General features: G+C 47.2%; 42 protein-coding genes and 3 pseudogenes (1 of these 45 running past the window's edge). 38 read left to right on the top strand and 7 right to left on the bottom strand.

The genetic code is table 11. The features are described 5' to 3' along the window. From EH198_RS18060 to EH198_RS18040, 5 genes are all read left to right on the top strand, one after another. A protein-coding gene (locus EH198_RS18060; protein WP_185702959.1) for an ABC transporter substrate-binding protein crosses the window boundary here: on the top strand, positions 1-572 show its end. Its footprint begins 784 nt before the window's first position; 572 of the gene's 1356 nt are visible here — the last part of the coding sequence; the start codon falls outside the window, past its left edge; the stop codon is at positions 570-572. 188 nt (positions 573-760) lie between these two features. Further along, positions 761-2509, top strand: a complete 1749-nt coding sequence (locus EH198_RS18055; RefSeq protein WP_124696923.1) for a sensor histidine kinase — start codon at positions 761-763, stop codon at positions 2507-2509. Continuing rightward, positions 2484-4061 carry a response regulator transcription factor gene (locus EH198_RS18050; RefSeq protein WP_124696922.1) on the top strand — a complete coding sequence of 526 codons (1578 nt, stop codon included), beginning with the start codon at positions 2484-2486 and terminating at the stop codon, positions 4059-4061. The genes EH198_RS18055 and EH198_RS18050 overlap by 26 nt, the downstream gene beginning before the upstream one ends. Before the next feature lie 32 nt (positions 4062-4093). Further along, positions 4094-6187 carry a 3-keto-alpha-glucoside-1,2-lyase-like domain-containing protein gene (locus EH198_RS18045; protein WP_124696921.1) on the top strand — a complete coding sequence of 698 codons (2094 nt, stop codon included), beginning with the start codon at positions 4094-4096 and terminating at the stop codon, positions 6185-6187. 79 nt (positions 6188-6266) lie between these two features. After that, complete coding sequence (locus EH198_RS18040; RefSeq protein ID WP_124696920.1) at positions 6267-7025, top strand: hypothetical protein; 759 nt, start codon at positions 6267-6269, stop codon at positions 7023-7025. 320 nt (positions 7026-7345) lie between these two features. On the opposite strand, the gene EH198_RS18035 is transcribed toward EH198_RS18040, so the two are convergent. Beyond that, on the bottom strand, positions 7346-7639 hold the full coding sequence (locus tag EH198_RS18035; RefSeq protein WP_124696919.1) for a DUF1330 domain-containing protein: 294 nt from the start codon (positions 7637-7639) through the stop codon (positions 7346-7348). A gap of 221 nt (positions 7640-7860) precedes the next feature. Next, a complete protein-coding gene (locus EH198_RS18030) occupies positions 7861-8229 on the bottom strand; it encodes a winged helix-turn-helix transcriptional regulator (RefSeq protein ID WP_124696918.1) in 369 nt (122 codons plus the stop codon). 234 nt (positions 8230-8463) lie between these two features. On the opposite strand from EH198_RS18030, the gene sigK (EH198_RS18025) reads away from it, so the two are divergent. Continuing rightward, positions 8464-9165: an RNA polymerase sporulation sigma factor SigK gene (sigK, locus tag EH198_RS18025; protein ID WP_124696917.1), complete on the top strand. Its 702-nt coding sequence runs from the start codon at positions 8464-8466 to the stop codon at positions 9163-9165. A 376-nt stretch (positions 9166-9541) separates the two neighbouring features. Here the strand turns inward: sigK (EH198_RS18025) and EH198_RS18020 are convergent, their stop codons facing one another. Next, positions 9542-9889, bottom strand: coding sequence for a DDE-type integrase/transposase/recombinase (locus EH198_RS18020; RefSeq protein WP_246014411.1), 348 nt, complete (start codon positions 9887-9889; stop codon positions 9542-9544). A gap of 1044 nt (positions 9890-10933) precedes the next feature. Here EH198_RS18020 and EH198_RS18015 point away from each other — a divergent pair. The 21 genes and pseudogenes from EH198_RS18015 to EH198_RS17915 all read left to right on the top strand — a co-directional run. Next, entirely contained in the window at positions 10934-16708 is a 5775-nt protein-coding gene (locus EH198_RS18015) for a non-ribosomal peptide synthetase (RefSeq protein WP_124696915.1), read from the top strand. Continuing rightward, a complete protein-coding gene (gene fabD, locus EH198_RS18010; RefSeq protein ID WP_124696914.1) occupies positions 16705-18030 on the top strand; it encodes an ACP S-malonyltransferase in 1326 nt (441 codons plus the stop codon). Before EH198_RS18015 ends, fabD begins: the two co-directional genes overlap by 4 nt. After that, a complete protein-coding gene (locus tag EH198_RS18005) occupies positions 18031-21447 on the top strand; it encodes a beta-ketoacyl synthase N-terminal-like domain-containing protein (RefSeq protein ID WP_124696913.1) in 3417 nt (1138 codons plus the stop codon). It abuts the gene before it with no gap. Positions 21448-21475: 28 nt separating this feature from the next. Next, entirely contained in the window at positions 21476-22741 is a 1266-nt protein-coding gene (locus EH198_RS18000) for an MFS transporter (protein ID WP_124696912.1), read from the top strand. Positions 22742-22761: 20 nt separating this feature from the next. Continuing rightward, positions 22762-22944 (top strand): hypothetical protein, encoded by a 183-nt coding sequence (locus tag EH198_RS17995; RefSeq protein ID WP_124696911.1) that lies wholly within the window; start codon positions 22762-22764, stop codon positions 22942-22944. After that, positions 22941-23906: a polyprenyl synthetase family protein gene (locus EH198_RS17990; RefSeq protein ID WP_124696910.1), complete on the top strand. Its 966-nt coding sequence runs from the start codon at positions 22941-22943 to the stop codon at positions 23904-23906. The genes EH198_RS17995 and EH198_RS17990 overlap by 4 nt, the downstream gene beginning before the upstream one ends. A gap of 3 nt (positions 23907-23909) precedes the next feature. Continuing rightward, on the top strand, positions 23910-26267 hold the full coding sequence (locus tag EH198_RS17985) for an ATP-binding protein (protein ID WP_124696909.1): 2358 nt from the start codon (positions 23910-23912) through the stop codon (positions 26265-26267). A gap of 23 nt (positions 26268-26290) precedes the next feature. Then, entirely contained in the window at positions 26291-26902 is a 612-nt protein-coding gene (locus EH198_RS17980) for a response regulator transcription factor (RefSeq protein WP_124696908.1), read from the top strand. Between the two features lie 75 nt (positions 26903-26977). Further along, entirely contained in the window at positions 26978-27544 is a 567-nt protein-coding gene (locus tag EH198_RS17975; protein ID WP_124696907.1) for a TetR/AcrR family transcriptional regulator, read from the top strand. Positions 27545-27638: 94 nt separating this feature from the next. Continuing rightward, positions 27639-29891: an MMPL family transporter gene (locus EH198_RS17970; RefSeq protein WP_124696906.1), complete on the top strand. Its 2253-nt coding sequence runs from the start codon at positions 27639-27641 to the stop codon at positions 29889-29891. Between the two features lie 47 nt (positions 29892-29938). Further along, the gene (locus EH198_RS17965) at positions 29939-30655 is read left to right on the top strand and encodes a thioesterase II family protein (RefSeq protein WP_246014420.1); all 717 of its coding nucleotides are present in this window, start codon (positions 29939-29941) and stop codon (positions 30653-30655) included. Between the two features lie 255 nt (positions 30656-30910). Continuing rightward, positions 30911-31441, top strand: a complete 531-nt coding sequence (gene sigK, locus EH198_RS17960; protein WP_124696904.1) for an RNA polymerase sporulation sigma factor SigK — start codon at positions 30911-30913, stop codon at positions 31439-31441. Positions 31442-31648: 207 nt separating this feature from the next. After that, a complete protein-coding gene (locus tag EH198_RS17955) occupies positions 31649-31846 on the top strand; it encodes a hypothetical protein (protein ID WP_185702954.1) in 198 nt (65 codons plus the stop codon). 186 nt (positions 31847-32032) lie between these two features. Beyond that, a pseudogene (sigK, locus tag EH198_RS17950) lies at positions 32033-32545 on the top strand (RNA polymerase sporulation sigma factor SigK); the annotation flags it as partial. Positions 32546-32905: 360 nt separating this feature from the next. Beyond that, positions 32906-33928: a LacI family DNA-binding transcriptional regulator gene (locus tag EH198_RS17945; protein ID WP_124696902.1), complete on the top strand. Its 1023-nt coding sequence runs from the start codon at positions 32906-32908 to the stop codon at positions 33926-33928. 123 nt (positions 33929-34051) lie between these two features. Then, positions 34052-35029: an ABC transporter permease gene (locus EH198_RS17940; RefSeq protein ID WP_246014409.1), complete on the top strand. Its 978-nt coding sequence runs from the start codon at positions 34052-34054 to the stop codon at positions 35027-35029. Positions 35030-35041: 12 nt separating this feature from the next. After that, a complete protein-coding gene (locus EH198_RS17935; RefSeq protein ID WP_124696901.1) occupies positions 35042-35917 on the top strand; it encodes a carbohydrate ABC transporter permease in 876 nt (291 codons plus the stop codon). Positions 35918-35960: 43 nt separating this feature from the next. Further along, on the top strand, positions 35961-37535 hold the full coding sequence (locus EH198_RS17930) for an extracellular solute-binding protein (RefSeq protein ID WP_124696900.1): 1575 nt from the start codon (positions 35961-35963) through the stop codon (positions 37533-37535). 75 nt (positions 37536-37610) lie between these two features. Beyond that, a complete protein-coding gene (locus tag EH198_RS17925; protein ID WP_246014407.1) occupies positions 37611-40358 on the top strand; it encodes an alpha-mannosidase in 2748 nt (915 codons plus the stop codon). A gap of 40 nt (positions 40359-40398) precedes the next feature. Continuing rightward, positions 40399-41208: a carbon-nitrogen hydrolase family protein gene (locus tag EH198_RS17920; protein ID WP_124696899.1), complete on the top strand. Its 810-nt coding sequence runs from the start codon at positions 40399-40401 to the stop codon at positions 41206-41208. A gap of 17 nt (positions 41209-41225) precedes the next feature. Next, positions 41226-41405, top strand: a pseudogene (locus EH198_RS17915) (sigma factor-like helix-turn-helix DNA-binding protein); the annotation flags it as partial. A 183-nt stretch (positions 41406-41588) separates the two neighbouring features. Here the strand turns inward: EH198_RS17915 and EH198_RS17910 are convergent. Genes EH198_RS17910 through EH198_RS17895 form a run of 4 tightly spaced genes read right to left on the bottom strand, consistent with a single transcriptional unit; the run spans position 41589 to position 45136 of the window. Next, positions 41589-42551 carry a glycosyltransferase gene (locus EH198_RS17910; RefSeq protein WP_124696898.1) on the bottom strand — a complete coding sequence of 321 codons (963 nt, stop codon included), beginning with the start codon at positions 42549-42551 and terminating at the stop codon, positions 41589-41591. 37 nt (positions 42552-42588) lie between these two features. After that, on the bottom strand, positions 42589-43119 hold the full coding sequence (locus EH198_RS17905; protein ID WP_124696897.1) for a PIG-L deacetylase family protein: 531 nt from the start codon (positions 43117-43119) through the stop codon (positions 42589-42591). After that, positions 43119-44438 carry a glycosyltransferase gene (locus EH198_RS17900; protein ID WP_124696896.1) on the bottom strand — a complete coding sequence of 440 codons (1320 nt, stop codon included), beginning with the start codon at positions 44436-44438 and terminating at the stop codon, positions 43119-43121. The genes EH198_RS17905 and EH198_RS17900 overlap by 1 nt, the downstream gene beginning before the upstream one ends. Before the next feature lie 14 nt (positions 44439-44452). Beyond that, entirely contained in the window at positions 44453-45136 is a 684-nt protein-coding gene (locus tag EH198_RS17895) for a glycosyltransferase family 2 protein (RefSeq protein WP_124696895.1), read from the bottom strand. Between the two features lie 447 nt (positions 45137-45583). Between EH198_RS17895 and EH198_RS17890 the strand changes: the two genes are divergently transcribed. The 11 genes and pseudogenes from EH198_RS17890 to EH198_RS17840 form a co-directional block, all read left to right on the top strand. Next, on the top strand, positions 45584-46777 hold the full coding sequence (locus tag EH198_RS17890; RefSeq protein ID WP_185702953.1) for a hypothetical protein: 1194 nt from the start codon (positions 45584-45586) through the stop codon (positions 46775-46777). 14 nt (positions 46778-46791) lie between these two features. Continuing rightward, the gene (locus tag EH198_RS17885; RefSeq protein WP_124696893.1) at positions 46792-47580 is read left to right on the top strand and encodes a HipA family kinase; all 789 of its coding nucleotides are present in this window, start codon (positions 46792-46794) and stop codon (positions 47578-47580) included. A gap of 137 nt (positions 47581-47717) precedes the next feature. Continuing rightward, on the top strand, positions 47718-48356 hold the full coding sequence (locus EH198_RS17880; RefSeq protein WP_148091513.1) for a hypothetical protein: 639 nt from the start codon (positions 47718-47720) through the stop codon (positions 48354-48356). Positions 48357-48455: 99 nt separating this feature from the next. Next, positions 48456-49439, top strand: a complete 984-nt coding sequence (locus EH198_RS17875) for a CotS family spore coat protein (protein WP_124696891.1) — start codon at positions 48456-48458, stop codon at positions 49437-49439. Positions 49440-49701: 262 nt separating this feature from the next. Further along, positions 49702-50739, top strand: coding sequence for a LacI family DNA-binding transcriptional regulator (locus tag EH198_RS17870; protein WP_124696890.1), 1038 nt, complete (start codon positions 49702-49704; stop codon positions 50737-50739). A gap of 235 nt (positions 50740-50974) precedes the next feature. Beyond that, positions 50975-52330: an extracellular solute-binding protein gene (locus EH198_RS17865; protein ID WP_124696889.1), complete on the top strand. Its 1356-nt coding sequence runs from the start codon at positions 50975-50977 to the stop codon at positions 52328-52330. 60 nt (positions 52331-52390) lie between these two features. Beyond that, the gene (locus tag EH198_RS17860; RefSeq protein ID WP_124696888.1) at positions 52391-53326 is read left to right on the top strand and encodes a carbohydrate ABC transporter permease; all 936 of its coding nucleotides are present in this window, start codon (positions 52391-52393) and stop codon (positions 53324-53326) included. Between the two features lie 4 nt (positions 53327-53330). Beyond that, positions 53331-54164: a carbohydrate ABC transporter permease gene (locus tag EH198_RS17855; protein ID WP_124696887.1), complete on the top strand. Its 834-nt coding sequence runs from the start codon at positions 53331-53333 to the stop codon at positions 54162-54164. Positions 54165-54197: 33 nt separating this feature from the next. Further along, positions 54198-55013: a carbon-nitrogen hydrolase family protein gene (locus tag EH198_RS17850; protein WP_185702952.1), complete on the top strand. Its 816-nt coding sequence runs from the start codon at positions 54198-54200 to the stop codon at positions 55011-55013. Positions 55014-55065: 52 nt separating this feature from the next. After that, complete coding sequence (locus EH198_RS17845; RefSeq protein WP_148091512.1) at positions 55066-57012, top strand: glycoside hydrolase family 125 protein; 1947 nt, start codon at positions 55066-55068, stop codon at positions 57010-57012. 3 nt (positions 57013-57015) lie between these two features. Then, a pseudogene (locus tag EH198_RS17840) lies at positions 57016-57126 on the top strand (sigma factor); the annotation flags it as partial. Positions 57127-57671: the final 545 nt, after the last annotated feature.

Genomic DNA, 57671 nt, shown 5'->3' with positions numbered 1-57671 from the left:
AGCCTTACGCGGATGTGCTGGCCTCCAACTATCATGTGCTGCAGCAGTTTTTTGCCGGTAAAGCCAGTATGCTGGCCGTTCCGAGCTACGCGGTCCGGGCGGGTCTCAATCTGGAGAAATTCCCGCATGATTTTCAGATGGTGTACGCGCCGCTGCCGCGTTCCGTGGACGCAACCGATGTCGGCATGACGAACATTTCCGGCGGTGGCCTGGCGATCGGAGCCAAGTCTGCGCATAAGCAGGCAGCGTATGATTTCATCCGTTGGATGACCAAGGAATCCTACAAGTACACACAGGAAATTCCGGCGCTGAAAAAGGTAGACGGCAAGGCGCTGCTGGAACAGTTTTTTAGCGAAAACAAAAACTTGATCGATACCGACTCGCTCGCCAAAACCTTGTTCGACAGCCGCAACAAAATGCCGGAGGGCACCTTCACCGTTCCCTACGGCAGCCAGCTGAAGACAATTGTCGAAAATTCCTTCGCCAGCTATATGCTGGACAATCGCAAGTTCGATGATGTGAAGGCGGAAATGACAGCGGAAGTCGAAAAGGTAGTCGCCGCCAACAAGTAACGGCTATATACCGTATTTGATTAACCCCATCGGGTACCCCGCAAATCACCCGCAGGCCAGCTCCAAAAGCCCATCTGTGCCATGCGGCGTGCTTTTGCGGGACAATTTTTAACCGAAATGTCATAATGGCGCGCAATCAGGGTTTATAATAGCAGTATACCGATACTCTGGGAGAAGGATGGCCCGATATGCAATGGTTGAACCGTTTCTCCTATCATCGAAGGCTGCAATTCTCATTTCTGGCCCTGATTCTGCTGCCTTTTGCCGCCGTGACCTTCTGGTCTTACCTGTCCGTCAGGCAGAACGTTAGTGACAAGATTCTTCACACGAATGAAGAGACCATCACCGTCATCGCCAATCAGATCGAAAAAACGATCGATAACATTTCCTTCGCATCGCTCTATCTCTCCGAAACCTATGATCCCGAAGTCCTGAACAGTCTGCGCTACCTGACGAACGCCGAGAGCTTCGGTGATTACAAGTCCTACATTCATCAAGCCAAATTGAAATCGATAGGCGGCATCCTCACGATCCAGGCGCTTGACGCGGATCTTGAGATTATGATCGTCAACCGGAACAACCGGATTATTATGGGCAATCTGGACCGTCCCATCTTCTCGAAGGTGCCGGATCGTTTCCTTAAGGAGAGCGCCAGGCTGAACCTGAATGAAGAGACCGTGCTCCAGTGGTTTCCCTACCGGGAAAGCGGTTCTGTTCCGGAGTACTACTATGCCGCCCGTTTTATCCTCGATCCCCGGAATCATGAGAAACTGGGCACCCTGTTCATCGGCATTCCCCGGCATTATTTCGAGAATCTGCTGGACACGGGCAACGCTTCCGTTGTTCTGTCGCTGGTTGATTCGGCGGGGGAGACAATCGCCGTACGCCGGGGAAGCGAGGTTGAAGGCCGGAGGAAGCCGCTGCACAGCGAGGTCCGGATCGAAAGGACCGGCTGGCTGCTGACAAGCGAGCTTCCCCGCAGCTCGATCGACAGTCATATCAACCGGGAGTTTCTCGTGTCCATCTCGGTAGTCGGCGTGTTTTTCGCCGCCTTTGTGGTGCTGTCCATGTTCTGGGCAGGATATATGAACAAGCCGATCAGTCTGCTCCGCGCCAGCGTCAAGCAGTATGTCGGCGGCAACCGCAGCGTGCGGATTCCGGTCAAGGGCAAGGACGAGGTGGCAATGCTGTCGGCCGCTTTCAACCAGATGCTCGAGGATATCAACCAGCTGCTGCATCAGGTGGAAAGCGAGCAGGAAGAGAAGCGGAGGCTGGAGCTTCGGGCGCTGTCGGCGCAGATCCGGCCGCATTTTCTGCTCAATACGCTGAATTCGATCAAGGTCAATCTGCTGATGGCCGGCGACAGCATCCACGGGGGAATGATCGACGCGCTGATGAAGCTGCAGCGGGCCTACGTCCATGCCGACCAGCCGATTCAGCTTGCCGAAGAGTGCGCCATTCTCAGCAGCTATGTGCAGGTGATGCAGATCCGCAACCGGCTGGATATCGCCTTCCACTACCGGCTTGAGCCGGGAACGGAAGAGCTGGAGCTGCCGAGGCTTCTGCTGCAGCCTGTAGTCGAGAACGCGATCGCCCACGGCTTCTCAGCCCGTCCCGAGTATCCCCGCATCGAGCTGGAAGCGCGCCTTGGCGGCGGCATGATCGAAATCGCGATTTCCGACAACGGACGGGGAATGAACGAAGAGGCGATCAAGCGGCTGAGCCGCCGCCTGTCGGGCGGGGAGCCCGAGCTGCCGCAGCCAGAGAAGGGCGTGGGGCTGATTAACACGGCCCGGCGGCTGCAGGTGCTGTATGGCTACCGGTCGCGCCTGACGGCGGCAGCGAACCCGGACGGCGGCATGATCTTTACATTCTATATTCCGGTGACGGGCGGCAAGGAGGTTTCTTCCCATGATGACGGTCATGTTGATCGATGACGATGTGCCTATGCTGGACTATGTGAAGCATTTGCTGGGCCAACTCGATCTGGAGCTTGAGGTGGCCGCTGCGGCTTCCGGCAGCGAGCAGGCGCTGGAGATGTTTCATGACAGCCTGCCCGATCTGGCCATCGTCGATATCGGCCTGCCCGGTATGGACGGACTGGAGCTGGCGGAAGCGTTCCGGATGATGAAGCCGGAGGTGCGGCTTATTTTCCTGACCTGTTATGAAGATTTCCATTATTCCAAACGGGCGATTCAGCTGGAGGCCGACGATTATCTCATCAAAGATGAGCTTACGCCCCAGCAGCTCCGGGACAGCGTCGGCAAGGCGATGGAACGTTTCCGGGGGCGCCGGGAGCTGCTGGAGCGGTACTCGTTCCAGCAGGCGATCGAGCGGAACCGGGAGGTGCTCAAGCAGAACTTCCTGAAGCAGCTGCTCTCGGAAGGCGGAGAATGGGACAATATTCTGCTGTTCGGCGAACGGCTCGGCATTTCCTGGAAGCTGCCCTATCTTCGCCACGGCTTTCTGCATATCGATGCCGCATCCGTTGTCGGACGCTATCGGTACAAGGACATTCCGCTCCTTCATTTTGCAGTCGGCAACATCGCGGCCGAGCTGTCCTCCAGTCCGGCGTCAATCACGGCGCTGATGGATGGAGAGGCGGACATTTATTTGCTGTGGAACGTCGAAGACCGGAATGTCCCGGAAGACGAACTGATCCGGTATATGATGTCTGTCCGGGAGAAGGCGGAACAGTATCTGAAGGTTAGCGTGCGCGGCTTCTATGCGTCGGAGGCGGTTCCGGTCCGGCAGTTTGTCGATACCTACAAGCAGCTGGCGGAGTATCGCGACCACAGCTTCTATGGACCCGCCCTGCCGGCCGCGATGCTGAAGCCGGACCGCACGTTCCTGACGGCGGCTGAATCGAAACCGGAGAAAGAGAAGGTGATGCTGTCGCTGGCGCTGGAGGAAGACAACGCCGCCTGGATCGACCTGGCCGTGGGCAAGCTGCTGCAGCATGCTGAAGCGGAACATTGGTCGCCAAAGCTGCTCAAAGAAGCTTACGCGGATTGTGTCCGCCGGATGGCGTCCGAGACGAACGGAACGGCGGAGGAAGCGTTCTTCGTCCACTTAAGCCGGTCCCTACGGGCGGAGGAAGCGGCGCACCTGACGAAGCGGGAGCTGTGGAACTTGTGGCGTCATCAGGCGCTGACGCCGATCAGCGATCTGGAGAAGGACATTCGACTTCAGGCCATCGACGTTTTTCTCCGGGAGCATGTCGACCGGACGATAACATCGGTAGATATGGCGGAACATTTGCACCTCAACCCCAGCTATTTCTCGCGCTATTTCAAGCGGCTGGCTGGGATGAAATTTACGGATTACGTCAATAGCTACAAAATCTCCATCGCCATTTCCATGCTTCGCCGGGAGAACGAGACCGTCGAAAATGTGGCTTATACGCTCGGTTTTTCGGACCGGGCTTATTTCTCCAAAGTCTTCAAGAAGTACAGCGGCAAGAGCCCCAGCGAGTTCAAGAATGCTTAGTATGGGGCCAGAACAATTATGGGGGAGTATTTATGAAAGCGGTTACTTTGAGAAAATTATTACTGCTTCCGCTTATGGCCACTCTGTTATTCGGTCCGGCTGGCCTCATGCCGGCGGACCGGGCCGAGGCGGCGGGTGCGACATATTATGTAGACGCGTCGGCGGGAAGCGACACGAATGGCGGCACAAGCACGAACAGTCCCTGGAAATCGCTGGCCAAGGTCAACTCGGTCGTATTTGGTCCCGGCGACCGGATTCTGCTCAAAGCCGGTTCGGTTTGGAGTGATACCTACCTGGACCTGAAGGGCTCGGGCGTGGAAGGAAGCCCGATCGTGGTAGACAAGTATGGAAGCGGTTCCAAACCGCTAATTAACTTCGGCAATACGGCGGTGGGCGGCGAAGGGTTCGGCGTCCGGCTCAAGAATGTGTCGTACTGGGAAATCAACAATCTGGAAATTACGAGCGGGCAGCACGCGACCGATATGCGCCGAAGCGGCATTCTCGTCGTCGGCGAAGGCGCGGGCGCAGGTGCGTTCAAGCATATTTATATCAAAGGCAATGACATCCATGACGTATTCGGTACCGACAGGAGAACCGGAGGCATCAATTTTCACGCGCGCGGCGGCAACACCGATCCCGAGAGTACCTGGGACGACGTATTGATCGAGGACAATACGGTGATCAATGTGGCGGATACCGGCATCCAGGTGATGACGGACGCTTTTGCCAATACTTCCTGGACCCATAAGTTCAACGCCTTCACCCATTTGATCATACGCGGCAACTATGTGGAGAAAATTCACCGGGACGGGATTCTGGTCCGCGCCGGCGTCTCTCCGCTGATTGAGTACAACACGACGAACGAGATCGGCGTCAGCTGCGACGTGAACACGTCTGTGGTCAATTATCTGGATAACATCGGTTTTGTCGCTGCCCAGTGGGCCTATTACACTTCCGGGGCCGTCTTCCAGCACAACGAAGCGTTCAATACCCGGGTTCTGCAAGGAGACGGCCAGGCTTGGGACTTCGACATCAGGGTCAGCGACAGTATCTATCAATATAACTTCAGCCATCACAACGAAGGCGGCGCCCTGCTGGTTATGGACAGTACGAACAACAATATTTTTCGCTATAATATCAGCCAGAATGACTACGACGCCTTCGGCACGTTCCATTTGAGACCGGGCGGCGGCAATCTGCACATCTACAACAATGTCATCTATCGCGACAACGGAATTACGTCGAGTCTGACCCAATCAAGCACGAGCGGAATGGCGAATTACACCAACAATATTTTCTATAACGCCGCCGGGGGAACGTACGCGAACAGCAATTACATGAAATACAGCCACAACCTGTTCTATGGCGCGAACTCGAATGTGCCGAACGACCCGGACAAGGTCACTCTCGACCCGCAGTTCCTGAACGGCGGCGGCGCATCCGGCATCGACACCGCATCGGCGTACAAACTGGCCGAAGGCTCGCCGGCCATCAATGCCGGTGCCGTCGTATGGGGCAACGGCAGCACCGACTTCTTCAGCAATCCGCTGTATAGCGGGGCGCCCGACATCGGCGTATACGAAGCCCCGGGAGCGGGAGGTCCCCCGGCAGCGCTGCTTGAGGACGATTTCGAAGACGGGACGGCGGACGGCTGGACCACGGTAGGAGGAAGCTGGGACATCGGGACGGAGGATTCGCTGGTCTACGCCCAGAATGGCTTGTATGGGGAATCGATCGCTTTCGCCGGCGAAGCCTTCTGGACCGACTACAGCCTTGAAGCGGATGTGAAGGTGAAGAAGCTCGGCGGCAATGCCGGCATCCTGTTCCGCTATCAGGATGCGAATAATTTTTATATGTTCCGGTTGAACGACACGGGCAGCACTGCCGATCTGTACAAGAAGACGGGAGGCAATCTCCAGATGCTGGCCAGCGTGCCGATAACCGTAAATCCGAATCAGGTATACAGGCTGAAGGCGACGGTTCAGGGATCGTCCATTACCGGGTCCGTTGACGGCACTGATCTCATCTCCTGGACCGGCAGCGGAGCGGAACTCGCTTCCGGCAAAATCGGCCTGCGCGTGCACTCCGGCATGGCGTCGTTCGACAATGTGCGGGTGACCGAGTAATGTCGGCATGGCGGGGTTAAGGCCGTCCGCCGTGGTCACGCTCCCCGCAGGTTAGCAGGCGAACAAGGAGGAATGAACGATGACCGCCGGAAAGACGGTGAGGGGCGGAAGCCGCAAATTCCGCCTGCGCTTGGCGGCGGGGAGACGTCTCCGGCTTCGGCCGCGGGCGGCGCTGCCGCTACTGCTAGCGCTGCTGCTGGCGCTGTTGGTGCCCGCCGCCTGCTCGATGTTTAAGCTGCCTGCCGAACCTGCCGTTTCCGAAGCCGGCGGCGGGGCGGCGGCGCCCGATCCGTTTGCCTCCGTCGCCTGGGTGAACGGCGAACCGGTCGCGTACGGCGAATTTCAGACCCGCATGCTGGAGTTGCGGGGAGAGGTCGTCGCCGAGACGGCGAAGGACGGCGCCGATCCGGCGGCCAAGAGTTTCTGGACCTCCGAGACCGGCGGACGCACGCCTCTCGGTCTGCTGAAAGAGAAGACGCTGGACCTTCTGGTCCGGGTGAAGGTCCAGCAGATTGCAGCCAAGGAAGCCGGAATCGCTGAAGACATCGGATACAAGGCGTTCCTGTCGCGGCTGGATGCAGAGAATCGGACGCGGAGCAGCCGGCTCCGGCGCGGCGAACCAATCTATGGTCCGCAGCAGTATACGGAAAAAGCCTATTACCGATACACTCTGGCCAATCTGGAGCTGGCGCTGCGGCAGCGGCTTGCCGAGGAGGACGGCGACCGCTCCGGCAAGCCGCTGGACGACAAACGCTACGAAGCGTGGCTGAACCGGCAGGCGACGAACGCCGTCGTCCGGGTGAATCCTTCTCTGTACGACAAGCTGTCGGCGGAGTGATCGGACCGTTCCAGGTTTCTTATGCTTTAATCGTTTACGTTAATTCAAGGGAGGGTCTGGTAAAGAAAACGCCTAACGCCGCCGGATGCGGTACCTGATTGAGATGACGCTTCTTTTTTGGGGAGCATCGGAACAACGGATCGACGAGGTTTTGGTACGCCACCTGCGGCCCGCGTTTTTCTAAAGTGGAACAATCTGGTGACGATCAAGTTATTCAGCTAAAGTGAACATAAGTTTAAACATCTAGTAGCTGCAACAAGCCGCCACGAATCATGAGATTGTGGCGGCTTGTTTATCGTCTACTATTCGAGCCCTATATGTTACTCTCTGCCATTGACTAGAATGACACTTGCTTTCGTCGCCGATTGGCGCAATTGAATTAACGGTGCATAAGCCTCGGAATAGTAAAACTTCTGAGCGGCCTCATAATCGGGAAATTCATGTACGACAACCGTAGATGGTTTCCAGTTGCCCTCCAGCACCTTTGGCTGAACATCGATGGTCAGGTTGCGGAAGCCAGGCACCTCCTTCAAAATGGCATCCGCTTTGGCTGCATATTCCTTAAACACCTCTTCATTTTCCACTTCAATATCTACAATTACATATGCGGTCATATTCATTCTCCTCTGTATGGTGGATGATGATCCTTCATCCTGTTTCCGCCGGCGGGTATGCATTCATCTTAATCCGGCACAAGGAGTCTGTAAATTAGACACTTTTTTGAACCTCAGTATCATTTATTACACTCAGTCGTTGCTGCGAACGTGAAAAGAGACCTTCGGAAAATGCCGCAGATTTTAGATCCGCAGCCTTTTCCAAGGTCTCCGTGTATAGATCAGATTTCAGTAGACTGAGGTAAATGATTTTCTGCCAGGAACTGTTCTCCCCATTTTTTCATCTCCATAATAAGGGCCTCAAGAGATGTGCCCAGAGGAGTTAAGGAGTATTCTACCTTGGGCGGAATCTGAGGATAAACCTCGCGGTGGATGAGACCGTCGTTTTCCAGTTCCCTTAACTGTAGGGTCAACATTTTCTGCGTTGCCGTAGGAAGGGCCCGCCGCAGTACTTGAAACCGTTTGGTTCCGTCCAGCAGTTCATATAAAATAATTCCCTTCCACTTTCCGCCTATGATACTTAAGGTGACTTCAACAGGGCAGCCCCCCGCCGGTTGGCATGGTTGCTTCTTTTCCAGTCGTTTTCTCACGGTGTTCCCTCCTTCGCATAACATTATACAATATGTTTATATTTTATCATGCGGCGCTGTTCCTGCTTAAGCAAGTTTGAGGCGATATACTCGAACAATTGAGATTGTTTCTGAGATTTCAAATTTCTCCCGTACATGCACTTCTAGGCATTCACCCACATACAATGAAGTGACCGTGAACCCGTAAGAGTTACTGACCGGTTTCATTGTACATGTGCGGGAGGTGTCGCCAACGTGCCCGGATTTCTTAGCACCATTGCACTGTTGATCAAGGAACTGTCGCTGCTGGTATCTTATGTAAGGAACAATGCGTTTCCGCAACCTTTGACGGAGCAGGAAGAAAGCAAGTACTTAGGAATGATGGCCGAGGGTGATGCTAAGGCACGGAATTTGCTGATTGAACATAACTTGCGGCTGGTTGCCCATATCGTTAAAAAGTTCGATAATACTGGTGAAGATATGGAAGATTTGATCTCCATCGGCACCATCGGGCTGATCAAAGCGATCGAGAGCTACCGCCCGAACAAGGGAACCAAATTGGCGACGTTTGCAGCCCGCTGTATCGAGAACGAAATTCTGATGCATCTGCGCTCGCTCAAAAAAACGCGCAAGGACGTGTCGCTGCACGACCCCATCGGGACGGACAAAGAGGGGAACGAGATTACGTTAATAGATATCCTGGGCTCGGAAACGGACGATGTCATTAAAGAGGTGGATCTCAAGATTGAGAAGAGTAAGATCTACCGCAACCTAGACATCTTGGATGACCGGGAAAAAGAAGTGGTGGTCGGCCGCTTCGGGCTGGATACCGGGGGCGAGGAGCGTACGCAGCGGGAGATCGCCAAAGAGCTGGGCATCAGCCGGAGCTATGTGTCGCGGATAGAGAAGCGGGCGCTGATGAAGCTGTATCATGAGTTTTATAAGGCGAAGCGTTAGAGGACTTAAAGGAGACTTTCCAGATGGAAGGTCTCTTTTTGGTCGCTGGTAAAACTTGCAGGTTGAATGGATTTTCAAATGGCCTACACACCATGTCCCAACTAATTTGCACAGGCAACTAGAGCTACTTTAGGCGGCCTTCCTTCAGCTCGTTTTTCGTTCATAATATTCCTTTAACCTAATGTTTCAGGGACGGATCAATCTGCGTTAAACCGCCATAATTAGCGCGCAGCGAATGGTGTCGGGTACCACGCTTCATTCTGACGAAAAAGCGCTTTAAGAAGATTAACGGTCTGGACAAGACCCCATTTAGTGGACATTGAAAAAAACACCTAGGCTGCAAACTGGATCAGGTACTCTACCGGCATCAGTTTATTTAATTTACGCTGCTGCCGTTTTTCGGTATTCGGCTTTGTGTCTCTACCAGATTTCGGATATCATAGGGGTAGAGTCCTTCCGTTTTGAGATGCGAGAAGAAGCTCTCCATGGAGGCGTTGTCTAGGCAATTGCCCCGGCGAGACATGCTGATTTGGGCGCCAACCTTTGGCAGCATGTCGTGGTAAGTATGAGACGTGTACTGGAATCCATGGTCGCTGTGAACGACCAATCCGGTCACGTCTTTTTGCTTGGCAAAAGCTTTGGCGAACGTCTGCAGAACCAGCTCATTGTCGTTGCGTTCACCTAGCTGGTAGGCCACTATCTCGTTGTTAAATAAGTCTTTCACCACTGAAAGATACAGCCAGCTATCCCCGACACGGTATTGGGTGACGCAGGTGACTCATTTCTGGTTTGGTTTTTCAACTGTAAAGTTTCGTTTGAGCAAGTTCTCAGCTACACGCTCGCCTGTCGGGTACGTGTCATGTTCAAGCGGCGTTTTCGGCGGATCTTAGCTTGAAGGCCAAGCTGTTGCATGACGCAGTACCTTCTTGTGGTTCATCCATATCCCCTCGTCCTGCCATACCATAAGTTGGAGTTGCCGATAACCGTACTTCCCCACGTTGCGCCAGTAAGCTCTACTAATGAGTTTCTTGGCATCTGCACTCCGATCCGTCTGTTTTCGCTTCAGATACGCATAATAACCGCTTCTGGAAACGCCGAATAACTGGCACAATTCTGTGATCCGGCCTTGGGCAGAAGCCTTCTCTAAAAGGACATACCTTTCTTTCTTACCTCCTGTATCCAGATTTCCAAGCACTTTTTTAGCCTTTCGTTTTTCCGTTTTAGCTTTTGAACATATCGGTCTTGATTTGATGTATTCCTGCCGTCTGTCTCGCTGATTCAGGAGTCGCCTTGTTCCCGGTATTTACGCTTCCACTTCTTCATTCTACTGTGAGTCATGAATGCCTATATGTTCATTAATCTTTCGGAAAGTTCATCGTTCCACAACATGCAGGCGGACCGCCTCTTTTTTAATCTCTTCAGAATACGTTTTAAACTTCTACCCTTGATAGCCTTACAAACATGCACTCCGTAGAACTTCATCGGATAAACACAGGGGTTTTTCCAATGTCTGTTCTAAAGGGTGCACTTCAGTAGAGTTCTTTTGTCGTGAAGAAAAGATGCCGCTGGGTATCCCATTGGTCTGCTACTCCACTCTTTATAAATTGTAAAGGCTTGCAGCGCGATCACGCAATATAGAGTGCGGTGTCGCAGCAGGAATAGGATTTACATACTGATGTCCGTTTATTTTCCGAATGCTACAATGTAAAAAGTTTAGGGATATTATGGAAGGTCCGGATTAACAACACATTATATAGGCGGTGATCAATTGGAAAGTTTTAATTCTCTATCTGAACTCCTCAAAGAAAGAAGTTCCAAAACGGACAAAGGTGTCTATTTGATTCTCAATGATCTGGAGACCAGGTTTATTTCATACGGCCAATTATATTCTTCCGCGCATTATACGTTGTCTGTCCTTCAGGATAAGGGGATGAAGCCAGGAGATGAGCTCTTGTTTCAGGTGGAAGATCCTGAATATTTTCTATATCTGTTCTGGGCCTGCATTCTGGGTGGAATCGTCGCGGTTCCTGTGCTTGTCGGGAGTAATAACGAGCATAAGCAAAAGGTATTAAACATATGGAACTATTTGACTCATCCTTATCTGGTAACGGACCGCAAAAGCCTGCAGCGGCTGTTAAATTATATGGACGGAAGGGAGGGTAATATCAGCTCAGGAAAAATTCAATCAAGAGCCGTTTTGCTGGATGAAGTCACCCAGCCATCGGGTCTTGGTCAGCTTCATGTTTCCTCTGGCAATGATATTGCTTTTGTTCAGTTCTCTTCCGGATCGACCGGTGATCCGAAGGGAGTTATCCTGACACAGGATAATCTGCTTGCCAATATCAATGCTATTCGAATAGCATCTAACGTCACCACCGATGATCGTTTATTGAGCTGGATGCCTCTAACTCATGACATGGGGATGATTGGGTGTCATTTGGTGCCGGTCCTGGCTGCTATTGATCAATATATCATGCCGACGTCCTTATTCATCAGGCACCCCACGCTTTGGTTGAAAAAGGCAAGCGAACACAAGGCCTCGCTATTGGCATCTCCGAACTTCGGATACAAATATATCCTTGGCCATATGAAAGAAGAAATGAAATATGCCTGGGACTTATCCGGCGTCCGCTTGATCTTTAACGGAGCAGAGCCTATTTCTGTTCCTTTGGCAGAAAAGTTCATGAATAAGATGCAAGGTTATGGGATGAAGAGAAGTGCCATGTTCCCTGTATATGGATTGGCCGAAGCCAGTCTTGGAGTTACCATCCCGCCTGTAGCTGAGAATATACAACCGGTTCATCTGCTTCGAAATTCCATGTGTATCGGAGAACGTGCCGTTTCAGTGGATGCTCCGGATGATGACAGTATCACTTTTGTGGACGTTGGAAGTCCGATACGAGATTGTGAGGTTCGGATCAGTGGCAAAGATGGGGAATCCCTAAGTGATTGGACCATCGGATACATCCACATTCGCGGCAGGAATGTAACTCATGGGTATTATGGGAACCCTACTGCAACTAAGGATGCAATCTGCGATGGCTGGCTTAATACCGGCGACTTGGGCCTGATGAGAAACGGGCGCTTGGTAATTACCGGCCGGGCAAAAGACATTATTTTTGTTAACGGTCAAAACTACTACCCTCACGATTTCGAACGCGTCGTCGAAGAGTTTTCCGGAATATTGCATCCAGCTGCCGTTTGCAGCGTTATCGAGCCGGACACACGGTCAGAGTCGATCTATATTTTTATCCAATTCAAAGAACCGGTAGAGCAGTTTGTAGGACTATCCAGCGAGGTGCATAAAGCGATTCACTCTAGGATAGGGTTGCAGGTTAAATGCGTGCTGCCCATTCACAAAATCCCTAAAACAACAAGCGGGAAAATTCAGCGTTATCAGTTGGCGGAACGGATTGAAAAAGGTGAGTTTGATGAACTGATCAAGCAAATTACGTCTTTGAGCTCCGAACAGGAGAAACAGGAAACAGAGTGTTTAGAAGAGACGCTAAGCCCGGTCGAATCAGAGCTTCTAGCCATGGCCAGAAGCATCGTCCCATCAGGCTTTATCGGCCCTGACACCAATTTGCTGGAGGCGGGATTAGATTCGCTTAAATTGCAGCAACTATTAAATTTGATGGAGGCGCATTTCAACGTTCGAGTGGCCACTCAGGAACTTTTTGAGCATCCGAATATTCGGGTATTGAGCAGTCGTTTGGAGGAATTGTTGTCGTCTGCGAAAGAAGAAGAGCTTACGATAGATCCAGTGGGGGTTCTTGCACGCTGCCCCGAAGATTTGATTCCCTTATCCTCACCCCAGAAGCGACTCTTTATTTTGCAGAGCATGAACCAGCAAAGCCTTGCCTACAATAATCCAATGGGGTGGATGCTTGAAGGCTCACTTTCCTTGGAGCAGCTTGAAAAAATGTTCAGGAATCTAATCAGCCGACATGAAGCATGGAGAACGAGCTTTTTGCTGGATGGCGATGAGCCGATGCAGCGTATCCATAAACCAGAGGAATTATCATTCCATATCGATTACGTGGATATGGAGGGGATGCATTCGGAGACTTCGAAGTTCTTCGATACCTTTGTTCGTCCTTTTGAACTGGCGCAAGCGCCACTCGTTCGGGTTAAGCTCGTACGACTGGAGAACCGCAAGCACCTACTGATGATGGACGCCCATCATTTGGTGGTGGACGGCACTTCCCGGGCCATTTTCATAAAGGAGTTCATAGACTTGGCAGCGGGGCGTGCACTACCGCCAGTTTCCTGCACGTATAAAGAATATGTCGCACATCAACAGATGTTACGACAATCGGAGGATATAGAGCGTCAGCGGGAATACTGGCTAAATCGACTGTCTGGTACAAAAGAAACTGTATTTCGCTTGCCATCGGACAATATCTTGCCACAGGAAGACGCGCCGTTATCAAGAACCTTCCGATTTCATTTAAGCAAGGAATTGGTCCATTCTTCCAAACAGCTTGCGGCACGGCATGGTATGACTCTCTTTATGATTCTATTTGCTGCTTATGCGTATATATTAGGAGAGTATAACGGGCATGAGAAGGTTGTTGTCGGAGTCCCGACTTCAGGAAGACGGCGCAAGGAATGGGAGTCTGTTATCGGAATGTTTGCAGGTACTCTGCCGATTCTATGCCAACCTGCATCCAGGTTGACTGTACGAGAGTTTTTACAAGACATCAGGAAGGGGATTTTGGAGGCTTTCGACAATCAGCTTTACCCGTTGGAGGATTTGATTCAGGATTTGAATTTGCAGCGTGATGCCGGAAAGAATCCGCTTTTCGAAACCTTGTTTGTTTTTCAAAATATGGAGCACCCTGTCATTCAAGATTCGGAACTTCGGATTACACCGCTCAGGGTCGACGAATATGAACCTAAATTTGAACTTGCGGTAGAAATCGAGGAAGAAGAAGGCGCAATGCAGGTCAAGCTTCGGTATGACGCTGTAAAGTATGAGCATGAAACGATCGAACGAATTGGTGCCCATTTTATTGAAGCGCTGAAAGGTTTTGTGAAGGATGAGAATATGGTGCTCGGTCAGTTCCATATGCTGCCTGCTTACGAGAAGAAACAACTGCTATCCGATTTTCAAGGATTAAGAAAGCCGCTACCTGCCGCTTGCATACAGGAAATGCTAAATCAGGCTGCAATTAAATATCCTGAGCATCTCGCTGTCGCGACCCCAGACCTGCGTTTAACCTACAAGGAGCTGCACCGTAAGGCAAATAGGCTAGCAAGAAAACTGCACTCCCTCGGGGTTAAACCGGGTTCGCTTATTGGGCTAATGACAGGGCGTACCGCTCATTTAGGTGTAGGTATTGTCGGTATTCTGAATGCAGGCTGCGCATTTGTGCCGATTGATCCTGGCTCGCCTGCTGAAAGAACGGAACGGATTCTGACGGATAGCGCCTGCAGCGTGATTGTAACACATGGCGAAGGAACTTTAGCTTTAGCCCAGTCTTTCAGCAGGATCAGGATTGATTTGGATGAGATAGACGATGATGAAGAGACATCTATCCCGCCAACTGTATCCCATTCCGACGATTTAGTGTACTCCATCTATACCTCTGGAAGCACGGGGACTCCTAAGGGTGTCTTGTTAGAAAACCGCGGGCTTGTGAATTATGTTGCATGGCTTCAGGAACAGGCAGAGCTCTGTGTGGATGACCGTGCTGTACTCGTCTCCTCTTATGCCTTCGATCTGGGCTATACAGCTTTATTCAGTGCTTTAACATGCGGTTGTGAACTTCATATTGTACCCCAATCTCATTTACTGGATCCTTCCGAGCTGCTGGCTTATTTGGAGAAGCACCGGATAACCTATATCAAAATGACACCCTCCCTGTTTCATCTGCTGGTAGAAGCGTCAGCGTTTAGCAGAACGAACCTAAGCGCACTGCGGCTCATCATCCTGGGAGGAGAACCGATACAGGTAGAGGATATAGCGAAATACTACCGTGCCTATCCGAATGCGAGAATAATGAACCACTATGGTCCCACAGAATGCACAATTGGCTGTATCGCCCAATCTATCGAACCGGAAGGGCTTGATGCATTCAAGACCCGCCCTACGTTAGGCAATCCAATCGCCAATACTCGTATCCATGTACTGGATTCGGAGTGTAAATTGCTTCCCATCGGAATTCCAGGCGAAATTTATATTGGAGGGGTCGGCGTCGCGAGAGGTTATAACGATCCCTCCTTAACGGAACAGGCTTTCCTAGATGTCGACCTCCGGTATAACGGGAGCAACTCGGAAAGGCTCTATCGAACCGGTGATTTGGGACGTTATGTGGCAGATGGTCGCATTGAATTTCTTGGCCGAATCGACTCACAGGTCAAGATCCGGGGGTATCGGGTCGAACTTGCCGAGATCGAGAACCGGTTGAACCAGCATCCGGATATCAGGCAAGCGGTGGTTATTTCCCGTTCAGGCCCAACAAATGCTTTGGAGCTGTGCGCATATGTAGCGGTTAATCCTGTACAAATCTCTATGCGGGCATTACGAGGTTTTCTTGCAAGCCATCTTCCAGAATATATGGTTCCGGCACGCTTTATTCAAGTTGAAGCCTTCCCGATTAACGAGAATGGAAAGATCAACCGGAAGCTGCTGCCAGACCCTGTTGAAGTATTGGATGCGGACGAGGAACGCCCGGGACCACAAAGTGACATGGAACGTCAATTACTGGTGCTCTGGAGAGAGGTCCTTCAACTGGAAGGGTTAGGTATCTACGATCATTTCTTTGAAGTGGGAGGGAATTCCTTGCTGGCAGTCAAGCTCCATCAGAAGATAGAGGAACAGCTTCCAGGACGAATGAAGGTGGTTGATTTATTTGCTTATCCGACCATATCGTTACTTGCCTATTATTTAACTGAAAAAGAAGCAGCTTCTCCAAGGATTGAGCCGGTCCGGCTGCCTGATGTCTATTACAACGTTTCCCGGCAAGCGTTTATCAAATCGGTCTACAAATTCACCGTTCCGGAACCTATGCATACGCAAATAAAACTTGCAGCGGCTGCGGAGGATATTTCAGTCGAACAGATCTGTCTGTCGGTATTTGCTTATCTCTTCCACGAGATCACAAAGCAGGAACGTATCGGTATTTCAGCTGTCACATCACAGGTAAATCGGATACAGAAGTTTACGATTTCTTTTGATCAGATTTCAGGTTTGCAGGGGTTATTTAAGTGGATACGGGTTCCAATGAATATGCCTCCGCAAGAAGATTGCATATCATCCGAACACCTTTCACCGCACCTCAAAGATTCAAAGCATCTATTCCCTCTGTTCTATGTGGACCGTTTATTCACTTTGTCACAGCAATGGATAGAACATCATGGGATAACACTTGCGGTGAACAGAAGTATCGAGCACTTTTCTTTTATATGTGAATTCAATGCAGACCTTCTCGATCAGAAAAGCGTAGCAGCTTTGTTCCGACGTTACTTGGAGTTGTTGCATCGAGTAGGAAAATTTTATAACTCATCCGTATCCGTAGAGGGAGCTGTATCAAGATGAATATCGAGTCGATCAGAATGGCCGCTTTATTTCCTGGTCAAGGTTCACAGTATCCAGGTATGGAAAAGCTATGTTGTGAAATGAGTCCGACAGCAAGGCTTCGCTTTGAAGAAGCAAGTGATCTGCTAGGGTACGATCTTCGGAAATTTTGCGGTGAAAGCGATGGGTCAACGCTTATGCAAACAGAGATTACCCAGCCTGCAATATTTGTAACCAGTGTTGCAATGTTTGAATGGTTTCTTGAATTACACGGCATCCAGCCTTATTTATATGCAGGTCACAGTCTTGGAGAGTGGACTGCCCTGACCTGTGCGGGTGCGCTCACGTTTCATGATGCGGTTCAATTGGTGCAGAAACGCGGGCTGTATATGCAGCAAGCTGCGGAAAATAAGCAAACCGGGATGAGAGTTGTGAATCATGCTAGTAGAGAGCAGGTGATGAAGGCGATTGAGAGTTTAGATGTATTGCCGGAGACTCTCGTGGTTGCTTGCTATAATGCACCGGATCAAACGGTTATTTCAGGCCATTCCGAATCCTTGCAGAAAGTTACACAACGACTGGAACAACAAGGGGCGGCGGTCATCCCGTTAAAAGTCAGCGCAGCTTTTCACAGTCCGTATATGGAACCGGCTGCCCAACTGATGAAAGAGGCCATAAGCCAGGTTCAGTTTCACCAGCCAAAAGGTATTGTATTATCGAATCTGGATGGATTGCCCTATCGGTCGTCAGATGAAATCGGAGAGAAGCTGACGGCACAACTTACAAATTCGGTACGCTGGGTTGAAACGATGGAGGCTCTCCATTATCGGGATCTGAACTACGCCGTTGAGTTTGGGCCGCGGAGTGTTTTGAAAAAATTAGTGCCAATTCATCACAATCTCCGGGCGTTGTCAATCGATGTACCCGATGATTTCACGATCATTTGCAGCGAACTCGCCGCGATTGACCGACCCAAACAGGCAATGAGGGCTTTAGGATTTGAAAATGAATTGCAGATTGTGAAGTATTGTCTGGCTGCTTCGGTAAGTACACCGAACCGAAATGATGGAATCGATGAACTAACCTATGAGAAAAATGTCGTGCATCCATATCGACTGCTCGAACAAATTCATTATCGATTGGAAGCAGGGAGCGCCAAAGTGACGGAGCAGGAATTGAGAGATTGCTCCAATCTGTTGGACACAATTCTGGCCAATAAACAAATCCATGAAGGGCTCAGAACGAGCTTGCTTTATCCGGTATATGAGGCTGTACGCCTCTCTGCTGAAAGCAGGAAATGGAATACTGATAGCGGTATGCCAACTGTAGGGGGGGTTGCATAAATGTTAGATTTTTCTGAATTCGTATTAGATGAAGCTTCTGATTTATTCGAGGAAAACATCGATATCGAGCAGGTTAACAATCAGGATATCGCGATTATCGGAATTGGCTTGAAGTTTCCATTGGTGAATGATCTGGATGAGTATTGGCGCGTGTTAAAAGATGGCGTTGACTGCGTCCGTTCGCTGCCGGCGGCTCGTAAACGAGATGCAGACCAGTTGCTTTCTTTTTTGAACGCGGATGATAAGTCTTACTCATATTTCGAAGGCGGGTACCTGGAAGAAATCGATAAGTTTGATGCAGAATTCTTCCGGTTATCCCCTGCCGAAGCAGAATTGATGGATCCCAATCAGCGGTTGTTCCTGGAGACCGTTTGGAGTGCGATTGAGGATGCCGGATATGGCGGCACCAAGTTGATAGGTAGCAATACCGGTGTTTTTTTGGGCTTTAGCCCGGATTTATTGGCTAATTATCGCCGATATATCTTTGATATAGACCCGCTAAATATGGCGGTTGGCCGCGCGGGTAATATTACCTCTATTATTGCAGGGCGGATGGCGTATTTGCTCGATTTGAAGGGTCCGAGCATGGTGGTAGATACGGCATGCTCATCGTCACTGGCAGCGGTACATCTCGCTTGTCAATCGATTCGTACGGGCGAAAGCGATATGGCGATCGCAGGTTGTTCGAAGCTAATGTTGCTACCCCTGGATATGGATGTAAAGATCGGAATCGAATCATCCGATGCCCGAACGAAGGCCTTTGATGATGCATCGGATGGAACCGGTCTTGGCGAAGGCGTTAGTGCCATTGTTTTAAAGCCACTGCACAAGGCGCTTCGTGACCGGGACTCTATCCATGCAGTGATAAAGGGAAGTGCCTGTCAGCAGGATGGGAGATCGGCCGGTCTAACCGCGCCGAATGCTGACGCACAAACGCAAGTACTAACAAAAGCTTGGAGACAGGCAGGAATCAATCCTGAAACGATAGGCTATATCGAAGCACATGGCACAGGAACGAAGCTGGGTGACCCCATTGAAATCGAGGGAATCCGTAAGGCATTTCAAAAGTTCACAACAAAAAGACAGTTTTGCGGAATCGGTTCATTGAAATCAAACTTTGGCCACTTGGACCATGCAGCAGGATTGGCTGGGCTAATCAAGGCCGTACTAGCTTTGAAGCACAAAAAGCTTCCTCCAACGCTGCATTTTACACAACCAAACCGGCAAATATCGTTCATTGACTCACCGGTATATGTTAATAGCCGCCTGTCCGATTGGGAATCGGACGGTAAACCTAGACGTTGCGGTGTCAATGCTTTTGGACTAAGCGGAACCAATTGTCATGTGCTGCTAGAGGAAGCCCCTTCCACCCAGGCTGATTATATGAAGCAAGAAGACAGTCGCTGCTATGTTTTTGTGCTTTCTACTCGCAAGCTGAGCAGTCTCAAAAAAACGATTAGAAGTTATATACATTTTGTTGAAAATAAAGTAAAATATCGTTTGGAAGATATTTGCTATACATTGCAAACAGGAAGAGGCCATTACCAATACAGACTTGCTATTCTTACAGAAAGTATAGAGGACCTGCTTCTTAAATTGCGTGAGCTTGATTCTTGTGATCGTTTCGATGATTGTGACAACCCGGACATTTTTTTCGGACAAGATTTCGGAGAAGAAAAGGCGTGGCAGCCCTCGGTCATTAGCGGAATGAATGAAGGGAATCGGCTTACTGAGCTGAGGCAGGCCTGCTTCAGCTATATCTCTGGATATTCTGTACGGTGGGAGTCTTTTCATTTGGAATCAAACCCTGCACGCGTACATATGCCTACCTATGTTTTTGACAAGCAGCGCTACTGGTCTTCCCCAGATCATCGGCTCCAGGCTTCCCCAGCGATCAAATTGACTGGAAGACCAGAAGGTGAATATTCGCCGGATGAAATTCAAATCGCCAGCATTTGGGGGGATGTGCTCAAAATTGAAGAAGTGGGGCTTCATGATCATTTTTTTGAAATTGGAGGTGACTCAATCATCGCCCTAAAGCTTGTATCGGAGATGCAAAAGCATTATCAATGGTCAATAAACGACATGTTTCGTTTCTCCACCATCTGTCAGCAAGCACTGCAAGTGCAGGCCGGCATAAACCATAAATTGCTCCGGATAGAAGCTCTGCAACACAGGATTTTATCCCGTAAGGAAAAGCTGGAACTCAAGGACTGCATGGAACTTGAAAAGCCCCTGAAGGAATATCATACAAGGCTTGCTCAGATGCATGAGGCGGACCTCAGCGTGACAAATGGATATAATACTCTTCTCTTAACAGGCGCAACTGGCTATTTGGGTATCTATCTGATGCGCGATTTGCTAGTTCATACTTCTCTCCGGTTGATAGTACTTGTTCGAGGGCATGACGCTGCGGATGCTTCGGAGCGTTTGCGTAATAAAGCACTCTTCTATTTTCAAACCGATTTGCTCAAGGAGTTTCAAGACCGGCTGATCGTTGTTAACGGGGATATTTGTCAGGATCGTTTAGGCTTGGAGAAAGCGGCATACCATGAACTTTCGCTGGAGGTTGACGTTGTACTCCATGCGGCCGCATATACAAGTTATTACGGCGAAGAATCAAAGTTCTTTGAAGTGAACGTTGAGGGCACCAGACGTGTTCTTGAATTCGTCAAGAGTGGAAAAATGAAGGATCTGCATCATATCTCTACTCTGGGGATCGGAACCGGTAAGCGTGAAGGTCTCAGCAAGGCGCTCTTCACTGAATTTGATTGTGATCAAGGTCAAGAGCTGAATATTCATTATGCGCGCACAAAGTTTATAGCCGAGAAAATGCTTCTTGCTGCAAAGGGTGAGGGTCTGAATGTTTCGATCTACCGCATCGGGCACCTGATATGTGATTCACAAACCGGTAGATTTCAAGAAAATATCGGCGATAATGCGGTCTATGCCATGCTAAAAGCTGCTGTTCGTACAGGGGCATTTCCTGATATTGAAAGGGAGAACATCGAGCTGTGTTTCATTGATTCGGTAAGCATGGCCATCACGCTCTTGCTCCCGGTAAGTGCGCTTCGGAATGATATCCATCATTTAATGAACCCGTTCACCATCAGCTTTTCAGCCTTGGCAAGAATGCTGAATGAAGTTTCCGGTGAACAAAGCATGAAATTGGAGCCTGTTCAAGAATATCTGAGAATGATGCTCGACTTGTCCGAGGATAAAACGAATGCTGATCGTCAATCTTTTGCCAATCAGATTCTTTTGTATTTGGATATGCTGCACGCTCCATCGGAGTATTTCTTTGCCACTGAAAAAACAGAACGTTATCTGGAAAGGCTCGGTTTCTCCTGGGAGTCGGTCCGCCCGCTGCATATAGAGAGAATGCTCGACCACTGTAAGGAAGTAAACTTTTTGTAAGGGTTATGTATGATGAAGGAGGTTCGGGATGAATTATAAACTATTCAATATTCGCAGCTTTTCCTTGTACATTTTTGGCGGGCTCATCACCCTGATGGGGGATGAGCTGCTGACAATCGCGCTTGCTCTCTATGTGCTAAAGCTCAGCGGATCGGCCAGTCAATATGCAGGTGTATTGACACTGTCCGCATTGCCCTCTATCCTATTGGCCCCATTTGCAGGCGCAATCGTAGATCGGGTAAATAAAAATCGGTTAATTGTCCTGTTGGATTTTTTGCGCGGAATAGCGCTGATCCCGCTCTATCTATATTCCCTTCATCATGTAATTTCCCTTTGGGATATTTATGCGTTGGCGCTTTTCTTTGGGATTTGCGACAGCTTTTATCAGCCGGCTGCAATGACCTTGCTTCCTGCCATTGTTGACAAAGAGCAGATTGTAAGCGGGAATTTGATCAACAAACTATTCTGGCAGGTAGGAAAAATCATTGCACCGGCTTTTGCGGTCTTGTTGTATGGCTGGAAGGGACTTTCGCTGGTATTGCTGCTGGATGCCGTCACTTTCTTCGTGACAGGAGTTATGAACCTATTTATCAAACTCAGGAAGATTCAAACGGAGACAGCCGACAACCGGATTATGTCATTTGTGAAGGATGGATTTCGATTATACCGGGACAAGGAGATTTTAAGCATCAGCATTAACGGTATGCTTACCCATATGTTGATTCTGCCCCTATTCTTGATAGGGCTACCCTTCCTCGTTAAATCGGTTTTTGCGGGGAGTGATCCTCAATATGGCACCGTTCAATCGTTCTATTCTGCTGCAACATTGTTTGCTTTTGTTACGGTGCCGCTTGTGAACAAATCGTTTAAAGATCTTAAGGCGCTGAATGTGGGCATGTATGGGATGTTGGGGGCAATACTGCTGTTATTCCTCATTCCAATCCCGGGTATTAATCATTCAATGCACCATCACAGTGTGGTGATGATCACGCTGCTTAGTTTAATATCTTTTTTGTTCTCCCTGTGCTTCTCAACTTACGGTGTATTCTTTACCTCATTCAACCAGAAGAAAGTTGGGAATGCTTACTTGGGACGATTCTACGCTGTACTATTCATGCTGTTTGCAATAGGCAGAGTTATCGGGAATTCCATTTACGGCGCTTTATTCGACACGAGAATTCTAGTTTTACCGATTGCCTTAGCTTGTGTAGGCATGATCCTGAAATTGTTATTAAATTATGCTGTAACGTCAGTTACCCCGGTTGAACCCGTACAGGGAAAACTGAACTCATAACAAATAGAGGAGGAACAGGGATGATTAACAATCCATTATGGGAAATCGTTCACTATTTGCGTAAGATCGGACCAGAAATAAAGGGGAAGGAGATGATCCTTTCTTCATCATTATCTGCAGTTGAACAGAGCATAATCTTGGAGCATTATTTTAGCGTAGACTGTACTGAACAAAAATCTCCAAATGCCGAGATGTGGGTATGACTATTCAGAGTACAGAGTTGCATAACCGGATGTGGGACGAGATCAACCGTTTGAAGTATGATTTTGCACACATGAGGGAATTCAACCAAATGTTGGATGAAGAGCTGAGGCAGCCTGGCAAAGCTGGCCATCTTGAAACGCCATTTTTTTCAACTTGGGGAGGCCGTGCTGTAAAGCTCGGTCTTTTATTTGGCGTTAATCACATTGAGAGAATTACTGCGGCGGGAGCTGCCATTGAATTGCTCATGCTCAGTGCGGATCTGTTTGATGATTGTATGGACCAGGATGGGGGCAAGCTTGAGTCGTCGTTTGAACCTGGCCACCTCTTGCGCATCGCTTTTGCACAATGGATATTTTCTTTGTCTTATCACGCTTTTCTAAAGTTGGATATCGATACAGGCTTGGCAGGCCGTCTCCTTCAAGAGGTTAATTCTTTGTCGATGGATGCCTTGTGGGGGCAATGGCGGGCGGATGCACATGTGTATCCATTTTCTTCAACTGAAGAAAGGTACATCCTTATGATTGAGGAAAGTTCGGGAAAGCTGGGGAAACTTGTTTGTGCGGTTATAGCACTCATTGCCAGATTGGATCAAAAAGTGACAGATCGGTTAAAGGAGATTGGGAGCATGCTGGCGATATCCGGCCAAATAAGCAATGACGCGAGAGATATTATGAATGATAGGAAACTTGATTTTAAAAGGCTGAAGATGAGTTTACCTCTCATTATGGCTATTTCGCACAGTGAACGCCGGCACGATTTTTTTCACTCCATGCTTGAGTATATTTACCGTCAGCCAATGGAAGCGGAGATATATAAACAGCAGTTGCGTGATTATATGGTGAATGTGGGCGCTATTGATTACGCAAATATTAAGGCAAGGCTGATCGACCATGAAGCAGAGCTGGCACTTGTAGCGCTTCATAGTGATTGGCAATCCAAGCAATCTTGTCCTGGAGCGTGATTCATGAAAGGCTTCCTTACTCACCGAGGATATTATCAATTTTTATTCTTTTTGGTCCTGGGATTATATTTAATATTGCTGCCTCAATTTTTCATATATATGAACCGTATTCACTATTTTGGAGTGTTTCTGGAACATACTCAAGGAAACTATATCGTAAACCATGTCGATCCGAATGGAGAAGGATCATACTTAGGGATCAAGCCTGGAGATACGCTGGTTGAGGTCAACTCCGCATCTCCGAAACAGAATAGCAATGTACGCCGTTGGCATATCGTGGAGGGATCCCATGAATTGGAGTTTATGAATCAAAATCATAAGTTGGTTAGCTGGATGGATACCTTCCCTAATCATTCTGTTCAAAAAACTGGAAATAGTGTGATTGTCAGTGTCAGCATTTCAATTTTGCTTATGGGATCAGGCATCTTTCTCTACCTCAAGACGTGGAATTTTCGATATTCGAAGGAATTTTTCCTTTTGTTTTCAGTGATGTCTTTCGCAATTTTAGCCTATATCGCTTCTGAGCGCGGAATGTTACTGGCAAGAATGACTGAAATTTTCTCCGTTTCATGGGCTCCGTACTTTCTTATCCGATTCATCACACGATTCCCGGTCCGAATAACCAATCAGTTCGTGAGGTGGCTGAAAGCCTGGTATATTTTTATTGCATGTATGTTAAGTCTCTTGGCTCTGCTTATATTATTTATCAGTCAGGAAGGCAACTGGAGTCTTGATATGCTTCGTACGGGTCTTATTGTTAATGTCGTTACATCTATATTAATTTCGATCGGTATTGCATTCCAAAAATCATGGTACGCGAAATATTCTCTTCCCAGGGATTGCCGATTAATATTAAGTGGTGCGATGTGCATCGGGCTGCTGCCGATTCTCCTTTTCAGCATGACTCCGGAGATTCTGGGATATAATGGGGTGCCGATCAAAAATTCGATCATGTTTTTTCTGTGTCTTCCTTTTTGTCTATTCTATCTGATCTCTAAGAATAAGTTCCTTGTTCTGGAGGTCTATATCGGGAAGACCATAGTTTATATCTTCTATGGATTGTTAGTGATTGTCTCTGTTTCGGAGCTCAGTGATATCCCTTCCTTCTATCTCAAAATACTAATGTTCATTGTAACCATCTTTATTCTTAACTCCGTGCTCCAAAAGTCCCTAAACTGGGTGGAAGAAATTTATCGCCCCTCCTTAGGAAAGGAGTACTTGGAAGATGAGAAGAAGCGGGTCTGGTCAAATATGATTCAAACCGACTATATTTATCGGACCCTGAAGTTAATCGCAGAAATGATAAATAGATATCTTGGAAGTCCTGGTGTCGGTATCATTATTTATCTCAGTCCGATTGACTTAATCTGTTGTTCAGGTAGTTTGGAGGGAAGGGAGAATGAGATGTTTGGTGCCCGGGGATACATCTATGGAAATCCGGAATGGACCGGTATTCAGGAATGTATACCGATTGGAGGTCCTATTCAACCATCCGGTCTCATAGTTATTGCTTTACGCCCTAACGGACAAGAGCTGACCCAGGAAGAGCTTCACTTTTTAAAGAAAATTGAAATGGAGGTCTCCCAAATCATTAATACATACGCCAAGCTGGATACCATTGAAGAAATGCGATCGGGATTTGTTGAATCCCGTCAAACGCAAATCGAGATGGATCAGAAGCAAATTAATCAAATGCTGATTGAAGCGCAAGAGGAAGAAAAAAACCGAATCGCTCACTATCTGCATGATGAAATACTACAAAACCTTATTTTTCTCTCCAGAAGTCTTATCGAACTGCCAAAATTGCAAAAGTTGAGGCAGATTGAACGGCATTCAGAGATGCTTTCAGAAAAAGTCCAGGATACCATTTATGAAATTCGGCAGTTGTGTTCTGACTTATACCCTTCGATTATCGAAGATCTTGGCATCCGGGAAGCAATCCAATGGTTGATTCGTGAAATTAAAGAAAAACGGAATGTTATTGTCGAGAACAAAAGTTTGATCCAAGATGAGGAATTATGGCCCTTCAAGCTGAAGGTGTGTGTATTCCGCAATGTAAAGGAGCTTGTTAATAATGCCCTGAAACATTCTGAAGCAACAGTGATTACAATAAAAGTTGAATCTAGCATAAATGAACCCATAAGCTGCCTAGTATCCGATAACGGAAAGGGGTTTGATGTACCCTTGCATATTGCCGATTTTGTGAAGAAAAAGTACTTCGGGTTAGCTTCCGTTCAAAAGAAGTTGGAGCAATTTTCCGGGAGCATGAGTATGTACTCAAGTAAGCAGATGGGCACAAATGTGTCATTTGTGATTCCGGCTAACAATAAAAACGAACCTTGTGAAGTAAGTAGTCAATAACAAGTTGTAGGGAGTTGGGATTATTGGATAGCATAATCAATGTTATTTTGGTCGATGACCACCCGCTTGTAATGGAAGGGCTTCGCTCTTTCCTGGATAGGGATCATGGTATTATTGTACTTGCTGTTTTCGATAAAGCCAAGGACCTATTGGCCCAATTGCCGAGTTACAAAGTTGACGTAATTGTCATGGATATACGAATGCCTGAAATGAATGGATTTGAGCTTGCACGTTCCATTAAAGCTGGATACGAATCCATCAGATTAGTCATGCTGTCGGGGTATTCATATGAAGAATATCAAAGAGCGGCATTTGAAATCGGAGTACATGCCTTTGTTCCGAAAAATGCGCCTTACTCATCCATTGTCAATGCGATCCGCCAAAGTTTCCTTGGGAATATTCTCGTCACGGAACGAGCAATGCAATATATGAATCGTGACAGACTCACACGGATGGAGCATCGAATACTGCAGCTCATTGCCCAAGAGCAGAACAATCAGCAAATTTCCGACGAACTCGGAATAAGTAAAAGAACGACGGAATCACATATTAGTTCCATTCTTATTAAGCTAGGTGTGGACTCCAGAGTAGGTGCTGTGGTGAAAGGGTTTCAGAATGGCATCCTGAATGCTTGAAAGGGGATTGTAATCAGGGGTTAAAAATGGTAGGATTTAGTTGGTCGACCAACTAACTAAAGGCAGGTATCCTCCATGAGCAAATCCACCTCAACGAAAGAAAAAATCATCGAAGCTGCTTACAAGATATTGGCTGAGAGAGGATTGCATTCTTCATCGATTAAAGATATTGCATCAGAGGCAGGCGTAGCGCCCGGACTGATCCATTACTATTTTGCCAGCAAAGAAGAGCTGTTTATCACGGTCATTGAGCTGAAGCTGCAAAAATACCGTGAGTTGCGTCAAAATCTCAGTCTGACTGCAGAGCCAAGTAATTTGCTTCCGGCTTCTGTCCGATTATTGCGGGATCGGGTGAAGTCAGACCCCAACTGGTACAGACTGCGTTACGAATTTTATTCTGAAGGGCTGAAAAACCCGGAAATTACAGAACGGGTGGCTACTTTTCTCGAAGTAAGCCGAAATGGAACCAGTGAAATTATAGAGGAAATTACCGGCAATTCCAGTGAAGCGAAGATGATCAGCGCTATCTTGCTGTCTTGCATGGATGGTCTAGCTTTGCAAAAAATTATGAATCCAGATTTTGATATTGACGGCGCCTATGATCTTTTGATGAGAATGGCCCTTTATGTGTCCGAGAAATAGGGCGATGGAAGACAAAACACAAGGTTTTGATTAATATTGGTTGGTTGACCAACTAATATTTGAAGACAAAAATCAAAATAGGAGTGAGTATGTAATGTTTAAGCGAGTGGGGCAATTTGTTGGCAAGCATCCAAAGAAATGGCTAGCGCTATGGATTCTAATACTGATTGGTTCCTTTCTGGTTAGTCCAAAGTTACATGATAGGCTAGCGATCGGCGGTTCCGAGAACCAAAAGACAGAATCAACTGAAGCCAGGGCGTATATTCAGGAACACTATGACGGATTGTATAAGTTTCGGGCATTGGTGATCGTCAGCAACCCGTCTATGGACGTAGATGATCCGGCTTTTAAAGACGCCGTAACACGAATTGAAACGGAAGCCAAGCGCATAGGAGAGGTAGAGCGCATAATCAGTCCGTTCAATGCGGATAGACCACAACTACTGGATGCCGCCAATCATCGTGCCTTTATGTATCTTGATATGAATCAGAATGCTGTGCAATATGTAGGGAAGCTGCGAAGTAAAATCGAGGAATTAAAGGACCCCCTGCAAGGATTCCAGGTACTGGTATCAGGTGGTCCAGGCGTTTCCTATGACGTGAATCAAACCAGCGCAAGCAATGTGGCGACGGTCGAAAAAATCGGTCTGCCAATCGTCTTTATTTTATTATTAGTCGTTTTTCGATCTGTTATAGCTGCGCTGCTCCCATTGCTAATGGGTATATTCAGTATTCTTGTATCGATGGCAGTCATTTATTTCGTTTCCCTTAACGTTCAACTTTCCACGTTACTGAATAATATTGTGACAATGCTCGGCCTTGGGGTTGCGATCGACTATGCGCTTTTCATTACTCAACGTTTCAGGGAAGAGATGCGGAAGCATGGGGATAAGCATGTAGCAATAGCGATGGCCGTTAGCACCTCGGGTAAATCTGTGTTTTTCGCTGGGATGACGGTTGCGATCAGTCTCATTTCTCTTATCAGTGCGAATACACTAATTACGCGTTCGGTTGCTATCGGCGGCTTTGTGGTTGTTCTCGTATCTTTATTCGCCTCGTTAACTTTACTTCCTGCCGTGTTGGTTCTGCTTGGGAAGAACATTGACTTTTTGCGAATCCCATTTGCTCCGAAGACAGTAGGGAATAACCGGATCGCCGGCTTTCTGATTCAACGTTTTCTGAAATATCCCATCATGTTTTTGCTGATTGGACTGCTGTTAGCAAGCGCATTTCTTCCTTTTGTAAAAGACATTCAGGTCCACTCCTCCGTTGTCGCTTATCAAGAACTGCCGGATGGCAGTGACTCAAAGGAAGGAATGAAAGCTGTTGTGGATCACTTCGGTGTCGGAGAGCTGTTTCCGATCCAAGTGGTGCTTCAAAGTCCGGACCGCAACGTGTATAGTGCGGAATCACTTTCTGAAATCGATCGGCTTACACAAAAAATCAAGGAGGTTGCACATGTCTCCCGGGTTGTGAGCTTGACAACACTGAGTCCGCAAACTGCAGATCCTGCGGCATATGCTGCTATTTATCAGAATCGGGATTCGTTACCGGCAGCAATGAAATCGCAGCTTAAAAATCTCGTAGGCAAAGATATGCACTCAACGGTTCTCCAAGTAATCTCGGCCAATGATCCAAACTCTGACGAGTCAAGAGCAATTGTCAAAGAGCTGCGGCAACGGATTTTACCGGAAGCGAACCTTTCCTTCATCGGTAAAGTGACTGGCGATACCGCAGTCGGTGTTGATGTGGAGGAGCGAATCACCAGCAGCATTCCCATGATTTTAGGCATTGTTGTTGGATTAACCTTCCTCCTGCTATTCTCGGCGTTCCGTTCGATTATTTTGCCGCTTAAGGCTATTTTACTTAACGGCCTGGTAACGGCAAGCTCTCTGGGATTTCTGGTATATATGTTCCAGGAAGCACACTTGCACGGTACAACGCCGATGCCGCTGGATATTAATACACCGGTCATCTTGTTTACTCTTCTATTTGGTCTCAGTGTCGACTATGAGGTAATCCTGGTATCGCGTATGAAGGAAATGTATGATTCGAATAAGAACATCCGCACGAGTATAACCGACGGCTTTATTTCAACAGTAGGAATGATCAACGGGGCTGCTTCAATTATGATTGTAGTGTTTACCGTGTTTTACTTTGCAGACTTCCAGATTATACGGCAGCTTGGGGTTGGGCTGGCCTTTGCCATACTGGTTGATGTCTTGCTGGTACGTACATTGCTGGTTCCGACAACCATGTTTCTGCTTGGACCGTTAAACTGGTGGCTGCCAAATCAACGCCGACGCCAAAAGAAGTCCAAGGAGCTCATTGCTCATGAATTGAAATGATATACAGTGCAACACCGCATAAGCAAAGGAGTGAGAAGGTGGAAAAGATGAAGCTTATTTGTATCCCGCATGCAGGGGGAGCGGCCTCGTCCTTCTTGAAATGGAAGCCTTATTTGCATCCTTCTGTGGAGCTAATGCCCGTTGAATTAGCTGGCAAGGGGAGAAGATTCGGTCAGCGGCCGTATAAAAATGTGGAGGAAGCCGTACAGGATATTTTGAGCGTTGTGCATAAAGTTGTGGCAGACGAGACGCCGTATGCACTGTTCGGACATAGCATGGGGGCCTTGTTGGCTTTCGAATTACTGCATACTGTCCAGGCAGAAGGCTTTCACAATCCAGTATATGCATTCTTATCGGGCAAGCTGCCTCCACACTATGTAACGGAAAAGCAGCGTCATCTGCTAAGTGATGAAGAATTATGGAATGAAGTAGCAGGTATGGGGGGGACCCCAGTTGAACTGCTGGCAAGTGCAGAATCGAAAGTGTTCTTCGCTTCGGTACTGCGGCATGACTTTCAACTGGTGGAAACGTATAAGATAGTTGCTGGACGTGAAGGATTGGATTGTCCTGTCATGGTGATGTATGGAAATCAGGACACCCTTGCATCTGAAAGGGCCATGAAGGAATGGGAGGATTACAGTAATGGTAAGATTAACATGCATGGTTTTGATGGCGGACATTTTTTTATTTTTGACAACGCGTTTGAAGTCGTGAATGTTATTAACGAATTTTTGCTAAATCAGATTGAGAAGTATACCGGGTAAAGCTTTGACAATGGTTAATGGTCGCTGTATTAAAGGAGTTTCAAAATTGATGGATGTAATAGGTGTGCAGATAGCAGGAATTAATCAGATATTGTCGTTAGATGAATTCATTCCGTTGCTCCGGCTTTTGCCAAGCGATAAATGCGACAGGCTCTTTTCCTTTGGAAGCATAAGTATACCATAGCGGCAAACTTAGGTTAAGTGACACCTACTGCTACTGCCGAGGCCGTTAATGGTCGCCGATCATGAAGCAAAATGACATCGCATCGTGTCCATAACCTCAAAAAATTCGACAACACCGGCGAAGACATGGAGGATCTCATCTCCATCGGGACGATCGGATTGATTAAAGCCATCGAGAGCTACCGCCCCAACAAAGGAACGAAGCTCGCAACCTTTGCTGCCCGTTGTATTGAAAACGAAATCCTGATGCACCTCCGATCGTTGAAAAAGACCCGTAAGGATGTATCGCTACATGACCCGATTGGTACGGATAAAGAGGGTAATGAGATTACTTTGATCGATATACTTGGCTCTGAGACAGACGACGTAATCAAGGAAGTGGATCTCAAGATCGAGAAGAGCAAGATCTACCGCAATTTAGATATATTGGATGACCGGGAAAAAGAGGTCGTGGTCGGGCGCTTCGGCCTGGACACGGGTGGGGAAGAGCGGACGCAGCGGGAAATCGCCAAGGAACTGGGCATCAGCCGGAGCTATGTGTCGCGGATAGAGAAGCGGGCGCTGATGAAGCTGTATCATGAGTTTTATAAGGCGAAGCGGTGAGTTGGATATTAGATTAATAACCTGTAGGAATGAGAAATCAATTTCTCATTCCTACAGGCTATTTGTGTCTCTGTATTGTGATCTTTCGGTTGCATGAGAGAATTCATCATTTGTAAAAGATCCGAGGATCACACCAAAGTGAATATAAATTACATTGTGCTGTGTTATACTCGAGCTATAAGAAAAAAATGAGGTGTTTGTTAAATGATGAATCTTACACAGGACCTTGCTAAATTGATTCGATTAACGGGTGATCGTGCGAAATTGGATGCTAAAGCAAATGGGACATATATAGTATATAAAACAGTTGAAGGGCAAATTGTTAAAGAATATAGCACGGGTGAAATCGAGGAAATGAATGAACAGGAACTTGGACCAAATAGATCATTTAGTCGTTATCGATAATAGTAAAACAGATGGTGAAATTATTCTTGAAGCAGATAAAAGTGGAATAAAATATTATTTAGATGAATTGCCTGAATGGGTACAAATAATTGAACAGCAATTACGGACCAGGCACAAAACCAAAAAATAAACCAATTCGAATCGGGATCGATCGTATTGGTTTATTTTTTTACATCGTATCGTGTCCATATCGTCAAGAAATTCGACAACACCGGCGAAGACATGGAGGATTTAATCTCCATCGGGACGATCGGGCTCATCAAGGCCATAGAAAGCTACCGCCCCAACAAGGGTACGAAATTGGCGACGTTTGCAGCCCGCTGCATCGAGAATGAAATCCTGATGCACTTGCGCTCGCTCAAAAAAACGCGCAAGGACGTGTCGCTGCACGATCCAATTGGTACTGATAAAAGAAGGCAACGAAATCACCTTGATCGATATCCTCGGTTCTGAGACCGACGACGTAATCAAGGAAGTGGATCTCAAGATCGAGAAGAGCAAGATCTACCGCAATTTAGATATATTGGATGACCGGGAAAAAGAGGTCGTGGTCGGCCGCTTCGGCCTTGACACGGGTGGGGAAGAGCGAACGCAGCGGGAGATCGCTAAGGAACTGGGGATCAGCCGCAGCTATGTATCGCGGATTGAGAAGCGGCGCTGATGAAGCTTTATCATGAGTTTTATAAGGCGAAAAGATGATTAAATCAAAATGGTCTGCCAATTGGCAGGCCATTTTTGATTGCAGCCTCTCCTGAAGAACCCATGCAGAAGAGGCAGACTGTTCTAGCAATCCCACGCTGGCAGGTGAGCGCAGCTCCTGCATAAATGGAGGATGCCTTCCTACGTTAACGGGCAGTGAATTTGTAGAGGGAGGAATGTTTTTACTTGTTATCTCGGAACGGATGTAATAATAGATTACATAAAATATAAAAATTTTAACTAAAACCGTTGACATGTTATTATATCTCTCATATAATCACGTTATCAAGTTTCAGAAAACGTTTTAGGAAAGAGTGCTTGTTAGCATTGTTAACCAAGTCTACTATGAGGTGACCTGAAGTGGCGAATATAAGAGACATCGCTAAAGCGACCGGATTTTCCGTATCCACAGTTTCCAAGGCATTGAACGGTTATTCCGATATCAACCTCAAGACCAAACAGCTTGTTTTAAAAACCGCTCAAGAAATGGATTACACACCTAATGTGATGGCAAGAGGGTTAATTACTAAAAAATCGAATATGATTGGCATTTTCTTTGGCGATCAGACCAACTCGGGATTTGATCATCCATTCTTTAGCGAGTTCCTGCGTTCCATCAAGGATGTATGCGGCGCAGAAGGGTATGATATTCTTATATTTTCCAATCGGAAAAGAGAATCCAAGAGTTACAAGTCGATTTGTATTGAAAATGGTGTAGCTGGGGTCATCCTTATACTAACCGGCGACCAACGTGCGGATCAGAACATACGGGCTTTGCATGAAACTCTTCCTACTGTCTACATAGATAGTGTTCCGCATCAGTATTTTAATGTGAATATGGTAGAGTCCGATAACGAATCGGCAGCTTTTGAAGCAACGGATTATTTAATTCAACTGAATCATACCCGAATTTTAAAAATAGCCGGAGATCAGATAGCCAAGGCCGCACATGATCGGGTAGCAGGCTATAAGAATGCTCTAACTAAACATAATATCCCTGTAGATGAACAACTGATTAAGTATTGCGAGTTTTCCCAGGAGCAGAGCTACAAGCTCACCAAATCATTTTTTTCGAAAAAAACCGATGTTACAGCAATATTTGCTTCCAGCGATACCATGGCTTATGGAGCGATCGAAGCTTTAAAGGAGCTAGGTTACAGTGTGCCTGGTGACATCTCGGTAATAGGCTTTGATGATATTGATTCCGCTGCAGGCTACAGCCCTGCGTTGACCACAGTCCGCCAGCAAAGGCTCAAAATAGGACAATCCGCTGCGAAAATCTTGATAAATATTATAGAGAATAATAACGATGGTTCTATCCAAAGGGTTACCGTTCCGGCTCATCTTGTAATCCGGGAGAGCTGCGGCAACCGGTCCGTTTAAAAAAAAGAAAGCAGGATTTTCATACACTTTTCCTAAAACGTTTTAGGTGAATTTTGTCAAACCACATCGGAATTGGTATGTATTTTAAAAATCCCATAAATTTAGAAGGAGGCGTAAGTATTTATGGCTGTGGAACATACTTCACTGATGAAAACATCCGGTAAATCGACTGGTAAGTTGACCGGTAAATCGACCGGTTTATCAAACAAGTGGAGGCAAATAAAGAAGTACCGGAATTTATACTGGATGCTCCTCCCCACATTGATTTATTTTTTTATCTTCCACTATATCCCCTTTGCCGGTATCAGTATCGCTTTTAAGGATTTTCAACCTTTTATAGGGATTGCGGACAGTCCTTGGGTGGGATTCAAGCATTTTAACATGATCTATCATTCCGAAGACTTTTATCAATTATTAGTAAACACCCTGCTGATCAGCGGTTACCGCCTTATTTTTGGATTCCCCGTTCCTATTATCTTCGCTTTGCTGCTCAATGAGGTAAGAAAACAATCCGTTAAAAAAACCGTCCAAACCATCACTTATTTCCCGCATTTCCTTTCCTGGATCGTATACGGAGGATTAATCCTTTCCTTTATTAGTCCCGCAGGGATCATTAATGAAATTTTGAAAGGCTTCGGCATTCCGGCAATAGACTTTGTTACAGGCCCCGATTATTTCCGTTCCATTCTGGTCATTACCGGTATTCTGAAGGATTTTGGCTGGGGAGCGATTATTTACTTGGCGGCCTTAAGCTCCATCGATCCGCAATTATACGAGGCAGCGACGGTCGATGGATCAGGCAGATGGAAAAAGATGATTCACGTAACTTTGCCCGCACTGCTTCCAACGGTATTTCTCATGCTTATTATACAGATCGGTTATATTCTGGACGCCGGCTTTGAACAGATCTTTGTGATGAGCAACCCGACGGTGTATGGCGTATCGGATATATTTGATACCTATGTATACCGGATTGGAATCGAGCAGGCCAACTTTAGTGAAGCTACGGCCATAGGTTTGTTCAAAGGGGTTGTCGGCTTTATCCTGATTGTTTCGGCTAACCGCATCATTAAGCGCAGCGGCGAACCAACTTTATGGTAAGGGGGAAAGACCATGGTTGAACAAAAGAACCGTTTTGCCGATTTCATCATTTATTCCATCTTAGCGTTTGCCTGTGTGGCCACCATACTGCCTATCCTTCACGTCTTTAATCTTTCATTGACTTCGGCCAGCGAGGTGCATAAGAGCAATCTACTGCTGTGGCCCAAGGAGATTACGTTTCAAGCCTACAAATATTTGTTTTCTACGAATGCTTTGGTCAAAAGCTTTTATATCACGGCATTCATTACGATTGTTGGAACCTTATTGAATCTAATCCTAACGATTGCCGGAGCTTACGCGCTATCCAAACCGGAGCTTCCGGGGTACAAAGGGTTCATGGTCTACATTGTGATTCCGATGATGTTCAACGCGGGGATGATTCCGAGCTATTTATTAATCAAAAATATGGGTTTGCTGAACTCGCTCTGGGCTTTAATCCTCACCGGCGCGGTTTCCGCGTTCAACCTGATTTTGATGCGTAACTTCATTATGGGTTTGCCCGGCAGTTTGGAGGAAGCGGCCAAAATAGACGGCTGCAGCGAATGGACGGTATTATTCCGAATCCTTATTCCAATCTCCAAACCGGCGATTGCTACTATAGGGCTGTTTTATGGTGTATACCACTGGAATGAGTTTTTTCTGGGGGTTCTCTATCTTTCGGATTCATCGAAATGGCCGTTGCAGGTGCTGCTGCGAACGATCGTATTTGATAACAACATGAGCAACGTAGCCGCTTTGAATACCTTATCCACTGCCGGCCAAGCGGTCGAACCCGCAAATATTCAAGCAGCTTCAATTATTTTTGCCGCCTTGCCCGTTTTGGTTGTTTATCCTTTTTTACAACGCTATTTCGTTAAGGGAATGGTATTGGGAGCTGTGAAAGGATAGCACTTCAAGCGAGATACAAAGCAGATAATCAGGAGGGATAAGGATGAAAAGCAGCTTTTGGAAAAAAGGGTCTTTGTTATTGACGGCACTTGTAATTGTTCTCGGCGGATGTTCTTCGGGCAATAATGGCGCAAACAGCGGTGCAGACACGGCAGCAGATGCTGCCGGCAGCTCGGAGCCGGTAACCATTACGATCTTGAAGCATTTGAACGGCGGGCAGCGCTATGCCCCGGATACAGCGATTGAAAAATTAATCGAAGAAAAGGCTAATGTTAAACTTGAATATCAATTTATTCCCGCCCAAGAATATGACAACAAGCTGAATGTGCTGATGGCCGGCGGGGATTTGCCGGATATTATTCATAACTTCGGACCCGACTGGCCTCAGTATAACAGCTATGTCGAGCAGGGCGCATTCCTGCCACTGGACGATTATCTTGCAAAATACCCTAAAGTGAAAGAAATGGTCTCGGACGATGTCTGGAATCTGCTCAAGAGTCCGAAGGACGGCAAGATTTATCATCTGCCGTGGTACATTGGACAAGAGCCGCAACTCACATATTACCGCAAGGATTGGGCGGACAAACTGGCCATTAAAGAACCGGCAACCGTTGATGAATTCACAAAAATGCTGGAAGCTTTCCGCGACAAGGACCCTGACGGAAACGGCAAGAAGGATACCATCGCCTTTTCTCCCGGAGACCAGAACATTTGGTTCCTGAATTCCTTTATGACCAACTTTGGGGCGAATATGTACGGGTTTGTTCCCTCGGAGGAAGATCCGAACACACTGGTCGATGCCTTTATTCATCCCAATCTAAAAACGGGTCTTACTTATCTGCATGATTTAAGAGTTCAAGGGCTGCTTGATCCCGATTGGCTGGTCGACAAGAAGCCGGGCATCGATAAATTCATCGCAGGCAATGTAGGCGTAACTTCCGGCACGAAGAATGAGTATATCCGCCTGGTGGACAGCCCTAATGTCAAGGGAGTCGCTGTACTTCCGCCGCTTAAAGGACCTAACGGCTACGAGGGCGGAGCCAGATTAATTCCTCCGCATGACCGCGGATTCTCGATCAGCAGTAAAGCGAAAAATGTGGATGCCATCTTCAAATATTTGGAGTGGCAGCTGACAGATGGCCTCGACCTGATGAAGTACGGTGTACTGGACAAGACTTATACCGAAAAAGACGGCGTGAAAACGTTGATTTCAACGGACAAGCTGCCTGACGATTATGCTTCTCTTGAAGTTCTGCGCGAAGTGATTCCGCAGGAGGAAGTGGATTCCCTGCAAAAACTTGAGTCGAAATTTGTGGATCACAAGGATCAGTTTGAGCATTTGAAAACCGTATATAATCTGTACCTGGAAAAATCCAAAACGAACAAGTATGCCGCCGATTATAGAAGACCTATTGCAAGCCCTGCGAATGAACAATATGGTGCCAAGCTGGCTGCGCTCGTGCAGGAAGGCCTGACGAAAGCCATTGTGGACGGCAAAGCGGATCCGGGACAAACCTTCGACAATTATGTAGCGAACTATTACAAGAGCGGCGGCCAACAGGTTCAGGATGAGCGCAACAAGCTTCAGCAGGACAAATCAAATCCTTTTGCAAAATAGCGGAGCATTCATCGAATCCGGCGTGGAGGCGAATGATTCGGCGCCGGATTCTTACTTACTGGGAGTGGTGAGACCGTGAACAATCCATTAGTTTGCCATATTATTTCTCATACCCATTGGGATCGCGAATGGTATTTGCCTTATGAAAAACATCATGTACGCCTCGTCCGGTTAATGGATACATTATTGGAGCTGTTGGATCATGATGCTGATTTCCATAGTTTTCATATAGACGGGCAAACGATTATTCTTGAGGACTATTTACAGGTTCGTCCGGAGATGCGGGACAAGCTGGTGCATTACATTAAGGAAGGCAGACTGATTATTGGTCCATGGTATATATTGCAGGATGAATTTTTAACGAGCAGTGAAGCCAACATCCGGAATCTGCTCATTGGATTTCAAGATGCGCGGCAGTATGAAGGCGCTGTATCCAAGCTTGGATATTTTCCGGACTCCTTCGGAAATATGGGACAAGCCGCACAAATCCTGCGGCAGGCCGGAATCGATACCGCTGTGTTTGGCAGGGGGGTAAAACCGACAGGGTTTAATAATGCTGTAGCGGATAAAACCAACCATTTTGAATCGCCCTATTCGGAAATGATTTGGCAGTCTCCGGACGGGTCCTTCGTGCTTGGCATACTGTTCGCAAACTGGTACCACAATGGAATGGAAATACCGGCAGATGAGGAACAGTCAAAGCTGTATTGGGAGAAGAAGATTGAGGATGCAGCCCGGTATGCTTCAACCCCTCATTTACTGTTTATGAACGGCTGCGACCATCAGCCTGTCCAAACCGACTTATCGGCTGCGCTGGCGGTTGCAAGAAGGAAGATGCCCGACGTTCAATTTGTCCATTCCAGCTTTGAGCATTATATAGAGCAGGTCAAACCGGCTTTGCCCGATGATTTATCTGTAGTAAAGGGTGAACTGCGCAGCCAGCATACGGACGGATGGTTTACTTTGGTCAATACCGCTTCGGCCAGGGTGTATATCAAACAAAAGAACCAGACCGGTCAGGCCATGCTGGAAAAGGTGGCTGAGCCGCTGGCTGCATTCGCCCATATTCTCGGTCAGGCCTATCCCCATCACTTGTTCACTTATGCGTGGAAGACATTAATGCAGAATCATCCTCATGATAGTATTTGCGGATGCAGTATAGATGAGGTTCACCGGGAAATGATCACCCGGTTTGATAAAAGTCTCTATGTCACGGAAGAAATTGTAGACGAAAGCCTGAAAGCGATCACTCAGCATATCGATACCGCTATGTTTGCCGAATTTTCCTCAGAAGCGGTGCCTTTCACGGTGTTCAATACGAGCGGTTGGAAACGTACGGGAGTCCTATCCGTTGTTTTGGAAGTCGGGCGGATATCCATTGACGGGCAAGTCCCTGCGCTTGCAGCGCAGGAACTGCAGAAGGAGAGCTATCACGACTGGATATTGATGGATAGTCGAGGCAGCAAAGTGTCCTTTACTATGGAGGACCTGGGTCCGCAATTTGGCTATGACCTTCCGGAAGACCGTTTCCGGCAGCCTTATATGGCCCGTAAACATAAGCTTACCTTTGAGGCGCAGGATGTACCTGCCCTTGGATTTAAGACGTATGCGTGGATCAAGAATCCTGGCCTTGCAGAGGTTGTTTCGGAATCTAATGAGAATCCTTCACTGGTCGTTGGCGAACGGGAAATGGAAAACGATTGTTTAAAGGTTGCCATATCCGCGGATGGCCGGTTATCGGTCATGGAAAAACAAAGCGGGCATACGTTTACGGATCTTCTAATTTATGAGGATGTAGGGGATATCGGTAACGAGTATGTTTTTAAACAGCCCGATGGGGAGATCGCCATCACAACGGAAGGCCTTAAGGCTGAGATTAAGCTTGTTGAGGATACACCCTACCGCGCTTCCTTTGAAATCATCCATGAGCTGCAAATTCCACAAGGCGCTAATGAACTGCTGCAATCCGAGATGAACCAAATGGTTCTGTTTAAAGACCGGAAGGCACAGCGTGTCCTGGAAACTGTGCCAATGAGGCTCACTACCCGTATCAGCCTGGAAAAGGGCGGAAAAGGAATAAAGGTAAAAACGACTTTTGACAACAAGGCAACGGATCATCGCTTGCGTGTATTGTTTCCTGTTGATTTGAACACAACCGTATGCTCGGTGGATTCAATCTTTGAGGTGGTTCAAAGAAATATCGAGCCAGCCCCGGAATGGGAAAATCCAAGCAACTGCCAGCATCAGCAAGCATTTGTCGATGTGAGTGACGAACGGGCAGGCCTGACCATAGCCAACCTGGGTTTAAATGAATATGAGATTTTAAGAGATGGGCGCAATACGATTGCTGTAACCTTATTACGCTCCGTGGGTGAACTGGGAGATTGGGGCGTATTCCCAACACCGGAAGCGCAATGTTTGGGCGAGCAGACGGTTGAATTTGAAATGATTCCTCATCCGTATCATGGTGTGCAATCCGGGGCCTTTGCGGAAGCCTATCAGTTCCAAATTCCGTGGACTGAGCGGCAAACCGGAATTCATACAGGTAAGCTACCGGCTGACTTTGGATTTGTAGAATGGAACGGGGAAGGCCTCGCTTTTTCAACTATGAAGATCAACAATCAGACGGATGATGTAATCCTGCGATGGTACAATATGAGGCTTGAGGAATCGACGCTTGCTGTTGAACTCAACACGTCCATCAAAGAGTTGTATGTAAGCAATGTGCTCGAAGAAACCATTGGGCCCCTAGCTCATATAGGCAAGGATTCCCTCGATGTGGGTCCCGCGCAAATTACGACTTTGGGAATCAAGCTTAAGTAAACTCGCAGTTAGATCTGTTGTAACCACGGAGGGAAAATAGATGAAACTATTAAACGTTGGGCTTGTACAAATGGATTCCGTGATTAAGGATATTGAAAGCAATATTTTAAAAGCGGAGCGTTATATAGATCAAATCGGTCAAGAAACAGATATTATTTGTTTTCCGGAGCTGTTTACGACAGGATATAATTTCGACCTGATTCAAGACGAATTCTATTCCTTGGCGGAGACGATCCCCGGTCCGACAGTAGAACGGCTGGCTGCCAAAGCCAAGCATTACGGGACGGCGATCATCGGGAATATCGTAGAACGGGATGAACTGCAAAGCGGTGTTTTGTACGATACCGCTTTTGTCATCAATGAGAAGGGCGAATATATTGGGAAATATCGTAAGGTTCATCTCTATCCGTCGGAACATCAATATTTTCGAAACGGCGCTGACTTTCCTGTGTTTGAGCTGTTCGGTACGAAAGTGGGCGTAGTAATTTGTTATGACCACGCTTTCGAAGAAGCTTTCCGGATTCTGGCGCTTAAAGGAGCCGAAATTATATTCATTCCTTCGGTCATACCGAAAAACTATGAATATTTGCTGGATCTTCGCACCAGCGCCCGGGCCCAGGACAATCAAATATTTACAGTGGCGGTCAATAGGGTGGGGATGGAGAACAAAATTGTTTATTGCGGGAAAAGTAAAATTGTGAACCCGCAAGGCGAAGTTGTGGCAGAAGCGGGCGATCAGGAGGAAGTTCTAATCGGACAGATTGATACTTCCCTTATTTTCAAAGAGAGAAAGCAAGAACCGGTCTTTCGGGATCGAAGACCCGAATTATATTCAGAGCTTACCAAATAAGAGGTCATCATTCTTCCATCTTGGATGACCGGGAAAAAGAAGTGGTTGTGGGCCGCTTTGGCCTGGATACTGGAGGGGAAGAGCGGACGCAGCGGGAGATCGCCAAAGAGCTGGGCATCAGCCGCAGCTATGTATCGCGGATTGAGAAGCGGGCGCTGATGAAGCTGTATCATGAGTTTTATAAGGCAAAGAGGTAATGCGGCTATAGCAGTGATACGGGGCAGGGGGGATGCATTGTCGTTGCCCTGACAGAGTCTGATTCTGAAGGGCAGCGACTTTATACGTGGCGATGAATATAAAAAAAGCATTCGAAAATACACCCGTTCCCCGGTCAAGTTCCGGGAAACGGCCGCAAGTACCATTGTTTTTAGCTGTCTGCTTTACAGGTAATGATCATGCCCAATAACCTTCTCGTATACTTTCAAGTAACGTTCAGCCATCTTTTCTTTCGTAAATCGGTCAGCGACATACTGACGAAGCTGCTCCGGATGGACGGATGCATCGCCCATAACCATCTTCGCCATATCCTCCGCGCTTTCGCACAAGAATTGCGGAAACCCGGACAATACTTCCGGGACAGCCCCTCTAGGGAATGCGGCCACAGGCGTTCCGCAGGCCATCGCTTCAATCATCACCAATCCAAATTGCTCTTCGCAAGCAGTCGGAAACATGAGCCATTTGGCATGCCGCAGTAAATCTTGTTTTTCTTTTCCGTGAACTTCACTGACATATTCGATGTTGGGACTGTTGTTAATTCGCGGAAGGATCTGATTAAACAGATCTCCATCCCAGGCGGGACCTGCTATGATCGTTCTTATACCTGTCATTTCGGCCACATCAATCGCAGTATGCACGCCTTTTTCCCAATCGATCCGTCCCAGAAACAGCAAATAATCCTCTTTGTGCTTACTATATTTATACTCGTTTAGGTCGATTCCATTGTGTACATAATATCCTTTATGCCGGTTAGGAGACTGTTTAAGCTTCGTACGGCTCACATATACGGGATGCTTTACCGGGACATGAAGCGACCATTCCGTGTGAATCGTAGCGACCGTCGGAATGTTTAGGTCTTCCTGTCCAAACAGGAGATCATGCGTATGGTCGTGTATGATATCCGTATTGTCCGGAATCGTATCAAGAACGAAATCCTTGATGCTGTCCGTCTCATACCGGTGTCCATACGGAATAACGACAGCACGGCTTCGGCTCCCTGCGAGGGCATACACATAGACCTCATGTCCCATATCCACAAGCGCATCCGATAAATTGTAAACGACCCTTTCGAGACCTCCGCTGCCGGGAAGAGGAATGATGTTCGGAGCCACCTGAACAATGATCACCGTAAATCACCTCTGCTTGAAAATCGTATATGAATGCTTAAGATTCCCACGGGTCAACCCAAATCAATCCCTCATTCACGATGAATGGCATCAGTTGTTCGATTACAAACATTTGGCTTTTATAGTGCTGCAATAATTGGAGCTTCTTTTGCAAAATATGAAATGGAAGCGGATCATCCTCAGTTTCGAATATATATAAGTGATCCAATTTCATGCTGTGCAAAATACGGGATAACGACCGGTGCTGTCTATGGCCGTATTCCCCTTGCAGATTATGAGTAACAACTTTATGGAATTGGCCGGAATCCAGCAGGTCTCTTAAAGCGTCTTTCACTTGGTCTTCATCAAACTCTCCATCGTATTCATCCGGAAAATCCCAAATTTCAAAATCCGCGTTAACGGAATTCATCGCATTATGGAATTCACGGGAACGAGTCTCGTTGCCTCCGTTGGTTAAGCAAATGACTTTCCAGCCTGACTCCTGGATTAAGGCTCCGCCTCCGAATATGCTTTCATCGTCAGGATGAGCGACCACCATAAGCTTATCTGCTTCCGAATGGGATGACATTATTCCACCTCATAGGGGGCATAACGGCTTTTTAGAATGTTTGCATATAAATTCATCAACATATCTGTAGTACGGGTGAAGTTAAATTGCTCCTTTACCAGATTTCGATTTACCCAGCCTGTTTCCATCTTTTCTTGAACCGGCATATCCAGCGCTTGCTTAATATCCGCTTTTAGCTTCTCTACTGTCCAGGCTTCATCGGCATGATGGTCACCGAACCATGTCTCCCAGGCGGACCGGTAATTTCCTGGATGAACGAGTCCAACAAAACCCTTCACACCAACAGCGACCACAGGACGACAGCAGGCCAGAGCCTCAAGAGCGGCTCTCCCGGTGCCGACAAAGACATCGCAGATGGAATAATAGGAAGACATATTGAGCGTATTCCCCAGCAAATGTATGAATTTTCCTTTCGTTTCTTTGTGAATTATATCAACCAGCGATTTAATACCCTCACTATGCCGCCCTTCGCCGGTCACGAGGATGTTTAGGTTAGGGTAGTTTTCGGCCTTTAACTGTCTGCATGCTTCAATGATGTCTCTGCAAATATCCGCTTTTTCCCAAGACAATCTGCCGGCGTACATAATAACGGGCGCGCCCTTTGGAATTCCCAGTTCTTCGCGCAAGTCACTCTGTATAAGGGAGCGGTAATTGAACTGTACGGTATCAATTCCGTTAGGAATCAATTGGACAGGCATTCCTTTGACAGGCAGTTGTTTCACTATGGAAGGGCTCACGCAGACGACCGCCGCGCTGCTTCTGATCAGCTCGATTTCATCAATTGTAAAAGGAAGCAGCATGTGGAGCGTCCATAAACGGGGGATGCACAATTGATCCGCGGCTTTTGCAGCAAAGGAACCGGAAGGGATTTGATGAATATGAACGGCTGTAATTCCTTCCGTATTCATGATTTGTTTTAATTGGGAGATAATTTTCTGCTCATCGGCATCATTGATTCTATGTTCGTTCGTGACGAAGTTAATCTCATATACGGGACAGCCCAATGCGGCGAATGCATCACACATTTCTCCGCGTTTCCCGGCTACAACGACGTGAACACCGTTTCTAAGCAATTCCCGTACGCATGTCAGAACGTGCGTTTCGGTTCCGCCGATATTAAATTGGTCCAGCACCATTAAAACGCGCAGGTCACTAACTGAATATCGCGTTTCCATGCTGCGATTCGATTCTTCTTTATTCAACCAGACCACTTGCTTGGGCGGTTGGGCGTTCACGACGTATTGTACAATCGGCTTTTGAGTGTATATGCGTTTCTTAACCGTGCGTTTTTTGCTGCGAATCTCTGCCTTTTTTTTCAATCTGATTCAGCTCCTTATTCTGAATAAAATTCATGGGAACGCTGGGCCGGATGAGAGCGATAGTAATACAGGGTCTCCCGCAGGTTTTCGATCCGGATGCCATTAGTAACGCACTTGGCAATAAACTCATAATCCTCGGCTCCATTCATGTTCCGGGAAAGTCCTCCCAAGCGATCGAATACACTGCCTCGAAACAAAATGGTCGGATGTGAAACGCAATGCTCGCCTATCGCATATCTCCTGGGAATGTCCTCACCATAACTTAGCCAACTCGACGGGGTTAGTTTTAACATGTCGCTATCTTCAAAAGCCATATAGTTCGTGCCGACCAGATCGATCTGCGGGTGGTTCATCAGAAACTCGACCTGCTTACGAATCCTTTCGGGATGGGAGTAGTCATCCGCATCGTGAATGGCGATATATTCTCCGCTTGCCATAAACAGCCCTGTTGTCAGAGAGCCGGAGAAACCTACATTTCGAGGCAGCTGAAGCAGAGTGAAGCGGGGGAATCGCCGGCGGGCCTGCCACAACAAGGTACGATCGGCAGATCTATCCGTTGATGCATCATCCACAATGATGATTTCTATGTTTGGGTAGGTTTGCCCGTATAAATGATCCAGACAGTCCTCAATGTAAGATTCTGCGTTAAAGCACGGGATCACGATGCTTACAAGCCGGTCAATTCGTGCAAGCGACATCATCAAGCCCCTCCATTCCAATAATCATGTCCTTTCACCATATGATCTAAAGAATACAGTTGAAAGGGATAACCGTACATTTTCTTTAAAATGTATGTGGAGATATGTACCTACCCAATCAAAATTCGTGATTAGCAATACAATAACAGCGGCACAACATAAGGAAGGTGATTTAATGTGACAGAAAGCAGTGACTACACTGAATATACGGAATATTCATCGTATTCAGAGTACACAGACCATACACTGAGTAAAATCTGTTTTGCCATATTGGTGCATAACCGAAGAGAAGTTGTCTTCGATTTATTAGACAACATTCGTTGTTACTGTCCTAACAGTTCTGTCGTCTTATATAACGGTGGAGATGATCCGGAATTATGTAAAGGTCTTGGATATCCGGTATGCCCGACCAGCAGAAAATTAGATTACGGGGTAACCGCAATATATATGCTTGAAGTGATGGAATGGCTCGAGGACATTGATTATTCCTATGATGTACTGATCAATCTGGATTCTGATGTTTTGTTTGCCAGAGAAGGCTTTGAGCAATACATTCTTAATGAAATGAAAGACAAGGATTACATGGGCGTCGGTACGAAAATACCGGATGATGATTTTTATTGCTTAGTACAACTTAGGCAGGAAATCGACCAATGGATCCCCTTGTTAGGAAACGAACCTTATTGGGAGTCATTCAACGTAGGGCAGGTATACAGCAGGAAATTAGTCCTTCGTTTTTTACATGATGACCAGTATGAATTGTTAAAAAGTAATCTCCATGATACAAGGTCCTTCGGAGTAGATGAGATTGTCTATGTTACGATGGTTGAACGGCTGGGCTATCCATTGCATGCTTACCCCGAAAACGTTGCATCAACCGTTCGTTACCGGCCGCACTTTCCGCTCGATGAGGTGGTCAGCCTTGTGAATTCTCAACCCGAGAGCTTCCTCATTCATCCGGTCTATCGGAAACTTAAGGATGAAGCAAGAAGCTTTATCCGGGAGGCCATGAAACGGAAAATCCAGCTCAGTCCCGACTATCAAGAACGATTTATGGAAGAGTATCTCGGCGAGATGCCTTATCTCATTCGTAGAAGCAGATATAACGGCGCAAAAATAGAGTGGCTGGCCGCCTCAGAAGATGAAGGGCTGCTCTACTGGAGGGAAAATCAATCAGGCAGAACGAAAGATGTCTTGTTTGGGCCCTATGCATTCGGAAGTGAAAAGATTGAGGGATTAACAGCGCTTGAGGGCAAATTCGGCAATCTTGAAGCGGTATGCCGAAGCGATGACAGACTTATACATTTTTGGAGAGATGAGCATAGCGGTGAATGGTTTCAATCCGAACAATTTGCGGAAGGGGTTACGGGAATGCCTGCTTTTCTGGAAAGCAGCTACGGTAATTTCGAAGTAGTTGCCCCGCTGAAGGAGGGGGGCCTTGGCCATTGGTGGAGAAACAACGATGATCCGATGCACCCTTGGTTTGGCGCGGAAGTATTCGGTACGGAGCAGTATGACGATGTAATCTTAGTTGAGAACAACGAGAAGCAATTGACAGCCATTGCATGTAAAGATGGCAAGTATCAATACTACGTCAGGGACGACCACAACAGCTGGGAGTGGAATGGACCTTACGAATAAGAGGTTGAGGACCGATGAGCATCCTGGCTGTGCAATACATTAGACCAATGGATGATGGATGGACACTCCCGCATCTGTTCAAATGCGAGGACGGTCAAACCTATGTTGTCAAATTCATTAATAATCGTTCCGGTTCTGGTATATTGGCCAACGAGCTGATTGCTTATCGTCTGGGGAAATGGCTTGGATTGCCGATTGCACCCTATCGCATTATCCAGATAACAAGGGATCTTGTGGATATGTTCCCTGTTTTAAAAAGCATGGATATCCCTGCAGGCCTTCACCTTGGCAGTTTATATTTCGAACAAGGGACGACCTTGCTGGGGGAAGTCAATTTGGCATTATGCAAAAATCTGCACCATGCGGCCGGGATGATAGTTTTTGATCACTGGATCAATAACTGGGACCGGCATGTTGCCGGATCGAATCTATTATATGTACCGGACCAACGCAAAATTCAAATGATTGATCACTCGGATGCTTTTTTCGGCCCGTACTGGGATCAAGAAGAATTCATGGATGACAGTGATAGAATGGATGTGTTCTGGGGGCCAATATATGAAATGTTCGTTCCCTATATCGACAGCCCGGACCCGTTTGGCCATTATGTCTCGTTAGTCGAAAAGGTCAGCGAGAAAGTCGTTATTCAAGCGGTAAAAGGGCTCCCCAAACAATGGAATATCTCCCGGGAAGATGTGACTGGGTTGATTGATTTTTTACTGTGCAGGAGGAGCCTCGTTAGGGGTGCTTTGGATGAATTAAGGGATTACTTTCCGATCTGGCGGCAGGAAGACGACAATTGATTTTGGAAGAATGCTTGAAAATATGGTAATTCACTAGAATGTCTGCCCTTACCTTTTCTAGTTTCGAACATTTAATAGTATCAGGATGATTAAGGCATCCGAATATATTATTAAAGGAGTGCTTCTAAAAGATGCAAATGGATCACAAAGATCAGAAACACGTCACTATAACTACAGGTCCTATTTATGTACCGCCCATTAACATTATTGTTCCTAATGATAAACTGATAATAACTCTGAAAAATCCGACGAACAAAAAGCTTCAAGCGACAATAACACTTGGCCTCTGTCCTTCTCCTAACAGCTCGCCTTCACCGTGTGCCGGAGGTGGCTATGTCAATAATTCGGTACAAACATTCGAGGTAAATGAAACGGATTTTCATCTCGGTACGTTCAAGGTTGATCCGATGACATGCCTGCGCATTGAAAAAACGTTCGACAACTATGAATTGTTTGATTCTGTTATCCGGTTGACGGCAACAGGCGATTTTGAAATCTGTAAAGACAGCTGCCAGCCCATCTGCGGACTGCTGGAAATTTCCAGCGTAGTTGGTTTTTCGGGTAACCTGGGTGGTCCGTTCGTAACAGCGATTCCTGCAGAGATGACCGCCTTGTATCAAACCTATTACACAAACTCCGGTGTATTAGGTACAGATGAACAAACTCATGTACGCTACGCCGAGTGGGTATTGTGCGATACTCATTGCCCTTGTGATTCTGACTCCGACTCCGACTCGGATTCCAGCTCCAATTCTTCTTCCGACGGTCACTACTAATATCCTTAGCCGGTCTCTTCCATCCCGGAAGAGGCCGTTTCTACTTGCAAGACATTCGCAATACGGACTTTCATTTTTGGCCAGACGAGGTGATTCTTTATGTTTCACCAGCTGCTGCAAGCTGCTTCAGCACAATATGGGATAGCATTCTACGAATCTGAAATTCTTCATAAAACGGGGCGAACGCTGGTCCTGGCTATAAAGTCACCACAGGGTGAATATGTTCTGAAAAGTATTTTTACCAGTGAAAAGCGCCTTGAGTTTATTTTGGAAGCCGAACACTTCCTGCGGCAGCAGGGAATTCATATACCGGAGATCTTTCCTACTCTCACAGGCACGCCTTATTTTCTATGGGAGGGGGATCGTTATGTCCTGCAAGAAAAATTGCGGGGTGCTCCGTTTCCTCCAACAACATCAGAAGCCGTGACCCGCAGGGCAGCCCTTCTTGGCAAAATGCATTCCTCTTCGCTAGGCTTCCTTCCGAAACATGGGCCATACACTTCTGAGGAAAGGCTGTGGCCGCGTACTTATCTAAGGGAACTTTCCTCTTTGAAGCATTGGGCAAGCTGGTATCACAACTCTAGAGCCTCCAAAAAAAAGATAATCCTGTCCTATATGGATTTCTTTCTGGAAGCTGGGCAGGAGTTGGTTGGACGGCTTGAGCGGCATCCCTTTTTTAAAAGCTGGATCGATGCTCCTCTTCAAAAGCATTTTTTGTGTCACGGCGACTTTCATAGCGACAATATCCTGACGGTGGGAGCAAGTCTCTATGTTATCGACTTTGAATTCATCCGTTATGACTATCCCTCCAAAGATATAGCCCGTTTTCTGCAAGGAATAATGAACCGGCGAAAAGGTTGGGACCCTGTCTGGTTTAATCGTTTACTGAATTCTTATCTCCGGGAAAATCCTTTGAATGATGACCAATTAGACCTAATGTATTTCGACTTAGCTTTTCCTCATAGCTTTTACCGCTTTGTTGATAAAGGCAGATACAGGAATATTTCCTTGGATGATGTGGTAGCTTATTTACAAAGAGAGTATGACAAAACCGTTTATTTCCTGCAGCAAACCAAACGTTAGTCTGAGCAGCAGCTTCGTATCACGGATTGAGAAGCGGCGCTGATGAAGCTGTATCATAAGTTCTAAAGGCGAAGCGGAGGGAGAGGAAAGTACAGCTTGTCATTGGCAGGCTGTTTTTTTCGCTGTTCTCCAGATGCATAATGGAAATGCGATATCCGGACTGATGTTAAATATAATGACATTAAAATAAAAAAAACATTGCAAGTACTTTGTTATGAATGTATTATAAAAATATAAAAATTATCGAAAACGTTTTAGAAATGTGGGGTGCGTTATTATAGTTAACATAAGGGATATAGCCAAAGCGGCCGGAGTTTCAGTATCCACCGTCTCCAAAGCATTGAACGGATATTCGGATGTAAAGAGCAAGACGAGGGAAATGATCCTCAATGTTGCCAAAGATATGGATTATTTGCCCAATGTAATGGCCCGGGGACTCATTACGAAGAAATCGAATACGATTGGAATCTTTTTCGGAGACAGGCAAAACTCGGGATTCGACAATCCGTTCTTCAGTGAGCTGATCCGTTCGATAAAAGATGTGGCCGGTGCGGAGGGTTACGATATTCTCATCTTTGCCAATCAGAAGCGAAATACATCCAGCTATAAGACCATATGCTACGAGAAAGGTGTCGATGGTGTCATCCTGATTCTCACCGGCGACCAGCGTACGGATGAGAACATCCGGGAACTGCATGAGAGTCTGCCGACAGTTTATATAGACAGTGTTTCCTATCAATACAACAATGTTAATTTCGTTGAAACGGAAAATGTCAATGCCTCATTCCACGCGGTGGAACATCTGATTCAACTGGGTCACACGAGAATTTTGAAGATGGCTGGAGACCAGGTCGCCAAGGCATCATACGACCGGATCGAAGGTTACAAGCAGGCGCTGAGTAAGCATGGGCTTGAAGTAAATAACGATTTGATTTTATATGGGGAGTTCTCCAGGGAAAAAGCCTATCAGTTAACGAAACGTTTCTTCTCAAAGCCTGGCGGGGTTACAGCCGTATTCTCATCCAGCGATATGATGGCTTTCGGAATCATTGATGCTTTGAAGGATTTAGGTTTCAAGGTTCCTGAAGATATTGCTGTCATAGGTTTTGATGATATAGACGAATCCAAAGACTATCAGCCCCCATTAACAACCGTCCACCAACAGCGTTTTACAATGGGAGAAACAGCGGCAAAAATGCTTCTTCAGCTGATCGATAGCCAAGACGGAATTACCCGTCATGCCACGATTCCAGCCAGACTGGTGATCAGAGAAAGCAGCGGCACGAAACGAGGGGGCTGACGCCTTCGTTTCAATTTTTATCTAAAACGTTTTAGGGAATGGTTGGACCGAATAAGGAGCTTTCTCGCTGAATCTCCGTTTTTTATTCGTTCAAATATAAGAGAGCAGATGGAACAGAGCCAATTCTTTTGAGAAACAAAGGGAGTGATGCGGTAAAGAAAATCTGATAGCTTTGCCTTTTTTCGGAAAACGTTTTAGAAAAATATACCGGCAAATATGAGGAGGAGAGATTACCATGCAAAAAATGAAAGTATTGGCGCTGGTTTTCGTAATGGCAGTTATGACTATCTTGGCGGGATGTGGAGGCAAAAGCTCCGGTTCCGGCACTTCCCAGAATAATCAAGGGGGAGATAGTACAGCAGCAACTTCCGCAGAACCGACTGAATTAACCGTCATTAACCAGGACCGCTGGGCTCCTTACGTGGAAAAAGCGGTGAAAATCTGGAACGATGAACATCCCGATAAGCAGGTGAAGCTCAATCAGCTTGTCTTGGGCTACCCGCAATTGCGCCAAAAAATTACAACCGCAGCCGCAGCCGGACAAGCTCCCGACTTCTCCCTGATCGACTCGGTATGGGTTGCGGAGTTTGCGGACGCCGGGTATCTTAAACCACTCGATTCGATAGATCCCGAATGGGTTGAGAATGATTTTAAGAAAGACTTCTATCCTGTATTCGTCAACGGTGACTCCTATGAAGGAAAACCTTATGCAATCCGTTCCCAAACGGATATGGCCTTAATCTGGTTCCGCAAGGATTGGTTCAGCCAGGAGGGCATTCAGCCGCCGAAGACTTTTGAAGAGTTGATGTCTGCATCCAAACATTTTTCCCAGAAGGATGTCCAGGCCAAATACGGGAACTCTCAAGGCATCGCGTTTCCAGGAGGTCTGAAAGCCGGAGAAACGACGACAAGTCTGCTGATGCCTTTCTTTTGGTCAAGCGGCGCGGATGTCTTCAAGGATGGGAAGGTCGTATTAAACAGTCCGGAGTCGAAGGCAGCGGTCCAATTCCTGGCTGATCTTGTGAATGAAAAGGCGTCGACCAAGGAAGTGATTGCCTATGAATGGGATCGGGCCACGAAATTGCTGGCAACAGGCAAAGTAGCTTTGTCCGTAGGGGGCAGCTACGAATATGCGATGATCAAGAACACGACCGGCTGGAGCGATGCCGAAATGAAAGAAAAGCTTGGTTTCGTGCCTATTCCGGCCGGGGGCAGCGGGAAAGTCGCGACATCTGCGGGCGGAATGGACTATGTCATCTATGAAAAGGCAAAGCAGCCGGAACTCGCTATGGAAATTTTGAAAATTGTAACCGGCCCTGAACTGATGAAGGAGTTCGTAGTGGACACGGCGCAAAACTCTCCTCGCATTTCGGTAACCGAAGGTTTGGACAAAGAAAAGGACTGGTTCCTCGCTGAAACGGGTAACTTCCTGTATGACGCCAATGTCCGTCCGGTCATTCCGGAGTATGCCAAGGTATCGGAACAAATCCAGAAAATGATCGAGAGCACGGTATCCGGCAAAACACCTGTTGATCAGGCGGTAACGGAAGCGGCAAAAGCGATCAGCGATGTTACAGGACTTCCTCAGTAATAACTTACAGTAAGGGGGGATGCTTCCATCCCCTATTCTTTTAAAAAGGTGGTGGCATATGTGGGACAATCACTGATCACAGCGATCCGGGATAATACCGGTTCAACCAGATCCAGATTCAGTAAGAAATGGGCCAAATCCATCCCCTTCTTGCTCATGCTTCCCGCGCTTGCGGTGATGGGACTTTTCGCTTTGTTTCCGGTCATCAACGCATTTCGGCTCAGCTTATACGATAAGCAGCTTTTGAATCCGGGGGAAACGTTTGTAGGGCTGGATCATTATTCGCAGCTGTTTTCAAACGGAGAATTTATCAATGCCTTGAAGGTCTCCGTCATCTATGTAGCCGGTTCGGTCGCGCTGCAATTTCTCGTAGGGCTTGCGCTGGCTGCCCTGCTCTCTGCCCAAGGTGTCAAGGGAAAGAGATTTTTCCGGACGGCGTTTATTCTACCTTATACGCTTTCCGAATTGGTTGTTTCGCTAATCTGGCTGCAGATGCTGGATACCGAGTTCGGGATTATCAATTATTTCGCCACTCTGCTTGGTGCTGATCCGCAGAACTGGCTCTTTGACTTCGCGCTTCCCGCCGTTATTGTCGCGAATGTCTGGTGGGGAAGCACCTTCTCCCTGCTGATGCTGGAATCCGCCATGCAGGGCATTCCCAAAGAACTTTATGAAGCGGCGGAAGTGGACGGCTGCACATCCTGGGGCAAATTTGTTCACATCACGCTTCCTTCCATACGCTATGTGTCGCTTTTGAACATGATCATGATTACCTTGTACACCATCAATTCCTTCGGAATCATTTTTGTGCTTACGGCGGGTGGACCGCTCGGAAGTACGGATGTGATCGGAATGTTTATGTGGCGCAGCGCGTTCCAATTCATGGACCTCGGGCTGGGCGCAACCATTTCAACCATAATCTTTGTTGTCAATATCCTGATTACTTTCGTATATATCCGGTTGTTCGGCTTGAACACGTTGAAGGAAGGAGCGTAAAAAGATGACGAACCGAAAGAAATCACTCGGAATCTATATCTTGATGAGCGCCGCGGCTATCGCCATTGCCTTTCCTGTTCTTTGGATGTTCATCATGTCCGTCAAGCCGGCCGATGAACTGTACCTGTTTCCTCCGACGATCTGGCCGGACAAATGGGAATTCGGCAACTATACAAAAGCGTTATTTGAAGCGGGTATCGATAATGGATTAATCAACAGCCTGATTCTAGCCGTAGGTACACTGGCTCTAAGCGTCACATTGAGCTTTCCGGCTGCATACGCACTCGCGAAATACGAATTTAAAGGAAAGACCATTCTTTTACTGGCCATCCTGGCTACCCAACTGATTCCGGGTATGGCGGCGATTGTCCCTTTATTCGATATTTTGCAGCGAATGCATCTGGTGAATACTTACACCGGCTTGATTCTCATATATACCGCAAGAACGCTGCCCCTTAACATTTGGATTTTGAAAGGTTTTTTTCAGTCCATTCCGAACGAATTAATCGAATCTTCGATGGTGGACGGCAGCTCGAAAATCGCCTCCCTCTATCGCGTTGCACTGCCGCTGGCTCTGCCTGGCATCGGGGCTGCTGCCATGTTTACGTTTATGCAGACCTGGATCGACTTTATCCTGCCGTTAACGATGCTGTTTAATGAGGACAAGTTTCCATTCAGCGTTATGCTGTATAAGTTTGTCGGCGATCCGATCATGGGAACCAACTACGGTGTCCTGTTCGCCGCAGCCGCTCTCGGCACCATACCAACCTTACTGATCTTTGCTCTGCTTCAGCGCTTCTTCGTTCAGGGGCTTACAGCCGGAGGCGTTAAAGGCTAATTGTGAAATTGTGAAAATGACGGAGGAATGAATATGACGGAGCTGACAATCGCGATTGGACAGATGGACAGCAAAATTATGGACAAGGAATATAATCTGCAAATAGCGGAAGCCTTATTGGAACAGACAGGGGGCAAAGCGGACGTTATTTGTTACCCGGAGCTTTTTACGACCGGCTACAATTTCGATTTGATCGGAGATGCTTTCTATGAGTTGGCGGAAACGATCCCGGGTCCGACCGTCGAACGGTTGGCGAAAAAAGCGAGAAGCTATGGGACAGCCGTTATCGGAACGATCGTGGAAAAGGACGAGAACCTGGAAGGCGTGCTTTATGATACAACTTTTGTCATCAATGAAAAGGGTGAATATATCGGGAAGTATCGAAAAGCGCATCTGTATCCGACAGAGCATCAATATTTCCGCAGCGGTTCGGATTTTCCCGTATTTGAGATTTGCGGGGTAAAAACAGGAATTGCCATCTGCTATGATCATGCATTCGGAGAAATGTTCCGGGTGTTGGCCTTGAAGGGAGCCCAGGTTATCTTTATCCCTTCTGTCATCCCAAAAAACTTCGAATACCTGCTGGATTTGCGGACGAGAGCCCGTGCCCAAGACAATCAAATCTTCACGGTAGCCGTTAACCGGGTAGGCTCGGAAGCAGATTTTGTCTATTGCGGAAACAGCAAGATCGTCAATCCCCGCGGTGACGTGATCTGCGAAGCCGGCGATAAGGAGGAGGTAGTGTCCGCCAAGATTGATCTAGGGGAAATTGCAAGAGAGCGGAAGCAGGAAATGAGCTTGCGCAGCAGAAGACCGGAGTTGTACGGAACATTGGCACAGCAGGCATAATTGAATGCGGTAAAATGGAGGAATTCCTTTGTCTACTTCATCTCTTGAGTTAATGCGTTTACCTGATTCACAAAGCCGCAAGCCTCTCGATGTGGGATGCGGGCAGCTGTCCGCGAGCATCGGAGAGGACGGTTGCATCCGTTCGGTTAATCACGTCCATCCGCGACACGGATTTATCACACTGGAACCGGCAGAACCATTTCCAAACGATAAATGGTACGACAGTGAATACGTTCGTCTATATCGCAGACGTTTAATAGATCAGGGACATACATCTGAGGGCGCCGCCGGATTCGGGATACAACCGAAGGGGCCGGAGTGGAAGCAAGAGTTTTTTTTGGCCCTGAATCATTTCCCGCTCATCCGGTTCCAAAGGCAAAACATTGAAATCGATGCGGTATTTATCCCTTTTCAACAAGACGGGCAGAGCGGCATTATTGAGCAGTTAACGGTCACCAACTGCGGCGACAAACCGGAGTCCGTTCCATTGGCAGTTGGCGGCACCCTCAGCCTTCACCGGTGCAGCTACGGACAATTGACGGAAGGCGGACCGATCCCGATTCCGCCAACGGATCTTGCAGTTGAGGTAATGAACAACCGCCTGACGGTAACCAATTTGAGCTTGCCGGCGCAAGCGCGTCTTGATTTCTTTGACGGGAAAGATCCGCTGATATTGCCGCCGATGGAGATGTCAACGAACCGGCCGGTAAAATATATGCATGAAACAGAAATCCATCTGAAACCTGGTGAAAGCCGCGAACTGATGATGGTCTGCCGGATTTCCGTGGAAGAGGGAGAAACGGATTTCAGCTTTGACGAGCTGCAAGTTTGGAAAAAGAAGGCCTTGAAAGAAGCGCCGATATTACACCGGGAGGGTCCTTCTCGGGAGGAAAAGTTCATTGTTCAGAGGAATATCGATTACATTCTGACGTGCTGCTCCATCCCGGTGGGCGAAGATATAGTGTGCATCATTACCGATCATCAACTCCTGCCTTTGTCCTGGAACCGGGATTCTTACTATATGATGCGGCTGCTGCTGGATTCGGAGCGGCACGCACACTTTATATATGAGGCATCCTATGTACCCGTATTCAAAAGTCAGGTGCAGCGAACCGTCAAGGGTCATTTATTATGGATGTTCGAAAAAGCCGTCCGACCCAGCGGCTACTGGGGCCGGGCCTATCTCACCAACGGGTTCTGCAAGGACAATGTGTTTCAGTTGGATCAGCAGTGTTACCCCCTGCTTGAGCTTTGCGAATATTACGACAGATTTGAGGATCACCAAGCGGTTGCAAGAATTCTGCCCAAGGTTAACGAAATACTTAATATGATCATGGAATATAAGGATATGGAACGATGGCTCTTTCAAACCGGGGAAACGCCGGCGGATGATGAAGTCACGTACCCTTATCATTTTTCAAGCCAGGTGTTGGTATGGCATACGCTGACATCTTTGGCGAAGCTGAATGAAACCTTTTCTTTTACTAGCCTTGAGCTGTTGGAAATGGCCCGGTCGGTTAAACGCGATACCCTGGATTGTTTTGTTGCGCCGCACGGAGACAGGGAACTGTTTGCTTATCTTTCCGATTTGAAGGGAAGCTTTCAGCTTTACCATGATGCGAACGATCTTCCAACGGTTTATGCTCCTATCTGGGGATTTTGTAATTCGAATGACCCGAGATGGATGAATACGATAGAGTTTGCTTTTTCGAAGGAGAATAAGGGGGGCTTTTACGACGGGAAATTTGGCGGACTCGGTTCCGTACATACACCTCATCCATGGCCGCTCGGAGACGGGCAGGAGCTTCTGTACAGCTTGCTGATCGGAGACGTCAGGCGTGAGCAACAGGTTCAGCGCAAATTGGCGGAGATCGTCCAGTGGGACGGACTTTTTCCAGAAGCGGTAAACGAGCATACGGGGGATGTTGAATCAAGGCATTGGTTTTCATGGCCGGGTGCATTTATATCTTCCGTATTCATTCAATCATTTGGCGATTGAAACGATAACAATGGAGAAGATATGGAGGATCTGATCTCCATCGGAACGATCGGGTTTATCAAGGCCATCGAAAGCTATCGCCCCGACAATAAACGAACTTACTTATTTACTTGGTAAGTTCGTTTTACTAATCAAAGACTCTATTGTCCATTTCTAGTTTGACCCAAGTAAGGTTGGCATTTTATTTAAGACTATAACCAATCATTTTCACTTGTTATCTAGGAACTTGGATTGGTGAAAATTCCATCTTGTTTTTAGTTATAAAGCCATGGTATATTACTATTCCGGTCGCAAGCAGCGTCGCGGAGAGCGAGTTGGAAGAAACTTTCACTTGCAAGAAGTGATTCAATCATGGTATATTCTTATTCCGGGCGCAAAACAGCGTAACGGCGAGCAAGCTGGAAGAAACTTTCACTTGCAAGATATGATTTGAATGTGGTACATTGTTATTCCGGTCGCTTTTACCGAGTTGATCGATATGAATAGTTTGATCTTTGAAAACTGAACAACGAGTGAGTGGGAATTCGCTTTAGCGAGTTCCAAAATGAAGAGAATGCAAATTCTCGTCAGATGTTTCAAAATGAGCGAATCGCTCTTTCAATACTTTATTGGAGAGTTTGATCCTGGCTCAGGACGAACGCTGGCGGCGTGCCTAATAC

Source organism: Paenibacillus rhizophilus, assembly GCF_003854965.1.
Taxonomy (GTDB): Bacteria; Bacillota; Bacilli; order Paenibacillales; family Paenibacillaceae; genus Paenibacillus_AQ; species Paenibacillus_AQ rhizophilus.
This window is presented reverse-complemented; position numbering and strand designations above follow the sequence as displayed.

Excerpts from the sequence above, each read along its gene's own strand:
- EH198_RS17965 (WP_246014420.1), top strand. The coding sequence starts at position 29,939 with ATGAAGCTTATTTGTATCCCGCATGCAGGGGGAGCGGCCTCGTCCTTC.
- EH198_RS17865 (WP_124696889.1), top strand. The coding sequence starts at position 50,975 with ATGCAAAAAATGAAAGTATTGGCGCTGGTTTTCGTAATGGCAGTTATG.
- EH198_RS17890 (WP_185702953.1), top strand. The coding sequence starts at position 45,584 with ATGCTTGAAGTGATGGAATGGCTCGAGGACATTGATTATTCCTATGAT.
- EH198_RS18035 (WP_124696919.1), bottom strand. The coding sequence starts at position 7,639 with ATGACCGCATATGTAATTGTAGATATTGAAGTGGAAAATGAAGAGGTG.
- EH198_RS18005 (WP_124696913.1), top strand. The coding sequence starts at position 18,031 with ATGTTAGATTTTTCTGAATTCGTATTAGATGAAGCTTCTGATTTATTC.
- EH198_RS18055 (WP_124696923.1), top strand. The coding sequence starts at position 761 with ATGCAATGGTTGAACCGTTTCTCCTATCATCGAAGGCTGCAATTCTCA.
- EH198_RS17995 (WP_124696911.1), top strand. The coding sequence starts at position 22,762 with ATGATTAACAATCCATTATGGGAAATCGTTCACTATTTGCGTAAGATC.
- EH198_RS17940 (WP_246014409.1), top strand. The coding sequence starts at position 34,052 with ATGGCTGTGGAACATACTTCACTGATGAAAACATCCGGTAAATCGACT.
- EH198_RS17855 (WP_124696887.1), top strand. The coding sequence starts at position 53,331 with ATGACGAACCGAAAGAAATCACTCGGAATCTATATCTTGATGAGCGCC.
- EH198_RS17850 (WP_185702952.1), top strand. The coding sequence starts at position 54,198 with ATGACGGAGCTGACAATCGCGATTGGACAGATGGACAGCAAAATTATG.
- EH198_RS17875 (WP_124696891.1), top strand. The coding sequence starts at position 48,456 with ATGTTTCACCAGCTGCTGCAAGCTGCTTCAGCACAATATGGGATAGCA.
- EH198_RS17935 (WP_124696901.1), top strand. The coding sequence starts at position 35,042 with ATGGTTGAACAAAAGAACCGTTTTGCCGATTTCATCATTTATTCCATC.
- EH198_RS17985 (WP_124696909.1), top strand. The coding sequence starts at position 23,910 with ATGAAAGGCTTCCTTACTCACCGAGGATATTATCAATTTTTATTCTTT.
- EH198_RS18040 (WP_124696920.1), top strand. The coding sequence starts at position 6,267 with ATGACCGCCGGAAAGACGGTGAGGGGCGGAAGCCGCAAATTCCGCCTG.
- EH198_RS17920 (WP_124696899.1), top strand. The coding sequence starts at position 40,399 with ATGAAACTATTAAACGTTGGGCTTGTACAAATGGATTCCGTGATTAAG.
- EH198_RS17905 (WP_124696897.1), bottom strand. The coding sequence starts at position 43,119 with ATGTCATCCCATTCGGAAGCAGATAAGCTTATGGTGGTCGCTCATCCT.
- EH198_RS17885 (WP_124696893.1), top strand. The coding sequence starts at position 46,792 with ATGAGCATCCTGGCTGTGCAATACATTAGACCAATGGATGATGGATGG.
- EH198_RS17930 (WP_124696900.1), top strand. The coding sequence starts at position 35,961 with ATGAAAAGCAGCTTTTGGAAAAAAGGGTCTTTGTTATTGACGGCACTT.
- EH198_RS17975 (WP_124696907.1), top strand. The coding sequence starts at position 26,978 with ATGAGCAAATCCACCTCAACGAAAGAAAAAATCATCGAAGCTGCTTAC.
- EH198_RS18050 (WP_124696922.1), top strand. The coding sequence starts at position 2,484 with ATGATGACGGTCATGTTGATCGATGACGATGTGCCTATGCTGGACTAT.
- EH198_RS17955 (WP_185702954.1), top strand. The coding sequence starts at position 31,649 with ATGAATCTTACACAGGACCTTGCTAAATTGATTCGATTAACGGGTGAT.
- EH198_RS17990 (WP_124696910.1), top strand. The coding sequence starts at position 22,941 with ATGACTATTCAGAGTACAGAGTTGCATAACCGGATGTGGGACGAGATC.
- EH198_RS17970 (WP_124696906.1), top strand. The coding sequence starts at position 27,639 with ATGTTTAAGCGAGTGGGGCAATTTGTTGGCAAGCATCCAAAGAAATGG.
- EH198_RS17845 (WP_148091512.1), top strand. The coding sequence starts at position 55,066 with ATGCGTTTACCTGATTCACAAAGCCGCAAGCCTCTCGATGTGGGATGC.
- EH198_RS17895 (WP_124696895.1), bottom strand. The coding sequence starts at position 45,136 with ATGTCGCTTGCACGAATTGACCGGCTTGTAAGCATCGTGATCCCGTGC.
- EH198_RS18045 (WP_124696921.1), top strand. The coding sequence starts at position 4,094 with ATGAAAGCGGTTACTTTGAGAAAATTATTACTGCTTCCGCTTATGGCC.
- fabD (WP_124696914.1), top strand. The coding sequence starts at position 16,705 with ATGAATATCGAGTCGATCAGAATGGCCGCTTTATTTCCTGGTCAAGGT.
- EH198_RS18000 (WP_124696912.1), top strand. The coding sequence starts at position 21,476 with ATGAATTATAAACTATTCAATATTCGCAGCTTTTCCTTGTACATTTTT.
- sigK (WP_124696904.1), top strand. The coding sequence starts at position 30,911 with ATGACATCGCATCGTGTCCATAACCTCAAAAAATTCGACAACACCGGC.
- EH198_RS17880 (WP_148091513.1), top strand. The coding sequence starts at position 47,718 with ATGGATCACAAAGATCAGAAACACGTCACTATAACTACAGGTCCTATT.